Genomic DNA, 56659 nt, shown 5'->3' with positions numbered 1-56659 from the left:
GCGACGGTTACCGGCGTCACGGTCGGACACACCTGGCAGGGCACCACGTCGCACCTGCACCTCGATGTGACCTACGCCGATCCGCATACCCGACTTCCACAGCGGCTCTTCAGCAAAACGCAATTGAGGACCGTGCACGACCTGCCGGAGGCGTTCGACGAATCGTTGTCCGAGGGCGGCGGCGGCACCGTGCTGTACGACGACGAGACGAGGTTCTACCGCGATCTGCGTCCGGACCTGAACGTCGAGACGATGACAACCTATTTCGCCGACCACCTGGACGGTCCGTCGCAGTTTCTGATTCTCGGAGAGGACATCACCTTACGCGGCGCCCAGGTTCCCGACGCGGTAGCCGGGCTTACCGCCGAGCAGGTCGACGCGTTGCTCGCGACGTTGAGCGACGTGCACGCCCCGTTCTGGGGCAGCCGGCGGCTGGCCGACGGCGGCGACCTGTCCTGGTTGCAGGATCCCGTCACCGGCGGGTTCGCAGCTTTTCTGCGTGACAACGGCTTTGCAATCATCCGCGCCTTGATCGAAGCCCCATACAAGACGGCGCTGCTCGATGCTTCCGGCACCGACATGGACGGCATGGAAGCGGCGTTCTGGAGACTTCAGGAGCGGGTGGCCCGCGATCCGATCACGCTGCTGCACGGCGATCCGCATCCGCGCAACACGTATGTGCTGCCGGACGGCCGAATGGGTGTCCTCGACTGGCAGCTGATTCGGCGCGGCTCGTGGTCACACGATGTCGGCTATGCCTTGATCGCCGCATTACCCCCGGAAGTTCGGCGGGCCCACGAACGCGAGCTGCTGGACAACTATCGCGGCCGGCTGTCCGACGCTGGCGTCACCTCGCTACCCGACCCCGAGGCGATGTGGACCGCGTATCGCCAGAGCCCGGCCTGGGGCTTCTGCATGTGGGCGATCGCGCCCGACCAGATGTACTCGGTTGAAGTCGTCGGCGCCGTGCTTGGCCGGTTCGCGGAGGCATATTCCGACCTGGGTACCGGCAAACTGTTGAGCTGACTGCCGTCTACGGCTGTTTGATGGCGAATTCGGGTATTCGGTAACCGCTTTCGCCAAGTGCGACGATGCGCAGTCCTACCTGCTGACCGATTCGGACGTCGGCCGGATCGGCATCGATGACCGCATTGATCCGTAGTCCCGGCTGCTCCGCGAGTTCGACGAGACCGACGACATAGGGGGGCACACGGCCGGGAACGAGGGCTTGGCGCACAACGATATAGCTGAAGATCGTGCCATCGCCGCTGACTGCCTCGAAGTGCACGGGGCCACCGGTGTACCGGCTGCGTTCTAGCGGCGGATGGATCCACTTCCCGGTGTCGTCGCAGCGGCAGAGCATGAGCTTGCCGTTCTTCAGGCCTTCCCAGTACGGCCCCGAATCAGGGTCGGGAACCGGAATCGGCGCCGCCAGTGCCGGATTCGTCATGGGTGCTCCTTGCTGTACACGTTGGCGCCGCCGAAGGGACCGCCGCCCGCGGTGACCAGCGCCAGTTGTGCGTTCTCAACCTGACGCACACCGGCTGCGTGTCGCAGTTGCAGCGCCGCCTCGTAGTGGTGGTTGAGGCCATGGATGTAGCCCTCGGACAGCAAGCCACCGTGCGGGTTGACCACCACGTCACCGCCGTAGGTGGCGCGTCCGGTCGAGAAGAACTTGCCCACTTCGCCTTTCTCGCAGAAGCCGAATCCCTCCATGGTGGCCATCACGGTATATGTAAAGCAGTCATACATGCAGGCCAGGTCCATGTCGGCGGGACTCAGACCCGTCTTCTCCCAAATCTTTGGACCTGCTGTGCGCGAATACATCTCGGTGGGGTCGTCCCACTCGCTCCAACCGGCACCGCCTTGCGAGTTCGACGATCCGACGAGCCACATCGGTGGCTGCTTGGTATCGCGGGCGATGTCCTCGCCGACGATCAGCACCGCCACCGCGCCGTCGACCTCCGAGGTGCAGTCCAGTACCCGGAACGGCTCGTTGATCCAACGCGACGCGAGATAGTCGTCCATGGTGAGCGGTTCGCGGCGCAGCGCGTGTTCGTTGGATCCCGCATGATTTCGCTGGGTAATCGCGATGTGCCCTAAATCCTCACTGGTTGAGCCGAATTCATGCTGATGCCGACGCACGCCGTCGCGTTGCAGCGCAATCACTCTGTCCCGCAGCGCATCCTGGTCACCGGCGAAGGCTTGCAGAACGGTGGCCCGCCTGATGTAGAGGTGGGCGTCGTGCTCCCAGGTGTAGCCGATGCCGCCATGCACCTGCACGTTCTGCAGCGCCACCCGCTGATAAGCGGTCAGCGCATGTCCGGCAGCCATGGCCGCGGCGAGCTCGGCCTCCGACCCAACGGCGCGGGCGGCGTCCCAGATGGCCGCGACTGCCAGTTCGGTGTCGAGCAGCATGTTCGCGCAGTGATGTTTGACCGCCTGAAACGAGCCGATGGGACTGCCGAACTGCTCGCGGCCGGCGGCGTACGCCGTCGCCATCTCCGTACACGCGCCCAGCCCCCCGACTGCTTCGGCCGCGGCCAGCAGCCGGAGAATGCGCGCGGCTACGCCGGCGGCGTCCGGGAAAACCTCGGCGACCTGCACGGAGGCCAGGCTGACGACGACCACCGGTGCAAGCAGCTGGTCCACTGAATCGACAGTTCTGGTGCTGAGCCCGTCATCGGCCTCCACCAGGACGAGGTCGTCGCCGACAGGAAGCAGGAACAGGTCCGCGGCGGCCTCGGCCAATGCGGGCACCTTGGTGGCCGAGACCATCGAATCACGAACGGCGGCATCGCCGTTGGTGCCGATGCCCGCCACCATGTCACCGGACACCAGCCGCGGCAACCACCGCTCACGCTGCTCGTCGGTCCCGGCTTCGGCGATCACCGCGGACACCGTGACAGTGGGCAGAAACGGCCCACCCACCGCGGCGCGACCGAGTTGCTCCAGCACGATCGTCAGTTCGGGCAGTCCGTAGCCCTGACCGTCGAACCGTTCGTCGATGTGCAGGCCGAGCCACCCGGTAGAGACCATCTCTTTCCAGAGTCCGTCGGTGGACCACCACCGACTGCCTTTGTCGCGATCGAGCAGGATCCGACGGGCACCCGCGGTTCCCGCGCGCCCGGCGACCATTGCGCCCGCCACGTCGGCGAGGGCGCGGTGGTCTTGGGTTATCGCCAATGGCATTGATAGCGCTCGGTTCTGTTCACCAAGGGGTGCCGAACTGCTCGCGGTAGGTCACCGACGTCGCCGGTCGGCGACGCGGTGGTGAGAGCTTGCGTGCGGGCAGACCCACGTAGACCGCGGCCATCGGGAGCAGGTTCTCCGGCAGGTGCAACAGTTCGCGCACGCGATCGACACCGAACGTGGTCAGGCCGGTGGTCAGACATGAGCCATAGCCGAGGTCGGCAGCGGCCAGCAGCATGTTCTGCACAGCCGGGTAGATCGACGACGGTGCATAGATCTCGGGCACGCGATCGGTGTCGGCGCACACCACTACCACGACCGGCGCCGCTGCGAATCCGCCTTTGCTGAAACCGAATTCCAGGTCGGCGACCAATACCTTGTCCTCGACGCTCTGCCTGACGAAGTCGCCGCCGCCGGCGTTCCAGGTCTCCGTCCACCAAGCCGCGAGCAGACCGCGGTTGCTCTCGTCGCGGACCACGATGAACGTCCAAGGCTGGGTGTTCTCCGCGCTCGGCGCGTGCACCGCCGCCGCGAGCATCTGCTCGATGTCGCAGTCGGGCACTTTGCCGTCCGGATCGAAGCGCCGACAGGCGCGCTGGGCGTGGATGCCGGCAAGCAACTCGCCCACTAGCGCTCCGCCAGTACGCGTTCGCCGCGCGGGGCCCATCCGGTGAGAGACACCGTGGTCAGGTCGAGCCACTCCCCCAATGACAGCGTGCCGGCCATGACGCGTTTCAGGAACTCCGCCATCACGATGTCGGGCTCGTTGTCCAGCTCGTAGATCACCATGTAACGGTGCGTTGGCGGCGGCAACTGAGCGGGCAGTTCCTGGTCGTCGGGGACACTGAGTTCGGTGATGTCGTAACGCTGCGCCGCGACGACTCCGGGAACGTCGAGGACCTCGGGCACGTGCTGAGCGTCGTACCACTTGTTGAATGCGTCGTCTTCGCCCTCGATCGGGTTGGTGAGCGCTATGAACAGATTCGGAGCCACGTCGCACGCCTTTCGCAGCAGCCAGGGACTGCAGCAACACTATGGCAGTGAACTGCCACAGTCAACGATGGATGTGACTTTCCAGGACGATTGCGAGGCCGGTTGCCGGAGGACACTTACGGCGCGGTCGTGACCCTTGACCTATGACAGTAGGCTGCCATAATGAGCGGGTCGCGGTCTTGGTGCCGTCGGATCCTCCGGTCGGCGCCCCGCCACCGGCCCGTGAAATCGGAAGGCGCCAGATGAGATTCGCCGTATACCTACCCAACTGCATGCACGTCGCAGCGATCACGCAGCCGTGGGAACACCAGCTCACCGGTTCCGACATTGCGCGAGTCGCCCAACGCGCCGAGCAACTGGGCTATTCGATGGTATTCCTACCCGAGCACTTCCTCACCCCGACAAGTCATCTTGAACTATCCGGCGACCACTACTTCGACGCCACCACCGCTCAGGCCTTCGTTGCCGGCGCCACCTCGACGATCACCATCGGGTCGATGGTCACGATCCTGCCGTTGCACAACCCGGTCATCGCCGCGAAGCAGATCGCGACGCTCGACTGGCTCAGTGGTGGCCGCGCGCAGACCACCGTCGGCGTCGGCTGGCTCAAGGAGGAGTACGACGCGATCGGCGTCCCCTTCACCAAGCGTGGCCGCATTGCGGACGAGTGTCTCGAGGCGATGTTCGAGCTGTGGCACAACGATTCGCCGAGCTTCGACGGCGACTTCGTGAAGTTCGACGACATCGCGTTCGGGCCCAAGCCGATCTCCAATCCCCACCCGACGGTGTGGATGGGGGGAGACGCCGACGCGGTCCTGCGCCGGGCGGCCCGCTTCGGCGACGGCTGGGCGCCGTGGTTGACCAAACCCGACGAGCTGCCGGCCAAGATGGACTACCTACGCTCGCAGCCCGGGTTCGACGACCGGCCGTTCTCCTTGTTCTACAGCCTGGCGGTGCTGTCTGTCGGTCAGGAGCACGCCATCGTCGACGACCCGAACGCGCATTTCGGCCAGAGCGCCCAGCAGGTCATCGACAACTGCAACATGCTGGCCGAGCGTGGTGTCACCGACACCTGGGTCAATCCGCCTGCACTGGACGGGTTTCAGGCCTACCTCGACCACATGCAGTGGGTGGCCGAGGAAATTATCCCGAAGGTCGGATGAGTCTTGGCGGCGACGGCCAGGACGGCTTGATGTTCAGTGGTACCGACTGCAGCGACATCGTCCCGGTCGGCCACGGCATCTGTGGTGGCTTGTCTTGAGCCAGAGTGTATTCGGGTATGCGGGAGTGCCATTCCTCGAGAATGAGTCGTAGCTCCAGACGCGCCAGATGCGAACCCAGACACCGGTGCGGTCCACGCCCGAATGCGAAGTGCACGACCTTGCTGTCGAGATGAACCTCGTCGGCGTCCTCGTATCGCCGCGGATCACGGTCGGCGCTGCCATAACTGAGCATCACCGTGGTGCCCTTGGGCACGAACTTGCCCGCCACTTCGACCTCCTCCGTGGTGACACGTGGCGCGAACGGGACAGGTCCGTCGACGCGCAGAATTTCCTCGACGAAAGCCGGGATGAGCGCGAAGTCGTTTGCGACACGGCGACGCATCTCGGTGTCGGCCGCCAGCCTGGCCAGGGAGAACCCGACCGCAGAGGTGACGGTGTCAAGCCCAGCCAGCACGAACATGAAGCACAGGCCGAGGATCTCGTCGTCCGACATGCCGCCCTCGTCGGTGTCTTGGATCAGTTGGGTCAGCATGTCGTTGCCGGTCGAATTGGCGCGCCGCTCAGCGATGTGCCCGGTCAAATAGGTGAACAATTCCAGCGCGTGGGCCAGCACTTCAGGGGTCGCCTCGGCGCTACTCGGATCGGTGAACTGCAGAATCGCGTCCTTCCACCGCACCAGCCGGTCGCGGTCGGCCATGGGCAGTCCGAACAGCGTCAAAAACACTTGGGAGGGAAATGGTGTGGCGAGATCTGTGACCACGTCGCACTCGCCGCTCGCGACGATAGCGTCGATCAACTCACCGGCCTGCCTGCGTAATTCCGGCTCACGCTCGGCCATCTTCTTGGGGCTGAAGAACGGGTCAAGCATTCGCCGGAACCGGGTGTGTTCTGGCGGATCGATCGCGATCGGCACCAGCGGGACCGGACTTCCCAGGCGGTCGAATGCTTTTGCCGACGAGAAGATCTCAGGTCTCTTTGCCGCAAACTCGACGGCCTCGGCGCTGGTCAGCACGATCTCCTCGCCAGAACTCACCGCCTCGCCCGCCTCCCGCAGCTCCCGCCAGGCGCGCGTACTGTCCTCGGTGAAGGGCAGATCGTTGATGTTCAGTGTTCCGCTTATGCCGAGCTCGGTCATTGGAGACGGAGATCCTCTCTACCCGCGCCGGCCGGCGCCCAATTATCAGTGTGACAGTGCACTGTCATATATTGGAGAAGTATCGTGGCAACCACGACGGGTGTCAACGATGTGCTGGCGCCCTTGGTCGTTGTACTTTCAGGACACTCAGATGGACGAGGGGGTTGGCAGATGGCCCGGGGCGACCGATCACCGCGGGACGAGCATGCGGACCGGGTCCGGAATGCTCTGCTGAACGCCGCCCTGAACCTGTTCAGCACCAACGGATACGACGAAACCACCACGGACCAGATCGCTGAAAGCGTGGGGGTTTCGCCGAGGACCTTCTTCCGCTACTTCCCGACCAAGGAGTCGGTGCTCTTCTTCGGCGAGTACGACTTCATCGACGCGGTAAGCGGGGTCTACCTCGCTCAACCAGATAAGTTGTCAGATTACGAGGCGTTGGCGAACTCGTTCGCCCTGCTGGCTCCGGGCCTCAAGCGCATCCGTAAAAGGATCGCGCAGTACCACGAGGCCGTCGCGTCGTCACTCCTACTGGTGGGCCGCGAACGCAAAAACCACGAGGCCAACGCCGAGACCGTCGCCAAGGTCATCGCCGAACGACGCCGACTGCCGGCACCCGACAGCGAATGCCGGCTGTTGGCCGCGGTCGGCATGTTGCTTGTCGAGCGGGCGCTCAACCAGTGGTTGTCGACGCCGGGCCGCTCGCTCGACGACCTGATTCGCCAGGAGTTCGCCGCCCTGCCCGCGGTTCTGAAGTAACGGGACCTAGCGATCGGCCATGCGGGTGCCATCGGGGCAGTGCCGCGGCGTTCCCGGTCCGCAGTACTGCGTGCGTAGATAGCTCGGATAGGTCTGGGTCGGCCCGGCGTAGAAGCCGGCGAGGTTCACCGGCACGTCGTACACGCCGATCGCCACCACATGGAGAAAGCCGGTGACGGCCAGCACCCTGAGCAGCCCCCTCACCCATGGGCCGGCCCACCGCAGACTCTCCACACCCGTCTCGACCCGGATCCTGCCGTCGTGGTTGCGGAAAAACATCAGCGCACCACTCGAACTCAGCACCAGCGACCACAAGACGGGGCCGTAGAGCGGAATCTGGACGGTCTGACCCGCCCACAAAGTGAGGTTGGGAATCGACGCCGGGTAGCCGAGCAGACCATGGCGCACCGCGAAAATCTCGAGCGGAAACTCGATGACGTACACCGTGAGCCATCCGGCGCAGAAGGTGCGGACGGGTCCCAGCGTCGGCCGCCAGCGGCGAGCGCGACCCATGGCCCATCGGGAAAGCGAGCCCATAGCCAGTGGCATCCAGATGTAGATCATTCCGATCATCAGCACCGGTTCGGCCATCAATCGACCGTCGGGGCTCAGCCAGCCGGGGATGTTCTGCGTCCAGTTGCCGAAGTTGACCAGCCCGGCGTTGTAGAACAGCGCCGGCTGGAACCAGTTGATCAGCGGGTCGTGCCACCATGCGATCGCCGAGCCGATCACGATGGCAGCTTCGACGCAGACTTGACGCTCGCGCAGGCTCTTGCGGACCACGTAGACGATCGCGACCAAAGCCAGCAAGGGGCAGGCGGTCTGGAAGGCCGTCATCGCCCACCGGGTGGTCGGGGGGATCGGGTCGGGACCCGGATTCACCGGAGTCGCATTGCCCGATGCGATCCATGAGATGTAGACGTACGCCGCGATGACGACGCAGACCGTGCCGAGGCTCGACCAGAACAACACGGGCCGAATGGTGGTGATCTGCGCGGGCTCGACAGCCGACGGCTCTGCTTGCCGAGGGGACTTCAGATCCGTCACTGCGCAGCTCCTTTGGCACGACCTAACCAAGATGGCAGTTCACTGCCATAGTGTCAACGTTCTGGGCGGCTGCCGGTGCAGCCTGTTCATCAGCGCGGCGGTATCAGGATCCTCGGCGGTCGTGCACGCCCGCCGGAAGGCGGCGTCGGCATTCTGTTGCGCCTGCCGGCTCGGCCAATGGTGACAAACAATATGTAGTGAACTAGGTTACACATGTACGAAGAACGGCTGCACGCGTTGAGGGGCAACGATGCTTTTCGCCACGTCACAACTGGCACCACCGGCAACCCTCAACCCATCCGGTGTGTGGTTCTTCAACTGGGTGATACCGATCGCCGGCAGCATCTTCATCGTGCTGGCGGTCGCCGATGTCATCCGCCGGCGGCGCCTGACCTGGGGATTCCTGTTCCTGTTCAACAGCCTTGCGGTGTACTGGATGGAGACCATCGGCGACTGGGGCCAGATGTTGTTTTACAGCCCGGCGTTTGCGCAACACCATCTGCTCGAGTGGCTACCGATCAAGACACCCAACGATCCATTGTTCATGCCGTTCGCCTACGCAGTGTATTGGGGAGTGCACGCGATCCTGGTGTTGTGGCTGAGCCAATGGGTGTCCGCGCGGTTCGGCTGGAGCATGCTCAAATCCATGCTGGTGCTTGCGATTCCGGTCAACTACGTCTGGGATTTCGCGGTCGAGGGCACCGCGACGGCAATGGGATGGTGGACCTACGATCCCGGTATCGGGCCGGTTCTCCAGTGGGGCAACGGCGGCCGCATCACGCTGCTCTGGACCATCGGCATCATGTGCGTCTGGCCCAACCTGATCGCCTACTGGGCAGGTAAGCCACCGATTCGCGGCCTCAACCATTTCGAGCGATTCTGCCGACTGGAGCGGTTCACCGTCCCGAGGACCTCGCTGCGTCCGCCGGGCGTGACCGAAAGCCTCGGCGGGACGGCCGTTGCTACCAAGCAGTTGCCGCTGACCAAACAGCAACAGTTCGACGACTACCTCAACTACGAGGTCACGATTCCGCGGTGGCGCTTCGAACTCATGCGACTGGGCGCCTGGTTCGTCGTCTTCCAGATCACCTTCTTCGTATTTCTGATCATCCCGCTCGTGGTGTTGCGCACCGTGACCGGCGCCGATAGCCCCTACGTTGCGTGATCCGAATGGAGTCGTGGTGGCAAGCGACCGCGTGAACAAGATGCCCGCCGAATTCTTTCTTCCCCCGCAGACCACCGCTGCGCTGAAGCGAGAAACCTTCCGCCTTATCGCGTTATGCGTGGCGTTCATCGTGATCCTCGGCATCATCGTGGCAATGATGCAAGGCATTGTCGTCACGGTGTGATGCACTCCGCCGCGAGGTTGGGTTTTCGCGGTGCGCCATGCTCATCTAACATTAGTGTCACTTCTAGCGGAGGTGTTGGACGTGACGTCAGAGCGGTTGGTGGTTTGTGCAAGCCACAGCCCGGGCAAGGAACGCGACGTCGAGCACGCCTTCGGTCGCCGGTTCCGCTCGGCGCTGACGTCAGCGGCCGAGCGCTCGCAACAGTTCGATCCCGACGTGGTCGTCGTGTTCGGCGGCGACCACCGCCGCGCGTTTCGCCACGTGGTGCCCGCCTTCGGGGTCGCGCTGTCCGCGTCGATTCTGGCCGAGGGCGGCCACCCGGCCGGCGACCTGGATGTCCCGTCCGAACTCGCCCGCCAATTGTGTGAACACCTGCTGTCGGCCGGATTCGACGTCGCCGCATGCCGTGACATCGGGCTGGATCACGCGTTCGCCCAACCCGTTCGGGACCTGCTCGGGGAGTTGACGGCCAAGCCGGTCATCCCGGTGCCGGTGAACTGCGCCACCGCGCCGCTCCCGACCGGCCGTCGGGTGGCCGAATTCGGCGCGGAGGTTGGCCGGTTCCTCGACGGCGTCGACGAGCGGGTGCTGGTGATCGGCACCGGAGGGCTGTCACATTCCCCGCCGAGCCTGGAGGTCGACACCTACGACCTCAGCGACGAAGACCGGGCGCGGATCATCGCCGAGGGTATGGCGGACGCGCGCACCAAGATCCGTCCCGATTGGGACGCCGAAGTATTGGACGCGATGTCGAATTGGGATGTCGCTGCGCTGATTCGACTCGTCGATACCGCCCACGCCCGCGCGGGTGCGGGCGCCAACGAGGTCAGGACCTGGCTCGCCGCGGGCGCCGCCGGCGGCGGCCGGCCGGTCACCCCGCTGGTCTATGAGCCGGTGCCGGAATGGATCACCGGGATGGCCGTCGCCGCAACAACCTCGTCGGCGACATGACCGATGCGCCACTGGCGGGCATCACCGTGGTCAGTCTTGAGCAGGCAGTGGCTGCGCCATATGCGACCCGCCAGCTCGCCGACTTGGGCGCGCGGGTGATCAAGGTCGAGCGGCCGCATGGCGGCGACTTCGCCCGCGGATACGACCGCGCGGTACACGGCGAGTCGAGCTATTTCGTCTGGCTGAATCGCGGCAAAGAGTCGTTGACCGTGGACGTCAAGCACCCCGAGGGCAGACGCATCGTTGAGCGCCTGTTGGAGGGCGCCGACGTGCTGGTGCAAAATCTGGCGCCGGGCGCCGCGGCCCGGATGGGATTGGATGCCGAATCGGTGGCCCGCACGCACCCGCAGACCATTACTGCGACCATCAGCGGGTACGGTCAGGACGGCCCGTGGAGCGATCGCAAAGCGTATGACCTGTTAGTACAAGCCGAGGCCGGACTGTTGTCGGTGACCGGCTCGCCGGCCGAATTGGCGCGCACCGGTGTATCGATCGCCGATATCGCCGCCGGCATGTTCACCTTCTCCGGAATCCTCACCGCGCTCTACACCCGCGCCACGACCGGTGCGGTACATCCGGTGTCGGTGTCATTGTTCGATGCGTTGGTCGAGTGGATGTCCCAGCCGCTCTACTACGGCCGCTACGGCGGAACGGCGCCGCCCCGCACCGGCGCGCGGCATCCGACGATCGCTCCGTACGGCCCATTCACCGCGGGCGACGGCGGAACCGTCCTGCTCGCCGTGCAAAACCCAGCCGAATGGCAACGGCTCTGCGAGACCGTCTTGGACAGAACCGATCTCGTCGCCGACCCACGGTTCGCCACAAACCCCGATCGGGTGGCGCACCGCGACGAGCTGGAGGCGATCATCGCCGCCGCGGCCGGGCGGCTGAGCGCCGAGGAACTGGAGCAGCGCCTGCAGATCGCCGGCGTGGCATACGCCCGGATGAACGACGTCGACCAGTTATGGCTGCATCCGGTGATCGTCGGCCGGGACCGGTGGCACGAGATTCAGACACCGGGCGGTCCGGCAGCCGCGCTCCCGCCGCCCGCTGCCCTGACCGGCGTTGACCCGGTGATTGGCGACGTGCCAGCGTTGGGCGAGCATAGCCGAAAGATCTTGGGCGAGTTGGGATATTCGGCAGCAGCGATCGATGAGCTCGTCGCCTCGGAGGTTACGACTGCACAGCGGTGAGCTCGTTTACTTCTGTCGTCCGAAGAAACCACGATTGATGCAGGTGATCAACACATCGATGAGTTCGTCGTCGTTGATCGGCTCGGGCAGATCGAGGGCCGCCTGCGGCACGCGGGTGACCAGCGCCCGTAAGATCAGCGCCGAGACCACCGGATCGAACGGGTACCGATCCGATCCGCGGATTAGCATCCTGGCCGCCCCGATGTCCATCTGCAATTGTCCGTTCTCTCCGATGCTGACGATCGTGGGATCGTCGGTGGCCCCCTCGGCCCACGCCTCGATGCAGCCCGAATACTTGTCGTAGAACTCGACGTAGGTGCCCAGCCAGTGCCGCAGCGTAGACGTCTTGCCCACAGGATCCACCTCGGCGATCCGGTCGGCGAACGCCATTCCGGCGCTGTAGATTTCGGCGGCCACGGCGGCGAGCAGATCCTGCTTGTCGTTGAAGTACTTATAGAACGTGCCGCGCGCCACGCTGGCCGACTCGACGATGTCGTCGACACTGGTGCTGCGGTAGCCGCGGGCACGGAATTGAGCGGCTCCGGCATCGGCCAAAGCATTCACTGTGATCACGGCGCGCTTACTGAGGCTCGCGGTGCGCTCGCTGACAGACAGCCCCGCGACGTCCGGCGCCGGGGGCACCTCGAGCGCGTCCACGTCCGCCGAGGGGTCGGCGCTGGCGTGCAGACCCAACGACGTCAGCACCGAGGGCGGGGTGTCGGGAAACAACATCAGCTGCAGGAACACCGACAATGTGTCGACCGCGTCCTTGGCGCTACGACCATAGGCGCGGTCGGTGTGTACGAACAGATTGATGCGGTGCACCAGCGCGGTCATCGTCATCGCCGCGACCTCGGGGTCCAGACCCTTCAGACCGGAGGCGGCGAGCCGCTCGGCGATGCGATGGTTGTAGCCACGCACGAACCGGGTGATTTCGGGACGCACCTTGGTGTCCGATGAGGCGATCGCCGTCCACTGGACGAACATGGTGGAGTACTTGTCGAACACCCAACTCCACTCGCCCAGCCACCAGTTCAGATTGTCGAAGCCCACCTCGTCCGGCCCGAGCGCGCCGATGCGGCGCGCCACCCGGAACAACGCGCCGCCGCAATCATTGAGCAGCTCCAGAAAGATCTCGTCCTTGCCCTTGAAGTACTGGTACAAGGTGGCCCGGGACACCCCCGCTGCCTTGGCGATCGCGTCGACCGACGTGTCGAAGTACCCCAGCCGGCCGAACAACTCCAGCGATACCTCGGCGATCCGGCCTCGGGTGCTGGCACCGCGAGCGCCCACAGCGGGGCTGGACGGGCCGTAACTGGCCCTGCGGACGATCGAGGCTTCGGACATGGCGTGTTAAGCCTATGGCCGATCAGGGCTGCCCGCGTCGCGCCCAGCGGTGTTTCTCGGGACGAGGAACGCAGCGGAGCCCGCAATTGCGATCCCGCCCGTCTGTCGGGTGGCGGTCAACTCCACGCTCACCCGGTCGCCGTCGGCCTCTGCCGACACCGCGGTAACCGTGCCGGAACAGGTCAGCACGTCGCCGGGCCAGACCTGCTCGCGGAAGCGGACACCGAAACGGCGCACGCAGCGAGCGCCCAGCCAGTCGGTGGCGAACCCGGCCAGCAGTGCCGCAGAGAACATGCCCTGCGCGAACACCGAGGGATAGCCTGCGGACTGTGCGAGCTGATCGTCGTAATGCATGGGGTTGAGATCGCCGGACGCGCCCGCATAACGGACGAACATCTGCCGGGTCAGCGGCCCAAAGTCACGGGCCGGCGCACGTGCGCCGACACTCACAGCAGTGGTGGTCGCCGTCATTGCTTCGCCGCCGTCTCGATGAAGGTGGCTTTGGCCTCGGCGACGAGTGCTCCCTGCTCGTTGCGGTATTCGGTGACCACAGTGGCGAAACGCATTGCGCCCCCGCGCTTGCCGGGTTTCGAGTAGCGGTCGACGATCCGCTCCTGTGCGGTCAGCACGTCTCCTGCCGCGGGCGGAGCGGAGTGAAAGGTGTATTCCTGCTCGCCGTGCAGCAAGCGCTTGCGGTCGAACCCCACGTCAACCCTGACCCCGGCCGGCGCCCAGCGTCCGCCGGTGGTCAGGAACGTCGGCGGGATGATCGCATCGGGACCGCGATATGCCGGGTCGTCGCACAACATGGCCTCGGCGAACTCGGCGATCTTGCCGCGCTCCACGATCAGCTCCCATGGCCGGCCGGCGCTGCCGTCAGCGCGGCTCTCGGGCGATGCAGTCATAGTGACCAATACTGTCAGAAAATCTGTAGAACCGAAACAGAAATATTGCTTCACCACCAATGAGCCGCTTGTCGAAAGATGACATTGCTGCCAGAATCGGTGGCCATGGTCGAGATGGCGGCGAGCTATGTCGCAGGCAAATGGGTGTCGGACCCGCACGCCGGGTCCCTGGACGTGACGTCGCCGAGCACCGGCGAACTACTGGGCACCGTGGGCGTCGCCGGCCGTGCGGAAGTGGACTCCGCAGTCGCCGCCGCCCGCGGCGCGCTGCCGGTCTGGGGACGGGTGCCCGCCGCCGATCGCGGCGCGGCGCTAGGCCGACTCGCCGACGCGCTGAACGCCCGCAAAGGCGAACTGGCCGACCTGACAACTGCGGAGATCGGCTCGCCGCGATCCTGGAGCACATTCGGTCAGGTCATCACTGCGGTCGGCGTGCTACGCGCCTACGCGGCGATCACCCCGGACTACCCCTTCTCATCGAGGCGGGCGTCCATGACGGGCGGCACCGTCGAGGTACGTCAACTACCCGTCGGCGTGGTCGGCGCCATCGTGCCGTGGAACACGCCGCTGTTCATCGCCGCGTTGAAGCTCGGTCCCGCGCTAGCCGCCGGATGCACGGTAGTGCTCAAGCCGGCGCCCGACGCACCGCTCGAATTCGGCGCGCTGATGGAGGCGATCGAGGAAGCCGGCCTGCCCGACGGCGTGGTCAACGTCGTCAACGGCAGTGCCCAAACCGGCGAGCTGCTGACCGATCATCCAGGCGTCGACAAAATCAGCTTCACTGGATCGACGGCCATCGGCGCGCGGATCGCGGCATCGTGCGGCTCCCGCATCCGCCGCTGCAGCACCGAGCTGGGCGGGAAGTCCGCCGCCATCGTGCTGCCCGACGCGCCGCTCGAGACGACGGTACCCGGCTTGGTCGCCGGCGTGATGGGCAACAACGGCCAACTGTGTGCCGCGCTAACGCGTATCTTGTTGCCGCGCAGCCGGTATGACGAGTTCGTCACCGCACTCACCGCCGCGGTCGCCGCTCTGGTCGTCGGCGATCCCGCCGACCGGGCCACCGACATCGGTCCGCTGATCAACGAGGCCGCACGTGACCGGGTCGAGGGATTCCTGCAGCGCGCACAGCAGGACGGCGCCACTGTGCTGGTCGGCGGCGAACGGCCCGACCGCCCAGGGTGGTTCGTCTCCCCCGCCCTCGTGGCGGCCACCAACGACTTGGAGATCGCCCGCGAGGAGGTCTTCGGTCCGGTCGCGGTCGTCATCGCCTACGACGACACCGCCGACAACGATGCCGCCGAAGCAGTGGCCATCGCCAACGACTCCCGCTACGGCCTGGTCGGTGCGGTGTGGTCCGCCGACGAGGAACGGGCGGCCGCAGTGGCGACCCAACTGCTCGTGGGTTCGGTGGCCGTCAACTCGACCGCGGTGCTCGATTTCGCCAGCCCGTTCGGTGGATTCAAGCAGTCCGGCATCGGCCGCGAAGGCGGCCCCGAGGGCATAGCTGGTTTTGTCGAACATCAAGCCATCATTCGTTGACCCGGAAGGGATTCCAGTGCACACCCAAGCAGCGGTCCTGTTCGAACGCAACACACCATGGTCTGTCGAGACCATCGAACTCGATGCACCGAAAGCGACCGAGGTGCTGATCGAACTCCACGCTTCGGGCATGTGCCACTCTGACGACCACCTCGTCACCGGCGACATGCCGATCCGGCTGCCCTGCATCGGCGGGCACGAGGGCGCCGGCGTGGTCAAGTCGGTCGGCGAGCACGTGTCCTGGCTATCGCCGGGCGACCACGTGGTGTTCAGCTTCATTCCGTCGTGCGGCCGCTGTCCCTCATGCTCCACGGGACATCAGAGCCTGTGTGACCTCGGCGCAAAGATCTACTCGGGCATGCAGATTCACGACGGAACCGCCCGCCACCATCTCGGTGACCAAGACCTCGCGCTGGCCTGCGGTGTCGGTTCGTTCGCACACCACACCGTGGTGCACGAGGCGAGCTGCGTGAAGGTCCCGGACCACTATCGCCTCGACCTGGCCTGTCTTCTCGGCTGCGGCTTCATCACCGGTTGGGGATCATCGGTCTACGCCGCCGAGGTCCGGCCCGGTGACACCGTCGCCGTCGCCGGTGTCGGCGGCATCGGCGCCGCGGCGGTGCAGGGCGCCCGGCTCGCGGGTGCCCGCACGATCACCGTCATCGACCCGTCGGAGTACAAGCGGGCTGAAGCGGTGAAGATGGGAGCCACTCACACCGCGGCGGACTGGGACGAGGCCAAAGACGTTGTCGCCGAGGCTACCTGGAACCGCGGCGTAGACAAGTTCATCTGCGCCATGGGAGTCGGTGACGGCCAACTGGTCGGCAGGGCGCTGGCCATGACGGCCAAGCGGGGCCGGCTGGTGGTCACCAACATCCACCCGATGCTGGAGCGCGAGATCCGGGCCAACCTGATGGACCTCACCCTGACCGAAAAGCAGATCATCGGAACCCTCTACGGCTCGGGCAATCCGCGTGCCGACATCCCGAAAATCCTCGAGCTGTACAGCGCCGGCCAGGTCGACCTCGAATCCATGGTGACCCGCACCTACCCGCTGGAGAAGGTCAACGACGGCTACGCCGACATGCACGCCGGCGCCAATATCCGGGGCGTACTGATCTATCCGCCCGCCGAGGGACAGGTCGCCGGAGAAGGTCGTGACTAGTAGTAGACGTCTCGCGGGCAAGGTGGCGCTCGTGACCGGCGCAGCCAGGGGTCGCGGTCGAAGCCACGCGCTGCGTTTGGCCTGGGAAGGCGCAGACGTCATGTTGGTGGATCTGTGCGACAACATCCCATCGTGCGACTATCCACTCGCGACGAGCGAAGACCTCGACCGCACCGCTACCATGATCGAGAAGCTCGACCGAAAAGCACTGGTGTATCGGTGTGATGTCTGCGATCGAACTGAAATGGAGATTGCCGTCGACACCGCGGTGCGTCAACTCGGCGCACTCGATATCGTCGTGGCAAACGCTGCCATTGCCCCGACTCAGCCGGACGCCCCGATCGCGGCCTTCATAGACACGTTCGACGTCGACTTCATCGGCGTGGTCAACACTTTCAGCGCCGCGATGCCCCGGTTGGTCGAAGGATCGTCCCTCATCGCTTCCGGTCCCAGATTCTCCCCACAAGGACCTTTTCTCGATCGACCGCAGGGACTCGGTGGGGCAGCATATGAGCTCGCTCAGTCGATGGTCTCGCAGTACGTGAAGACGCTGGCCAAACAACTAGCGCCACAGGGTATCCGGGTAAACACCGTCAGCGGAGCGGAGGACGCCGGCGATGTGCGGCGTGCCGGACGGCTGCATCGGCCCGTCATGCTCGACGGGGATTGCGGAGGCAATCAGGCTGGTGCGGCGTCGCTTTCGACGATGTTATGGCCAGCGGCGACCTGGGCTGACACGGACGCATCCGCTGCGGTGGCGTTCTTGGCAGCGGACGAATCGCGAGCGATAACCGGCCGACACGTCACGGTCGACGCCGGCTCGTCCCTCAACTAGCTCCGACGACAAGCACGACACCCGAGCGGCTCAGGTCGACGCCGTCCAGTTGGTGGTCGATGAGGTGAATGGCACACCTAGTTTGGCAAGTATCCACGGCGGCAATCGTTTTGGCATCGGTAAGGGTACCGATCGGGCGCCACGCGCCTCGAGCAACGCTTCGTACGCGGTGGTATCGCCGCTGAACGGTTGTCCCTCACCGGCGATGAACCCGTACAGTTCGCATCCCTGAGGGCCGGCCTCCCAAGGTCCGAACACGTCCCCCCACTCGAGCATGATGTGCGTACCGGCGCGGGCGACGACGTCACCGCAACGGATCTCGCCGGCCAGAATGAAGTTGCTGTGATCGCCGGTGTGACCGTGCTGCGAGGAGATCGCACCCGGGTCCCACTTGTTCCAGAACGCGAAGTAACGGGGAGAAAGCTCAATCCACTTCTCCCAGATCGACGCCGTGCGACCATCAGCGAACTCGTAACGCAGCATTTCCTCGGCCGGTACATCGTCGAGATGCTTGATCGACGGTCCACCTTTCATCGGGCAGTTCCCTTCCTTTGATTGCTCGACCCGCGCCTCAGGCCTGCACAGGCTCCCAACCACCGCCTTCAGCTGAGCGATGCGCAGCATCGATCACCGCAAGCGACAGCAACCCGTCCTCGAAGGTGGCCGCGCCGCTGGGCCCCCCGTCGAACGCGGGCAGCCAGTCCTGCAGCATCAGCGCCATCGCCCTACTCGCGTGGCCCGCCAGCCCGCCGGGCAACCGCTCGGGGTGTGCGGGCTCGCGTTCATCAACCGTCAGAGGACTCAGTCCGGGATCGGCGGCGGTGCCGAGACTGTATGCCGCAGAACGCAACTCGCCGTCGCCGATGATGGTGCCATCGGAACCGAACAACTCCAGGCGGTAGTAGTCGGCGTGGGCGCCCATGACCGTCAGGCTCAACACGACGGTGACCCCGGACTCCATACGCATCAGCAGCGCCGCAGTGTCGTCGGCGGTGACCGCCAGAGTCCCCCCGTCGGGCAGTTCGCGGACCGGGTCGCTGGTGCGGACTTCGGCGCACACCGATACCGGGCGGCCGAGCAGGCTGCACAAGAAGTCCAGATCGTGCACGAGCATGCCGGCCAGATAGCCGCCGCCCTGCTCGCGGTCATACATCCAATGGGCCTGCAGCGGATGACTCGGATGCCAGTAGGACGCGCTGCGACTGACCCGCGCAAAGTACTGCGAACCGAGGAAGCCCGAGCGCACCCGGTCCGCGACGGCCAACCAGTCGGGGTTCCAACGGTTCTCGAAGCAACAGGCAGTGGGCAGCTCGGCATCCGCCGCAGCGCGCACCATGTCGCGGGCAGCCTGCAGGTCACCCGCCAGTGGCTTCTCGCACAGCACGGGCTTGCCCGCCGCCAGCGCGGCGATCGTCATCTCATGGTGCAGCACAGTGGGCGTCGCGACCGAGATGACGTCCAGATCGTCGCGGGTCACGAACGACCGCCAATCGGTGGAGGTCTGTTCGATCCCCAGTTTGGTCGCCACCCGTTCCAGCCGATCAGGTGTACGGGCACAGAGCGCGACGGGATCGAAGCCCTTCGCCGCCCGGAAACCGGGCACCTGCACATGCGCGCCCCAACCGACGCCGATGATGCCGACCCGTAAGGTCATGTGCTCTCCTCCGCTCCTCCGACTGCAGTGACACCAATGTTAGATAACTCGCGCCTGCTGTGAACACATATCGCGTCATTGCCCCGTTTGATCGAGCACCCCGGCATTGCCTATAAGTGACATGGGTGCCAGAATCGGGTGCTGTGAGCGCAATCGACACCGACGAGCAGCAGTTCGCGCCGCTGATCGACTTGCGGTGGTGGCAAGAGCGTCCAGCTGACCGCAGCGAGCTTTACCGGCGCCTTCGCGAGGCCGGCGGCCCGGTGTTCGTCCGCACCAACCGACCCGACTCACCGCGGCCCCGCGGATTCTGGGCGGTCGGCTCCCACCGCGACGTCGTCGACATCAGCCGCCGGCCCGGCGAGTTCTGCTCCGGCCAGGGCACGCAGATCTTCGACCAGACCGCCGAGATGCGCGAATACCGCGGCTCGATCATCGACATGGACGATCCCGAACACATGAGGCTGCGCAAGATCGTCTCGCGCGGCTTCACTCCCCGCATACTCTCCGATTTGCGCGGCCTGGCTCAAGAAACCACCGCCGAAATTCTCGACGAGATGCCGCGTTCGGGTAAGTGCGACTTTGTCTCCTCGTTCGCCACCCTTCTGCCGCTGCGCATTATCGACAACATGCTGGGCGTCCCGCGCGAACATGAACAATTCATCGTGCAGGCGACGAACGTCGTGCTGGGCGCCTCCGACCCTGAGTACGTACCCGACCAGACCGTCGCAGGCATTGAAGCAGCCGTCACCGACACCAGCGAGCAGCTCATCGAGCTGCTCAAGCAGATCGCCGAGGACCGCATCGCTCGTCCGCGCGACGATGTGATCAGCAAGCTGGTCACCTCGGACGAGGAGAACCTGACCCCCCAGGAGTTGGCGAAGTTCTTCATCTTGCTGATCGGCGCCGGCAACGAGACGACGCGCAACGCTCTGACCCACGGGCTGCTCATTCTGAGCGCCCACCCCGAGCAGCGTGACCGGCTACTGGCGAACTACGACGACATGGCGCCCACCGCGGTCGAGGAAATCTTGCGGTACGCCAGCCCGGTAATTCACATGCGCCGCACGGTAACCCGCGACGGCGTGACGCTGACCGACTCGCAAGGCGCGGTTACCCACACCTTCAACGCCGGCGACAAGGTGGTGGTCTGGTATCCCGCCGCCAACCGCGACCCCGCAGTGTTCGACCAGCCGGAGCGCTTCGACATCGCTCGCAAACCCAACAATCACATCGCTTTCGGGGGCCCGGGACCGCACTTCTGCCTGGGCGCACACCTGGCCCGCCTGGAGCTGAACGTGGCGTTCGAGATGCTCTACGCGCGCTACCCGGACATCACCGCGGCGGGCGAACCGGTCATGCTGAGATCGAACTTCGTCAACGGCATCAAACACCTCGAGGCCAGCTACACACCATGAGCACACAAGCGGCGGTGCTATCCGACATCGCAGACGGCGTCATGACGATCACCTTGAACCGGCCCGAAGCCGCCAACGCGGTTCGACCCGACGACCGGGATGCGCTGATCGCGCTATTGGGCGCCGGGGACGCCGACGAGAAGGTCCGCGTGGTGGTGCTGCGCGCGAACGGCAAGCACTTTTGCTCCGGCGCCGACGTGGGATCGCTGGCCGAACGGCGCGCAACGAGCGAGAAGCGAGTGCTGGAGCCGACGAGGCGCATTATGAACGGCGCCCAGAGGTTGGTCGCCAGCGTGCTGGACTGCAATAAACCGGTGATCGCCGCGGTGCACGGTGCGGCGACGGGTCTGGGAGCCCATATGGTATACGCTTCCGACTTGGTGATCGCCACCGAAAAAGCCTACTTCGCAGAGTCTTTCGTCAAACGTGGGCTGGTCGTCGACGGTGGCGGCTGCTATTTACTGCCGCGCCGCATCGGCATGCAGAAAGCCAAGGAGATGGCGTTCTTCGGCGAAAAGCTCTCGGCAGCAGAAGCGTTCACGCTGGGCTTGGTGAACCGGGTGGTCAGCGCCGCCGACTTCGAGGCCACGGTCATTGACTTCGCCAGCCGGCTCGCCGGAGCCCCGACGTCCGCGATCGCGTTCACCAAACGGCTGCTCAACGACTCCCCCGACACCGATCGGTCCGGTGCTTTCGTCGCCGAGGCAATGGCGCAGGAGATCCAGTCGTATTCGCGCGACTCCACCGAGGGTGTTCAGGCGTTCGTGGAGAAACGACCGACCGAATTCACCGGGTGGTGACGGTGGCCCGCGCTGACATACCAACGATCGACGCGGCCAGCGCTCCCTACTGGGAGGCCGCCCGGCAGGGTCAATTGCTGATCGCCGAATGCGCGGCCTGCGGCAAGGTCCATCACTATCCGCGCCCGTTCTGCCCCTTTTGCTGGAGTGAGGACGTACGGCCGATACGGGCGAGCGGGACCGGAACGCTGTATACGTATTCGACTGTCCACGTCAATGATTTGGCACCGTTCAAGGAGCGCCTGCCGTATGTGGCCGCGATCGTCGAACTCGCCGAGGGCCCGCGGCTGATGACGATGATCGAAGGCGCCGACGGTGACCACCTTCGGGTCGGGATGCCGGTGACCGCGGTGTTTCGCCCGGTCGACGACGCCGATCCTGAAAGCCCATTCCTGACGGTATTCGCACCAACCGAGGAGAGCCCATGACCGGACTGCTCGACGGCAAAGTCGCCCTGGTGACCGGGGCGGGGCACGGCATCGGCCGCGGCCACGCACTCGAGCTGGCCAAACACGGCGCCACCGTGATCATCAACGACCTGGGCACCAGCTTGTCCGGCGAGGGCACCGGCAAGGTCGCCGACGAAGTGGTGGCGATCATCGAAAGCCGGGGCGGCACAGCTGTTTCCGACTTCAGCGATGTCGGTGACGAGGAGCAGGTCGACCTCGCCGTCGAGCGAGCATACTCGCAGCTGGGCCGGCTGGACATCGTCGTCAACAACGCGGGAATCGTTCGGGACAAGGCGATCTGGAACATGTCCGCCGACGATTTCGACCTGGTGATGCGGGTGCACGTGCGCGGTAGCTGGCTCACCAGCCGCGCGGTCGCCCGCAAGTGGCGCGCCGAATCCAAGGAATCCGGCGGAAAGGTCTACGGGCGCATCATCAACACCACCTCCGGCGCCGGTCTGCACGGCCACTTCGGGCAGACCAATTACAGCGCCGCGAAGGCTGCGATCGTCGGCCTGACCCAGACCCTGAGCCTGGAGTTGGCGTCGATCGGCGCGACCGTGAATGCGATCAGCCCGGGTGGGCGCACCCGGATGTCAGCGTCCATGCCGGGCGCGCAGGCTCCGATCGAACCCGATGAGCGCGCCGAGGACGAGTTCGACCCCAAAGATCCGTCACTGGGCTCGCCAGTAGTGGCCTGGTTGGCCAGCCCGGAGGCTGGTCACGTCAGCGGTCAGGTGATCCGTGCGATGGCCGAACATCTCCAACTTCTCAAGGGCTGGCATCCGGTCGCGTCAGTCTCTAACGGCCAGAAGCGCTGGGACGCCGAGAAACTCGGCGCGATCATGGCTACCGACGTGTTCGGCACCCGCAACACCGGCCTGCGGCTCGGCGGCTGAGCGCGATGGCAGACATTGCGGAAGTCGAGCGGGAATTTCGGCGCTACTTCATGATCGGCCCGGTGCTCGAGGACTGGCAAGCCTGGGCCGGCCTCTTCACCGACGACGCAACCTACTTCGACCACTTCTACGGAACGTTCACGGGTCCAGCGGAAATCACAAGGTTTCTCGAAGGGACGATGGGCGCCGCACCGCAGGTCTACAGCCCGCTGGTCTGGTACGTCGTCGATGACACGCGGGTGGCGTACAAGGTGCTCAATCGCGCCGACAATCCGCAACCGGGCGGAGCACCCATCGACTTTCCGTCCTATCAATTCATCGAGTACGCCGGCGATGGCAGATGGCGTTCCGAGGAAGACGTTTGGCTGCTGCCCGAGATGAAGCAGTTCGCGAAGCGCTACGCGGCCGCCGAAGCCGCACACCCGCAAACTTTGCAGCAGAAGTTCCGTCGCGAGGACTGGGGGCCCTGGGTGGACTGGGCACGCCCGGAACCCGGACACCGCGCAGCCCCGTCATGGCTGGACAAGCCCGGTTTCACACCGTTCGCCGGCGTTCAGGACATCGATTTCGGAGTCCGGTCACACTGACCCTGTTGTTGCGGTCGATGCTTCAACCGCCGCCGGCACCGAAGTGGTCAGTGCGCAATTGGGCTTTGCGCACCTTGCCCAGCGGCGTGCGGGGTAGCTCGTCGACGATGGCGAGACGTTCTGGGGTCTTCTGCCTGGCCAATCCCGATGCGGCAAAGTGGGCGCGCAGGCCGTCGAGGTCGAGCACGCACCCCGGTTTGAGGATCACCACCGCGGCGACCACTTCGCCGTAACGCGAATCCGGCGCCGCGACGGCGACGCCGTCGGCGACCGCGGGATGCGCGTTGAGGACCACTTCGACCTGACCCGAGGAGATGGTCTCACCACCACGGATGACGACGTCCTTGATCCGGTCGGTGATGGTCAATCTGCCTTGGGCATCGAGTTGCCCGAGATCGCCGGTGCGGAACCAACCGTCGTCAGTGAACGCCTCAGCGTTCAGCGCGGGATCCTGGTAACCGATGAATTGATCGGGACCGCGCACGACGACCTCGCCGTCGACGCCCGGCGGGCAGTCTGCGCCGTCGGTCCCGAGGATGCGGACCGCAGAGCCGGGCAGCGGTTTTCCGTCGGTGGTCACACGGGCCCACTCCGGCTCACCGTCGTGTTCACCGGTGACAGTGGGGTGTTCGGTAGCGCCGAAACTGCGGAAGGTGCTGATCCCGGCTTGCGCGGCGCGGCGGCCGATCTGCTCGGCGACCGGTGCGGCACCGACCAGAAACTCACGCAGACTTGTCAGCTTGTCCCCGGTGTCACCCAGGTCCAAGATGCCCTCGAGGTGAAACGGTGTGCCTGCGGTGCAGGTCACACCGAAACGGTGCACCATCTCGACCGCCCGGGCCGGGTCCCAGCCATCGGTGAAGACAGTCCGGGCACCGCTCAGCAACGGCCGCAGCATCGATCCGACGCCTGCGATGTGGCCGGGCGGAAAGGTCACCAGGTGCACGTCGTCGGGTCTACCGCCCAGCAGCGCCGGCATGGTCTTTTGCTCAGCCAAAACCGTGTTGTGGCTGTGCTGCACGCCTTTGGGCGCAGACGTGGTGCCGGACGTGTAAAGCAGTAGGCACACATCGTCGGCGTCCACCGCGGGGCACCGATACTTCGCGACGCAGGTGTCAAGTTGCGACCACGCGCGATAGCCCTTGCCGGGCTGGGCGTCCAGCATGACGACTTGCCGTAGCGAATCGACGCGCGAAAGCTCTTGCAGCCGTTCGCTGTAAACGGTCGATCCATGCCGCTCGGGCATGATCAAGACCCGGGCGCGGGACTGACTCAGGATGAAGGTCACCTCGCGTACACCGTAGATGTGCACGATCGGCACCAGCACCGCGCCGCACAACAACACTGCTTGATACGCAATCGCACACTCGACGCGATTGGTCAGCTGAACTGCGACCGCGTCGCCGGCGCGCACCCCGAGCCGCTGCAGCGAGGCCGCCACGACCAAGGCCTGATCACGGATTTCGCCCACCGTCGGGCTGCGCACTGAATCGTCGGTTACGAAAGTCAATGTCGCGCTGCTGTGTTCGGCCGCGGCGGCTTCCAACGCGTCCAAACAGGTACGGTCCGAGTGCCAACCGTCGCGACGCCACGTGTCGCGGAGGTGCTTGTGGTGTGACGACATCAGAGGAAGAGATACAGCCCGGACAGCACTGCCCACAGCACGAGGCAATAACTTTCGAACGCTACCCGCAAAGGTACTGGCGCGTTGCGAAGTTCCATGAAATCAAGCCCGACCAGCCTGATCTTGAACGCGGCAATCCCGAGGACCCCAATCGCCATCACCGATCCGATACCATGGTCGGCCCCAAGGACGTAGGACAGCAGTGTTGCGGCGATCAGCATCAGCCACGACACGCCGGCGCGGCCCCGCGCGAATCCAAAGGTCGAGGGTCCCGACATCAGGCCACCAGGTAGAGCAACGGGAACAGCACTATCCACAACAGATCGACGAGATGCCAGAAACAGGTGCCGCCCTCCACCACCGCCATCCGGGTTTCACCGATGTCGTGCCGACGGGCCTGGGTGAGCAAGAACGCCAGCACCGCCATACCAACACAGACATGGAACAAGTGCACGCCGGTGAGGATGAAGTAGTACAGGTAGAAGTGGTTGGCCCCGACGCCGTGCCCGTGCGCGGCCAGCGAGTGATACTCGAACACCTTCAGAAATACGAACAATGCGCCACATACCATTGCCGCCAATACGGCCGAGCGCGCGATGTGGCGGGCTCCTGACCGGAGCCCGCCCAGGGCGACGACCACGAACAGCGAACTGGTCAGCAGTACCACAGTGTTCGTCAACCCGACGCCGATGTGCAGTGTCTTTCGCGAGACGTCGAAGATCTCGGGCGCCTTGGCCCGCTCGACCATGAAGGTGGCGAAGAACGTGCCGAAGACGAGCATGTCGCCGAACAGGAAGACCCAGGTGCCGTTTTCGCCCGGAACCCGACGCGCCGCGATCTGCGCGGTCGAAGCACAGACCGTCACGACGCCGCGGTCACCAGCGGCCGGCCGGCCGCCTGCTCCGCGCCGATCGAGCGGAGCATCACCGCGGTCACCGCGATCATCCAAACGCTGAACGCCACCAGTGGAATCCAAAAGGCGAACACACCGTTCCACGCGAGCGGGCCTTCGTTAAAGATCATCACCGCGCCGCCGGGCAGCGCAAGCAACGCGTACCACGCGTTGAGATAGCCGAACCACCGCGGGAACGTCGGCGGATCCGTTCGGTCGACGAACGACGCCGTCGTGAGCACCAGAGCCTGCACCACCAGAGTCCCGACGATCCCGACGAACATCAACCAGAAGACGTCGTTGAGCGCCTGGGTGATTCCGGGATCGCGGTGTTCGGGACGGAACGCGGCTGCGGCCAGCACCATCATCGGGAAGAGAAAGCCCGGCACGAAGATGACCCCGGCGAAGATCTGGGTCACCGACAGCACGCCCCACTTGCCCTCGACCCGTCGCACCCGCAGACAGATCGTGGCCAGGAACGGCAACGCGACACAGGCTGCGAGCAGGCTGAACGCGAGGCCCACCCGTACCCGCAGCCTGTTCGCAACCAGGAAGTCGGCAATGTCTCGTGCGCTCGCCGTCGGTGACAGCGGCGGAATGAGCTTGCCGATCAGCATGAAGAACACGAAGAACAGGGCGAGCATCACGATTCCGCCCCACACGGCGATGCGTTGGAGTTTCAGATCCATGGCCGAATCCTAGGACTAATCCGCTCAATATTTAACTGTTTTCAGCTAGCCTGATCAGCTGGCTGCGCGAATACGGGGCCGAGGCGGTCGGGTGTGCTCCCGTGCAACACCAGCTCGTCCGCCCCCGCGTGTCGGTAGCGACGGAATACCTGGCCGCAGGTAAACGCCGACCCGGTCGCCGCCGCCTCACCGGTCCATGCCGCAGGCAACACCGCCGCGACCTCGACGAGTTGCTCGCGGGTGAGGACGGAATCGGCCGAGCCTTTGATCCCGTTGAGCAGCGGATGGGATCGTAACCGTGTCAACGGCTCCGGGTCCCACCCATTGGCGGCAGCCAATCGCTCTCCGAAGCCCGGGATCTGGTAGTAAGTCACCGCTCGCGCTCCGACCACCGCGAGCTCTTCCTCGGGAGGAAGCTCGCAAGCCACCACCACGGTGACGTAAATTCTTACGCTGCCGGCCGGCCGGCCGGCCAAGCGCTCGGCATCGCGCACAACACTCACCGACCGTTGCACGGCGGCAGGCGTCAGGAATGGATGCAGCAGCACGCCGTCGAAGTGACGACCCGCGAGCTGCAAGCCCTTCGGCCCGATCGCTGCGAACACGACCGGCGGCACCGGCTGATCAGGTAAGTCGTTGAGCCGCAACGACGGAAAGGTGCCCGCGGGCCCGTCGTAGCGCACCTTCTCCCCGCGGCACAAGCGCCGAAAGATGTCGGCGTGGTCGACGATCGAAGCATTAGTGGACGTCGGTAACCCGACAGCCTTCCACATGGCGTCCACCGAGCGGCCAACCCCAAGGACAAACCGCCCCCCGGACAGCGCCTGCGCCGTCATCGCCAGCGATGCCAGTAGTGCAGGATGGCGCGACTGGAAATGCGTTATGCCCGCGGCGATTCGGACTTCCGACGTGACCTGGCTGACCGCGCCGACGATCACGCCGAGGTCTTTGGTTCCCCACCGCTCGCTGAGCCATATCGTGCGCAGACCGAGGCGCTCGGCAGCCTTCGCCTGACCGACCACGGCGCCGGGATCGGTGACGCGTCCGGGAAGCACGTAGGCCCCGAGCGCCGGACTGCCCAACCGCCTGTCCTCCATGAACGTTATTCTGACAGTAGTGTTCAGTTTTGGAAAGGACGCCGATGGCGTATACATCCGCACGCGGCAACGTGGGCGACCGGGTGGGCGAAGTACTGCTGTCATGGCTGCCGCCGCGGCTGGCCCCGGCCGGTGCGACAGCCTTCGACATCTCGGAATTCAGTGCACCGCCGGCCGGGTACTCGGGCAGGACTGCGTTCTTCAGCGCCGCCTGGGTCGACGACGCCGGCCTGCGCCGTGCTGAGGATCTCGTGCTACGCGCACAGGCCGACGACCACCAGTTGTTCACCGTGCCCGACGCGCCGCGACAAGCCGAAGTAATGCAACGACTTGGTGCACAAGGCATTCCAGTTCCCGAGGTTGTCGGCATCGAACGTGACGCCGCTGTTCTCGGGTCGCCGTTCTATGTAATGCGCCGAGTACGGGGGCGCACACCGTCGGACGTTCCGAGTTGGCACAAGCGGGGTTGGACCGTCGATCTGTCCGCTGCCGATCGGGGGCTGTTGTGCGACAACGGGCTACGCGCGCTGGTCGACGTGCACCGCGTCAACGACTCTGACACGTTGTGTTTCCTTCGCGGCGACGCCGACCCCGCCCGTACGGCGTTGCAGCGCTACCTCGACAAACTCAGCGAGTGGTACGAGTGGTGTCGCAGCGATCTGATTGTCGGTGCGGGTGTACTCGCTCGGGCTCTACGGGTGCTCCTCGAATCGGCACCCGACAACGATGCCGAGACGGTGGTGTGGGGCGACGCCCGCGTCGGAAACATGTGTTTCGGCGAGGACTTGTCGGTGGTCGCATTGTTTGACTGGGAGATCGCAGGCACTGGTCCACCGGACATCGACCTCGGTTGGTGGCTGATGTTCGAACGTTTCCTCTGTGAAGCACTGGGATTCACTCGCCTGCCCGGTGTACCCGATGACGGCGAAACCGTCAGGCGCTATGTGCAATTCGGCGGGACCTTGACCGGCGACATCGTCTACTACCAACTGCTGGCCGCGTTCGTCTTGTCGCTGATCAACAACCGACTCGCCCGGCTTTTGGTGCGCGACGGACTCGATGCCGCCACGGCTCGTAGCTATCCGCAGACGTCAGTCGCGCTGGTCGAGCGGTATCTCGACCAGATGTGACGGACTGGCACGAGGGAATCAGCGTTAGAACTGCGCCATGCCCTGGTCGACCGACAACCGGGTGGCTGTGACGAAGCGTGACTCGTCGGAGGCCAGCCAACACACCGCGGCGGCAACGTCTTCCGGCTCGCAGGCCCATTGCGGCAAAAACGGGGTCCCCATGTTGTTCAGAGTCGGGTTGGTCTCGATAGCAGAGAACAGCGCGGCGATCATGTCGCCACCGCCCATCGGAGTGTTGACCGGACCGGGATGCACGCTGTTGACCCTGATGTCGTGTTTTCCCAGTTCGGCAGCGAAGGCCCGCGCCATCCCCGTCACGGCATGCTTGCTCGCGGAGTAATGCACCATGTACGGCTGTACCTTCACCCTGGCATAAGAGCTGGTCAGTATGATCGACCCGCCACGGCCGCCGTCGATGATCCGCTGCGCGCCGGCCATCACGGTGTTCCACGTGCCAGTGACGTTGACATCCATGATGTCGCGGAACGACTCCGGGGTGATCTCGTTCCATGGTGACGGCATGCAGATTCCCGCGTTGGCCACAATGACGTCCAGTCGTCCGTAGGCCTCGACACCCGCGTCGACGGCGCGACGCAGCGCCTCCAGATCGCGGATATCGGCTGCGGTGGCCATGATTCGGCCACCCGCGGCCTTCACCATCTCCACGGTCTCGGCGAGGTCGTCGGGGGTGGCCGATGGATAACGTACTGACTGGGGTAGCGGGGCGGCGAGGTCGACGGCAATGATGTCGGCCCCTTCGCACGGCGTGTGCGCGGCCTTGTCCCCTGGCGGCGCCGGTGATGAACGCGACTTTCCCCGCGAGTCGACCCGTCATCAGGGTGTCCCCGCGCTCGCGTGGTCCAACGCCAGCGGACCCTCGCGTACTGCGGTGTCCAGCAGCCCCAGCTCCACACCTGCCTCGGCCGCGGCTTCGCGGCACGCCGCGATGTCCTTGCGCAAGAATGGCCCGGCCAACTCCGCGAACCGGTCCATCCCGCCGACGCGGTGCGCCTGTTCCGCTGCGTGACTCCTGGCGCTGCACACCTGCAGCGTCGACAACAACACGTCCGGTGCGACGCCCAACCGGTCTCCCAGTTGCGTCGCCGCGGCAAGGAGTTGGGCGTTGGACGCGAACAGCAGGTTGTTGATCAGCTTGAGCGCCAGCGCGCTGCCCAGTGCGCCGGTCGCCACCACCGGGTCGGCATAGGCGCAAAGGACGGGCGTCACCGCGGCGACGGCGTCACTCGGTCCCCCGATCAGCACCGTGAGTCTGCCTGCGTTGATGTCGTCCGCGGTACCGCTGACTGGCGCATCGAGGATGACCGGCGGCGCGGGAGCACCGTCCCGCAACGCCTCGAGGGTGGACAGGGAGCCGGTCGTGTGAGACACCAACACTGCACCGGGCTTAGCGTTGGCGATGAAACCGTCTGCGCCCAGCCCGGTTTCCCGCAATTGTGCATCCGAGAATAGGCATGCGATGAGGATGTCGCTACGGCGCGCCAGGTCAGCCACCGAATCGGCCATTGCCGCGCCCTTCGACTCCAGTCGCTGGCGGGCCTCCTCGCGCCTGACGTAGACCAGGACATCATGGCCGGCTCTGAGCAACCGCTCGACCATGGGCTCGCCGAGTTGTCCGGCGCCAAGGAATCCGACGGTGTTGGGCACTTCGCTAGTCAGGACCAGGTCAGCTTCAGTGAATCGACACCGAACACTTGACCACCATGCTCGATGGGTTGCCCGGAGACCTCGTAGTCCGGAATGCGCTTGTGCCACTCCTCCAGCACCACCGCTAGCTCCTGCCGCGCGAGGTGCGAACCGAGGCAGCGGTGCGGGCCGCCGCCGAAGGACAGGTGACGTGTGACGCCGCGGTCGAAGTTGACCGTGCGGGCATCGTCATACGCCGATTCGTCTCGGCCGGCGAACGCCAGCGAGAACGACGCCATGTCGCCCGCCTTGACCGGGCATCCATGAAAGTCCATGTCCTTGGTCGCCTTTCGCGCGGTCTGCACGATCGGGTACACCCGAAGCAGCTCCTCCACCGCCTTGGGGATGAGCTCGGGTTGGGCGACAATCCGGGTGCGGTCGGCCGGATGGGTGGCCAGATGCAGCATCGCGTACGACAGCTGGTTGGAGACCGTGTCGAGCCCAGCCATGAACAACAGCAACAGACAGTTGAGCAGCTCGAGGTCGTTGATCGGTTCGCCGTCGATGGTCCAGTCGATGGCCTTGCTGACGATGTCGTCGGCATCCGGGTCACGATTCTCGCGCCGCTGCTGAATCAGGCCGGAGAAGTAGCCCATCACATGCGTCATGCCTTCCAGCCGGGCCGCGTTGACTTCCTCGCCAGCCCCGCTCTGGTGCAGGATCATGTCTTCCCAGGCCAGGAACTTCTCGAGGTCCTCCACCGGCATGCCCATGATGGTCAGGAAGACCGTCGACGGGAACACCCTCGAAATCCGCGCCACGAAATCGCACTCACCATCGGCTGCGACTTGCTCGATGAGTTCAGCAGCCAACTTTTGCTGCGAGTCGCGCAGGCCCTTGACTCTCCCAGGGGAGAAGTACTCCGCCAGCACCTGACGCCACTTGGCGTGGTCCGGCGGGTCGATCATGATCGGAATCCACTTGTACGGCGGCTCGGGATCCGTCGGCACGATCACGCTGCTGGACCAGAGCTCCGGGTGCTGGAGTCCGTCCAGGATCACCGAGTTGTCGGTGAAGACCCAGTAATCCATACCGGCCTCGGTGTTGCGGAAGACCGGCCGGGCCTCATCCTGACACTCGTCGAGTAGGTGGAAGTGGGTCAGCGCGGGCGAGTCCGGAGCGTTCATGTCGATGTGCTTCGCGGGACATGTTGCCGTGGGCTGTTTCTGGATCATGACGTCCTTCCGTGCGGCTCCGAACGGGCGCGAACTCCGAGCACTCGCAGCTCTGACTATTACGACAGTCCACTGTCAATCTAGAGCCTTACCTTACAGTTCAAGGGTGACTCATCCAACTAGGTTAACTATGTCGTGAGACGAACGCAATAGCCCTCGACACCCGTCGGGACTGTCAGCGGACGGCGAAGCCGGCGTCGAGCGGCCAGGCGATACCGGTGATGAACTTCGCCTCCTCGGACACCAGGAACGCCACCGCATTTGCGATGTCCTCGGGCATCAGGATCTGGATGGGCAGCGCATTCTGCATCGCGGCGACCGCGGTGTCGTTAGCCTCCAGCAGCTTGCCCATGGTCTCGTTCATCACCATTCCGGTGGCAACACCGGTCGGATGGATGGTGTTGACGCGGATCGAGTACTGCGCGAACTCGTTCGCCCATACCTGCATCAGGCCGACCAGGCCGCGCTTGGCCGCAGTGTAGGCCTGTCCCCCGGCCCGATCCGTGCCGGTGCCCTTCAGTCCGGCACTCGACGACGTCAACACGATCGATCCGCCCCGACCACCGTCGATCAGTGCGCGATTGGTGGCCTCCACGGTGTTCCACACCCCGATCAGGTTGACGTCGATGATGTCGCGGAAGGTCTGCCGTCGATCCCCGCCAGGACCCAGTCGAATGACGCCGGCGTTCGCGATCACGATGTCGAGACGGCCGAACTCAGCCAGTCCGTCGGCCGCCACCTGCTCGACGGCGTCGGCGTCGCGGACGTCGGCCTGGCGGGCGACGATGCGTCTGCCCTCTTTCTCGACGAGTCGGGCCGTCTCGTCGAGGTCCTCGGGGCTGGCGTTGGGATAATCGATCGTATCAATGTCGCGGCAGATGTCGAGCGCGACGATGTCCGCTCCGTCCGCCGCGAGCCGGACCGCATGCGCGCGACCCTGGCCTCGCGCTGCTCCGGTGATGAAGGCGACTTTGCCGTTCAGATTTCCCACGGATTTGGCTCCTCTTGTTTCAGTCGGCAACGCTGCCGGTGTGAATCCTTGCTTGCCGCAGTCCTTCCTGCGGATCATCGACTTCGACGTCCCAGTCGCCGCAAGAGCACGTGCACCGGAAGTGACCATTGACGGGCAGGATCGCCTGGCCGTCACAGGACCCGCCGGTATTGGCGATGCTGGTGAGGAACTCGAGGGGTTTCTCGTGCAGGGCGCTGTCGTCGGACACGGCGTTACTCCTCGCCCCGACGGGCGACCCGGAAGACGGGCAGCAGCCAGCCGTCGGAAATAGGTGAGAAGTCAACGCGGACAGGCATTCCGATCGTGACGTTGGTGGGTGCGACGTCGACGATGTTGGAGACCAGTCGCGCACCGGGCGCGTCCGGCAGGTCAAGGACCGCTGGCACCAGCACCAGATCCGGCATGCCGGGAAACCCGTGCACGACTGCGAAGCTGTAGACCACCGCGTCGCCGCTGAGATCGACCCAATTCACGTTCTTGGACTGGCAATTGGGGCAGAACGGTGTCGGTGGCAGGCGGAAGGTCTGACAATCGCCGCACTGTGGCGCCACCAGCCGCCGCTCCTTAGCGGCCTGCCAGAACGGTTCAGTGTCTTTGTTGACGGCGATCCGCACGTGCTCGCCAGGGATCGTGGTGGCCAGGGTGACAGCTGCAGTACTCATGCGGCGTGCCCCAGAATCAGCCCGCTCACGGGCAGGCTCGCCGGCCCCCCGGTGACGAGAGCGAGTTCGGCGTCAGCGACCTGGTTGATGGCGGTCCCGCGCATCTGCTCAACCCCTTCCATGATGTGGGTCATGCCGATGATGTAGGCCTCGGAGAGCTGACCACCGTGGGTGTTGACCGGGATCGAGCCGCCGTCATACCGAATCGCTCCGCTTTCAACGAATGCGCCGCCCTCCCCCTTGTCGCAGAAGCCGTAGTCCTCGAGTTGCATCAACACCATCGGGCTGAAGTGGTCGTAGAGCAGCGCGACGTCGATGTCGTCGGCGCTGATGCCGGCTTGCTGGTAGAGCCGCTTGGCGATGGGCGCGTTGCCCGAGGAGGCGAAGTATTCGTCGGGCATCCCCATCCACGCGAAGGCCCGGCCCCAGTCGCGCACACCACCGTGGGCGGCGGCGACCACCGGCACCGGCGGCTGCTTCAGATCCTTGGCGCGATCCATGCTCGTAGTGATCACGGCCACCGCCCCGTCTGTCTCCTGGCAGAAGTCGTAGAGGCACAACGGTTCTGCGATCATCCGAGCGTTGAAATAGTCCTCAAGCGTCAGCGGTTCGCGGTGCATCGCCTTCGGCCGATTCGTCGCGTTAGCCCGTGTCGAGAGGGCGATCTCGGCGAACGCTTCGCGACGGGTGCCATACAGGTGCATGTGTCGACGAGCCATGACCGACATCAACTGGCCGGGCCCGAAGAGCCCGGACGGCTGCAGGAATGAGTTGATCGGATCGGGTTCGATCGCCGAAAACACCGATCCGAGGCGCTGTTTGGACTGTTGCAGCGCCATCACCGTCACGACCACCGAGGCATCGCCGGCGACGATGGCGGCTCGGGCCAACCCGATCGCGCCTGCCGAGCCACCGCCGCCAGAGGTCAGTGCGGCGGTAAAGCGAACTTCCGGAATCCCAAGCGTTTCCACGAAGTCGGCGGTGTCCATCTTCTCGGTGTAGCCCGCGCTGGCGCCCGAGTAGTAAGCGAAGCCGTCGACGTCGGTCACGGGAAGGCCGGCATCCTCGCACGCAGCCAGGATGGCCTCGCCGGCCAACTCGGTAATCGACTTCGGCAATGATCCGCCGCGTTTGTAATAGGGTGTGGCGCCGACACCCACGACCGCGACGTCGCGCAGCCCGGACGAACTAGCCACGCGCTCAGAACTTTTCGGCTGGGATGGGCGGCACATCGGGGAACAGCTCGTAGAAAGTGCCCTGGGTGATGCGCAGCCGGGTCTCGTCGCCCACCCCGTCGAACAGCCCCTTCAGGGTGTCCTGGGTGTGGCCGAAAGTGCCTTCCATGTGCGGGTAGTCGCTGCCGAACATCACGTTCTTGTAGCCCATGTGCTCGTAGGCTGCGACCGCGGTCTCGTCATGCTGGAAAGACGCATACACCTGGGTATAGAGGATTTCCTTGGGACTACGAGTCAGCTTGGGCCGCACCGCCATATGGTGTTGGCGGTAGCCCTCGACCATCCGGTCACCGAGGAACGGCACCCAGGTGGCACCGCCTTCGGAGATCAGCACCCGAAGGTCGGGGTGGCGGTCCAGTGCGCCGGAGGCGACCATCTTCATCGCCGCCCGCTGTCCGGAGAACGTGGTCTCGGCGTAGTTCATCACCGCTCCGCCCGGCCCGCGGTACACCATCCCCGCTCCGCCCGACGCGCCACCGACGGTCATGTCGACCGGATCGGTGCCGATGTGAAACGCGACCACCATGCCGGCTTCTTCGGCCGCCGCCCAGAACGGCTCCCACTCCTTGCGATGCCAGTCCGGGGCGCTCGGATGCGGCGTGGTCGGCAAGAACACCGCCTTGAAGCCTTCGCCTGCGGCCCAATGCAATTCCTCGACGGCGTCCTCGACGATCAGTGTCGACACCTGGGCGGTCACCACATAGCGCGGCGACACCGCGCAGATCTCCTCGAGCGCCCACTCGTTGCTGGCGCGCATGCATGCCTTGAGTAGTTCAGGGGTGCGAAATGTCGACGCCCACATGCCCAGCGACGGGAAGATGACCTCACCCCAGACACCCTCTTTGTCCAAGTCCCCCAGCCGTGCCTTGGCGTCGCGGATGCCTTGCGGCTTCATGCTTTCCTCGATGAAGGCCTCCATCGCCGACGACGGCAGCTTGCGCCGAAAGATCTGTCCGTCGACCGAGACGGTCTCGTACTCGCCGTCGGGATCCTTCTCGGCGTGCGGCGTCAGGTCGGCGAGCGCCTTCGGCAACCGGGACTGCCATAGGTCGTCGGGTTCCAGGAAGTGCGAGTCACCCGAATTCGTCCAGATCATGCTCATTGGCCCTCCGCGGTCCGATTGCTCACCCGAATGATGCCAGCCGAACGCCCGGAAGTCCAGACTTTCTAATGCAGCGGCATTATTATTTCTGTTGAGGCTGCCCTACCGGTAAAACTGAGGCGACCCGTGAGGAGGTCCATGACGAGCACTGAATCGGCGGCTGGGTCACGCCGGCGAAATGCCTCGGGCGAATCGACCCGCGTGATGTTGATGGAGGTCGCAGAGCGGCTGTTCGCCACCCGGGGTATCGAGGCCGTCACGCTGCGCGAGATTCAGCAAGCCGCCGGGCAGTCCAACACCTCGGTGATCCGCTATCACTTCGGCTCCCGCGACGGTCTGATCCGTGCGCTGATCTCCTACCGCCAAGCGTCACTCGGGTCTGATCGCCGGGAAATGCTCGCGAGCATGCGCGAGGAAGGCAAGGAGGCGGATCCCCGCGCGGTGGTGTGGCTGCTGGTGCGCCCACTGGCCAACAGCATCGCCGCGGGCGAGATGTTCGCGCCCTTCCTGGCCCGGCTTGCCGAGGATCCGCGGGCTCGCAGCGAATACTGGCCGGATCACGTCGACGACGATTGGACGCAGGAGAAGCTGGAGGAACTGGTCGACGCCGCGCTGCAGGACCTGCCCGAGCGAATCCGGCGTGGCCGGACATTTCAGCTGTACATCAGCCTGGTCAACGTGCTGGCCGCCGCCGCCCGCGCCGGCCATGGCCTCAGCGAAGCGCAGCTGCACAATTACGTCGACACCTGGGTCGGCATGCTGACGGCGCCGGTGTCGTACGAAACGCGGGCGCTGATCGCCGACGACCACTGATCCCCCCTCCTCGCAAGCAGACGCATAATTACCGCGACACGCCGAGGCGAAGGAGATTTTGCGTCTGCTCGCGCGAGAAGGTGACGGGAAGGTCAGCCGCCGCCCACGATCTCCGTTGCCCTCAGGTCGGCGATTGTGGCGTCGTCCAGCCCGATTTCGCGTAGCACCGCCTCGGTGTGCTGCCCGATGGTGCATCCCGCGTCGGCCAGGGTGCGTGAGCGGGAGAACCGGCACAACGGGGCGAGCCGGCGGTGCTCTTCGAAGATCGGGCTGTAGGCGTCCACGGCATAGCCGGCTTCGTAATACGGATCAGTTTGCAGCACCAATTCGGAATTGGCCTCCACGACCTCGACGCAGCCGACATCCTGGGCGGACAGTTCGTGCTCCCACTCCAGCTTGGTCTTACTGGCGAAAACGGTTGTCAATGCAGCAATTAGCTCGTCGTCGTGCTGCGCGCGAGATTCGGCATCGGCAAAGCGCTCATCGGCGTGCAAGTCGACGTAGGGCGACATCGCCTTCGTCAGCGCCGGCCATTCGCGCGGCAATGGCGCAGCGAGAAAGACGTAACCGTCTGCCGCGCGGTACATCCGGTACAGGGCATTCATACCGAAGAACTGTTCGTCGGCGGCCGTCTCGGCGGGACGGGATGCATAGCTCGCGTTGTACGCGATCATTGCCTGCTGAACGGTCCCGAGCATGGTCGTCACCACGTTCGTCAGCGTCTTGCCGCGACGCTTGGCGTACAACGCAACGAGCAGCGCCGAACCCACACCGTGCGCGGCGATACCGTCGGATTGCACGGCGGGAACCGCCCCGCCCGCGTGGAGTCGAACCGCCCTGCGGTGCAGGTCATCCAAGTCGGTGGCCGGCTCGCCCGTGTCGTTGCTATCGACCAGCGCGAGCCCGGATGCCGCACCGACCGACGGCGCATAGGCCGCGCGGTGCGCGAACGGGCCGTCGACCCCGTAACCCGAGGTCGTCACGAACGCTAAATCCGGGTTGACCGCCTTGAGTGACGCCTCGTCGATCTTCGCGCGCTCGGCAGCTTTGCCCCGGAAGCACTGCAGCACGATGTCGGACCGCTTGGCCAGTTCGTACACCAATTCAAGGCCTTCGGGCTTAGTGAAGTCGATCGCGACACTTTCCTTGCCCTGCAACACCTTTGCACCGCCCGCCTCAGGAAATGCGACCAAGTTGCGAATGTTGTCGCCGTCCAGCGGCTCGACCTTGATCACACGGGCGCCCAGGTCGGTCAGCAGCGTCGCGCCGTACGGTCCGGCGAACATGCTGCCGAACTCCAGCACCGTCACACCCTTCAACGGCGGGTCGTCGGAGCTCACGCCGGCCCCATCGGCGTCGGCGGCCGCGAACGACACGACGTCGTTGTGCTCGCCGATGCGCGGTGCCGGCCGAAGCTGGGTCAGTGGCTTGCCGCCGGCATGGATGAGGGTCGACGGTTGGCGGACCGGTCCGAGGTCAGGGTCGATGACGGTGGCGGCGCGGCCTTCGTGAGCGGTCTGCGGGTGGTCGAGCGAGTTCACGGGACTCCGGAACAGTTCCCCGCTCAGGTCGAGGTTCTCGGTCATGGCCTGCTGCCATTCGGCGAGGGTGCGGGCGCCCACCCGCTCGATCATCATGTCCCACCACTCGGTACGCAGTTCCGGAGTCGGCAGCATCGGAAAGCCCTGCCACTTCGGGTCGCCGAGCTCCTTCAGCAAGTCCAGTTCGGTGAGCCACGCGCCGATCAGCTTGGGCGACACCTGAGCGAATTGCAGCCAGCGACCGTCCTTCGTCGGACACACCAGCAGCGCGTAGATGAGGTAGGCCTGCGGCCGACCCCGATCGTCGTAGGCGGCGTCCATGGGTTCGAAGGCGCCCGGATACCGTTCGAGCACCATCTCGTAGAACCAGTTGTACGGATCCATCGAACCCATCCCGGTGACCAGGTTGGTTTCGACGGTTTGGCCGCGCCCGCTGCTCTCCCGCTCTAGGAGCGCGGCGAGCACGCCCTGCACAGCGGCGTGCGCGGCTCCCCACGAAGCGTAGGAGAACGTGATGAAAGCCGGTCCCGGCCTGCTCGTCAATCCGCGCTTCTCGTGCATGACACCGGTCTTCGCCATCACCAGGGCTTCCCAGCCCTTGTAGTCACGGAACGGCCCGGTCGACCCCCAGCCGGTGATCGTCGCTGCGACGAGTCGTGGATAGGCGTGCGACAGCGCCTCGCCGGTTAGTCCGACGCGCGCGGCCGTGGTCGGCCGCATCGTGTTCACCATGACATCGGCGCGGCGCAACAGAGCACGCAGCCGCTCCAGATCAGCGTCGTCATGCAGGTCCAACGTCACGCTGCGCTTGCCGCGGAGCAGGGCGGGCCAGCCCGCGAGCTGGCGCAGCGGACTACCGTCCGGCGGCTCGACCATGATCACCTCGGCGCCGCAGTCGGCAAGGAACTGCGTCGCCTGCGCTCCCGGCAGAGTCGTCGAGAGGTCGACCACCACGAGGCCGGCCAGCGGGGCGTCCGACGCCGCTGCGGCTTCCGGCATGTTCGCTCCTACGGTGTGTGCTGGCAGGTCTGGTCACGACGTGCTGTGACGCACGCCACGCCAGCATTGCAGCGCGCAAGATTAATGTCAATGCATTAGTCTTGCGGAGCCTGACCGCAGCGCGCAGGGTCACGATCTCTCCCCATATCGATGAGGTCAAACGGCTCGACGTTCAATGTCCCTATCGCGCAACGCGATCAGCTCGCGCAAAGCACGTCGGTCCGGCTTGAGCATGGGTGTCAACGGCAGCTCGTCTACGATGAGGAGCTCATCGGGCGCCTTGTAGTCGGCCAGTTCGTCCGCCACGTAAGTCCGCAACTCGGCCAGCGTCGGCGGCCTGGCGGCGTCCGCAGGCACGACGCACGCGACGCCGATCTCTCCGATCACCGGGGCCGAGCAGCCCACGACTGCAGCATGTTTCACGGCGGCATGATCGGACAGCGCCCGCTCCACCTCGCCGGGGTGGACGTTGTAGCCACCGCGGATGTACATGTCACCGCTGCGCCCGACGAGGGTGAGGTTGCCGTCGGCGTCGAGGGTGCCGACATCGCCGGTACGCAGCCAACCGTCGCGCAGCACCTCGGCGGTGAGTTTCGGGTTACGCCAGTAGCCCCGCATCACACACGGGCCGCTCACCTCGACCACGCCGTCGGCTCCGATCCTTACGTCCATGCCCGCGGCGGGCTGCCCCACGGTGCGGAACTGAATCTCGGGGGCATCGTTCGGTTCGGTGCCGCAGATGGTCGGACACTCGGTCATCGCGTACCGCACGACCAGCGGAACCCCGATACCCTCCGCGACCCGCCGGACCAGTTCCGGCGGTGCCGGAGCGGTGGCCACCACCCCAATCCGCAAGTGCGGCAACGCCTGCGGGCTCACGCCACCAACATCGAGCAGCTTGGCCCACTGGGTCGGCACTGCACCCGCCACGGTCACCCGCTCGTCGCGGAGCACGTCGAACATGCCCTGGGCCGACCACGGCGCCGGTGGCACCACCAGCGTGCTGCCCCACACCAACTGATCCCAGAGCTTGAACATGTAGCCCGCATGCGAAAACGGCGTCGACGTGAGGCGCCTATCGTAGGGCGCGCTCATCACGCCTGACGCTGCCGCACCCGCAGCCAATCGGTCGGCATCGAAGGCCGCGCCCTTCGGCGTACCGGTCGTTCCGCTGGTGAAGATCAACGCAACCAGGTCCCGACGGTTGAGCTCCACGGCAGGTGGTGCCGATCGCGACGTGTCGCTGCACAGCGCATCCCGCGACAGCAGCCGGTGCCCGGTGTCGGGTAGCGCACCGAGATGCTCGTCGGCGACAATGAGCGCTGGATCCGCTTGCTGCAGAATCAATTCGGTCTCTCTACGACCGAGCCGCGGGTTCAGTCCGGTGGTGATCGCACCGATCATCGCTGCGGCGGCGTAGCACGTCGCATAGTCGACGCCCGATGGCAGCCACAGCGTCACCACGTCGCCCTTGCCGACGCCGAGGTCGGCGAACTGGGTGGCCACGCTTCGGGCCCGGCCGATCCACTCCGCGAACGTGATTCGCGCCCCAGGCTCGACATACGCCTCGACATCCCCGTGGACGGCGGCCGCCGCCTCCAGCATCGCCCGGGTGTCGACGACGTCGGCGCTCAGCGGTGCGCGATTCAATTACGGCTCCTCGGCGCCGAGAATCATTGTGCCGCTGGAGCAGAACCAGCCGCCCGTGCCGCTGACGCAGGCGATCCGGGCGTCGGGTACCTGCCGCGGTCCGCATTCGCCGCGTAGCTGACGGGCTGCTTCGACCAGCAGGAACAACCCCCGCTGACCCGGGTGGCACGCCGACAGCCCGCCGCCATCGGTGTTGGTGGGAAGTTCGCCGCCCAACCGCAACGAGCCTTTCTCGACAAATCCGCCACCTTCCCCTTTCGGGCAGAAGCCCAGGTCTTCGAGGGTGAGCAGCAGCATGTAGGTGAACGCGTCGTAGATCTCGGCGACGTCGACGTCGGATGGAGAGACACCGGCGCGGGTGAAGGCCAGCGGCCCGCTGACCGCGGCCGGGCCGACCGTGAGGTCGTCCCACTGGGACATCAGCATGTGCGAAGTGGTCTCCCCCGAGCCGAGCACCCACACCGGCTTGCTACGAAGATCCTTCGCGCGCTCGGCGCTGACGAGGACGGCGGCGGCGCCACCGTCACTGCGAATACAGCAGTGCAACTTGGTGAATGGGTCGGCAATCATCGGTCCGGCGAGCACGTCGTCGATGCTGATCGAGTCGCGGTAGTAGGCCTCGGGATTGTCGGCCGCGTTGAACCGCGCGGAGACTGCCACCTCCGCCAGCTGCTCGATCGTGGTGCCGTAGGTGAACATGTGTCGCCGCGCAGCCATCGCGTACTTGGAGACCAGAGTATGGCCGTACGGCGCTTCCCACTGCAGCGGTCCACGAGCACCCCAGTTGATGTTGGCTCCCCGCAACCCTTTTCGGAGATCCGAGCGAGCGGTCGAGCCGTAGGTCAGCAGCACCACGTCGGCGTGCCCGGCGGCGATGGCGTCGGCCGCATGGGCGGCCATGACCTCCCACGACGCGCCCCCGACCGCCGTGGAATCGATCCAGCGTGGCCGCAGCCCGAGATACTCGCCGACGTCGACCGGGGGCAGGGTGCCCTGCCCGGTCGAGGCCAACCCGTCGACATCGTCGGGCGTCAGACCGGCATCAGCCAGAGCGCGCCTGCTGGCCTGCGCGATCAGCTCGTAGGGTCCTTTGTCGTCGACCCGGCCGACGTCGGATAGGGCGACGCCCGCGATGGCGACCGTGCCACTCATTGGGCGCGGTCCTGGGCCAGCAGCTCCGCCAGCACATCGGTGGGCTCCCCGAACAAGTGGCGAAACACATGCGCGCGCTTCAGATAGAGGTGCATGTCGTTCTCGAATGTGTAACCCATACCGCCGAATACGTGGATGCCGGCGGCGGCATTGTCGACGGCCGCCGACCCAGCCACCGTGACAGCCGACAGCACCTGCAGCAGCGCGTCGGCGCGGCCGTCCGCCACCGCGATCGCGGCGAAGAACGTCTGCGCCTGCGCGGCCTCGGCGGCGATCTCCATGTTGACGCAGGCGTGCTTGATGGCTTGGTGCACGCCGATCGGCTTGCCGAACTGCTCACGGGTCTTCGCGTGTTCGGTTGCTGACGCCGCCGCGGCCGCGGCCAAGCCGGTGAGGTAACCCGCCGCGAGCACCATGGCGCGTCCCCAGATCCAGTCGTCGTCGGCCGGCAGCCAGTGCAGGGGTTCGGCGGATTCGACTGTGGCGGTGGACATCCGGGTACCGGGGTCTGCGGCGCTCACGGATACCAGCGGGCCGAAGGAACCGATGTCGACCAGAGTGGCACCGCTACGGGCCACCACCAGAGCGTACGAGGCACCCGCCGGGTCGAACAGATCGAAAGTGCCTTTCACCGGGCGCACGTCACCGTCGCCGCGCAACACCGCGAGGGCCACCGGCGCCGCGCCCGAACCGATCCGTTGCGCCAGTGCGTCGTCGCCGCACCGGGCCGCCACCCGGGCGCCCAACGTACATGCCAGGAACGGACCTGGCGCGAGGCGCTTGCCGAGTTCGACGAACAGCAGCGCCTCGTCGTCCAAGGGCCGCCCTGACCCGCCGTACTCCTCGTCGAGTCCGAGTGTGAGCAGGCCCAACTCGGCGCATTCTCGCCACTGCGACTCGGGAATCGACACCTCCGCAAGGCGATTGGCGCGGATCCGTTCGACCGGCATCCGTTCGGCCAGGAATTCACCTGCAGCCGCAATGATTTCGAGTTGTTCAGCTCCGGGCAGCAGGTTCATGGCCGTCTCCTCACGGTGCTCATCGGGGCAGCCCCAGCACCCGTTCGCCGACGATGTTGCGCTGAATCTCCGACGTTCCACCGCCGATGGCTTGGGAGAAGCTGTAGTAGTAATAACCGACCCAGCCGTCGACGTCCCAGCGCGACGAATGCCGCAACGAGGCCGGACCGAGCAGGTCCATGGCCAACTTGCCGATCTCCTTGGCCAGTTCGGCGTACATCAGCTTGACGATCGAACCACGAGGGCCGGGCGTCTCGGTCTTCATCGCCTCGCAGATGTTCGTGTAGGTCAGCGCCCGCAACGACGCCACCGAGGCGCGAGCCCGGGCCAGCCGCCGCGCGATCTCGTCGTCGGCGATGGCGGGGCGGCGGCCGTCTGGGCCGACGTGGTCGCGAGCGTAGTCGATGAGGTCCTCAATGATCTTCGCCAGCCGGACCTGGTTGGCGGTGAACGCGGTGCCGCGCTCGAAGGACAGCGTGGCCATCGCGACCGACCAGCCGTCGCCCACCTCGCCGACCACGTTGCTGAGCGGTATCCGGACGTCGTCGTAGAACACTTCGCAGAATTCCGAACCGCCCTCGATGGTCTCGATCGGGCGGACGTCGATGCCCGGTGTGCTCATGTCGCAGATCACCCAGGTGATGCCTTTGTGCTTGCTTCCGGTGTTGTCGGTGCGCACCAGCAGTTCCTGGAAGTCGGCCACGGTGGCGAAGCTGGTCCATAGCTTCTGCCCCGACACCACCAGGTGCTCGCCGTCGATGACCGCCTTGGTACGCAACGCCGCCAGGTCCGATCCGGCGTCGGGCTCAGAGAAGCCCTGACACCAGATCACCTCACCGCCAAGGATTTTCGGTAGGTGGAACGACTTCTGCTCATCGGTTGCTCGGGTGATCAGGGTCGGCCCGGCGTGCGAGTTACCGACAAAGCAGGCATCGATGCCGGGGAACCCCCGCGCGGCGTACTCCTCATACCAGATCAACTGCTGCAGCAGCGTCAGCCCTTTACCGCCGTACTCGGTGGGCCAGGCGATGCCGGCCCAGCCACCCTCGGCCTGCGTGCGCTGCCAAGCGAGGTCGTATTCGCGGATACCCGCGTCGTCGCGCGGGCGCGGCTCGGCCGGCTTGTTTTCGTCGAGCCACGTACGGACCTGGTCACGGAACTCGAGTTGGTCACGCGTGAAGTCGAGGTCCATGATCCCGAATTCTAGGTGACACGATAGTCAGAAACAATGCGTCGGTCATTGATCGCGATACCTCGCGGCCAGTTCTTCGGTACCGCGGGCCAGCAGCGCCACGTCCGCTCCTACGAGCACGAAGCTCGCGCCGGCGGTCATGTAGCGGCGTGCCAACGGTTCGCTGAACGCATTCACCCCGGCGTGTTTGCCGTGTTCCACGATGGTCGCCAATGCAGTCTCTATGGTGCGCACGATGTCTGGATGCTCCGGTTGCCCGAGTTTGCCCATCGAGGCTGCGAGGTCGGCCGGACCGATGAAGACGGCGTCCACCCCATCGACGTCGGCGATCTCGCCGAGCAGAGCCAGACCGGCCATACTCTCCACCTGAACGGTCAACGACACCGTCGCATCGGCGGTGACGAGATAGTCAGAAATCCGGTTCCAACGCGATGCCCGGGCCAACGCGCTGCCGACGCCGCGGATGCCCTCGGGCGGATACCGAGTGGCCGCAACCGCCGCGACCGCATGGTCGGGCCCGTCGATCATCGGGACGATGATGTTCTGCGCCCCGATGTCGAGCAGTTGCTTGATGACGACGGGATCGCCCGATGGCGGGCGCACCAGCACGTCGACGTCCGGGTAGCCGGCGAGAACCTGCAGTTGCTCGAGCGTGGTGCGCAAATCGTTGGGAGCGTGCTCCTGATCCAGCAGCAGCCAGTCGATCCCGGACCCCGCACAGATCTCGGTGACGTAGCCACTGCCCGAGGCCACCCACATGCCGATCCGCGCGTCACCGTCGCTGATGCGCTGCGTCCACCGATTCGTCACGAAGCCTCCGCATCGAACGTCACCGACACCGTGCCCAGCGGTCCGTAGTCCGCGACGAAGCTGTCCCCGGGTTCGGCGAACACCGGCTTGGTGAACGATCCGGACAGGATGACCTCACCGCGCTTCAGTGAAACCCCATGCGGAGCAAGCCGGTTGGCGAGCCAGGCCACGCCATTGCCGGGATGGTTGAGCACTGCGGCGGCCACCCCAGACTCCTCGATCGTGCCGTTGCGCAGTAGCAGCGCCGCCACCCAGCGCAGGTCCGCGTCCAATGGGCGGAACACCCGCCCGCCCAGGACAAGGCCGGCATCCGCGGCGTTGTCGGCGATGGTGTCGACGATGGTCCGCAGATGGCCGGTCTCGGGGTCCGACATCTGCACCCTGGCGTCGAGGATCTCGAGCGCAGGAGTCACGAACTCGGTGGCCCGCAACACGTCGAACAACGTGACGCCCGGGCCGGACAGTTGCTCACCCAGTACAAACGCCAACTCGACCTCGACGCGTGGACGGATATAGCGACCGACCGGTATGCGGCCGCCGTCCTCGATGAACATGTCGTCGAACAGCGCGCCGTAATCCGGTTCGTCGATCGACACCGCCCGCTGCATCACCTTCGAAGTCAGGCCGATCTTGCGGCCCTTGACTTCTCGTCCGTCGGCGACCTTCAGCGCGACGAGTGCCCGCTGCACCGCGTAGGCGTCGTCGATGGTCATATCGGAATACTCGAGTGACAACTGCCGGATCGGCGTGCGGGTCTGCTCGGCCTCGTACAGCCGCCGGGCTATGTCCGAGATTTCGTCCTCGGCCGGTCTGCTCATCTCGTGAGGAACTCGATCGCCGCGGCGTTGAACGCCTCGGGATCCTCGAAGTGCGGCCAGTGCCGCACCGAGGGCATTTCAAACACCTCTGAGTTGGGGATCAGGTCCGCGATCGTGCGCGCGGTGTCCTGGTACACCCCATGGTCTTTGCCCGAGGCGACGATCATCACCGGTGCGGTGATCCCGCGCCACTTGTCGTCGGGAATCAGGTTGCGGTGCCGCACCTCCTCGTCCTGCAGGATCAGCAGCCGGTCGATGGTGTTGCGGGTGTCCTCGCGCCGATAGACGGCCTGGCGCAGGCCGATGAGGTCCGGGAGGCGATTGGCTTCGTCGGCGATCAGGTGGGCGAACACGGCGTGCAGGGATTCCCAGGTCGGCTCGTTGACCGCTTTGGTTCGTTCGGCGCGAATGCGCGCCATGTTCGACGCCGAGGCTTCCCGTCCGGCCGGCGACATCAGGATCACCTTGTCCACCCGGTCGGGGTGGCCGACGGACACCGCGGATGCCACGAACGCGCCCAGCGACATCGCGATGAAGTTGGCCGACGCCATGCCGAAGTGGTCCATCACCCCCAACACGTGTTCGACGTACACCGCGATCTCGTAGTCGTAGTCCGGCTTGTCGGAGAACCCGTTGCCGACCATGTCGATCGCCACGCAATGGAAGTGCTGCGAGAGTGCGGCGAGGTTGGGCGCGAACGTCTCCCAATGACCGCCGGTGCCGTGCAGCAGGATCGCGTGCGGCTTGTCCGGGTCGCCCGCCTCGGCATAGCGGGTTCGGACGGACACTCCATTGACTCCGATGTCGGTGAACCCCTGCCGAAACGCCAGTTCCTTGAGATACATCCAGATGCTGCGGTAGTTCTCCGTGTCGACTCGGCTCACGTCGACCGCCGGGGCCGGTGCTTGTACTTGACTCATCTCACCTTCTCGCATGTCCGTATCTGACACATCTGTCATCTAGTGTTGACGTCGCCTCGCGCGCTTCCCATCGTCGCACAAGCTCTATGTTCCCATGTGAAGAACGGCTCACACCGCTCGGCCCGTGCGCGATAAGGAAGCGGGCGTTGCGTCTCCCTCCATTGATTCTGACACTTGTATGCGGTAATACTGGGCAGGTGAACACTCCGGCCGGACGCCGCGTCCTCGCCGACCTGGTCAACGAGTTCGCGGCCGTGCGGTTGTCGTTGGACATCAACGGCAACGGCCCCCGCCTGCTCGTCGAGGACCTCGAGGGCGGCGAGCAGGTCTTCTTGTGCCCGTTGGAGTTGGCCAGCTTCACCTTGGCCACCCCCGAAGACCGCGAAGAATGGGTGCGGGTGGGCAACTATCGCGGCGAGCGCCGGCCACCGGAGCAGCCGTGAGCGCCGCCGATGCCGACCTGGTCGGCCTGGGCATGACCGCGATGTCCCTGCGGCCGGGCGCGACACCGCTCGAACTGGCCGTCCAGGCGAGCGCCGCCGCGCTGTCCGACGCCGGACTCGGGCGCGCTGACGTCGACGGGATCCTGGTCGGCTCGTCGCAGGGCGTCCGGCCGGACCGGCTGGGGGTCGGATTCGCCGCCACCGCCGGCTTCTCGGACCTGCGTCTGCTGGAGCACGTCGAGATCAAAGGCGCCACGACCATCGCCATGATCCAGCGCGCACGCCACGCGATCGTCACCGGTGAGGCCGCGACCGTGCTGTGCGTGTTCGCCGACGCACCCCTGGCGGCCGGCCGCGGCGCAGGATCGACCTACGCACACAGCGGCGGCAACGTCGGGGTGCGCGGGCTGGAGCGGGCCTCAGGGCTGCTCGGCTCGGTGCCGACGTATGCGCTGCTCACCCAGCGCTGGCTGCATGTAACCGGCACCAGTGCCGACGCGCTGCGTTCGGTGGCCACCACCGCAAGGGGTTGGGCGCGCGGCAATCCCGACGCGGTCAACCGAGAGCCGCTCGACGACGCCGCCTATGACGCTTCCCCGATGATCGCCGAACCGCTTCGGCTGCTGGACTGCGCGCGGCCGGTGAACGGCGCGGTCGCCGTCGTCCTTACCGGGCGGCCCTCGACCGGCGGCACCCGATTGCGGGTTCGCGGCACCGGGCGCGAGCATCCGGTGCGGCGCCGTCGCTCAGGAGCCGAGTCGTGGTTCGGCGGCGGTGCCCGCGCGGTACAGGACGCGCTCGACCAGGCCGGCATGGTCCGATCGGACCTGCACGTCGCCGAACTGTACGACCCGTTCTCCATCGTCACCCTGGCGCTGCTCGACGAATACCGGCTCACCGGTGATGTGCCCGCGGGGGTGTTCGTGCGCGACGGCCATACCGGGCCGGGCGGCAGGCTGCCGACCAATACCGGCGGTGGCCAGCTGTCCGGGTTTTATCTGCAGGGCATGACGCCGTTGGCGGAGGCGATGATTCAGCTGCGCGGCAGCGGCGGGCAGCGTCAGGTTCCGGGAGCCACGGTGGCGCTGGTCGGCGGCATCGGCGGCCGGATGGACCACCACGCGGCGCTGGTGCTGGAGCGCGCCGCATGACCGCCACCGCGGTCGAGGACTGGCTGCTGGACAGTGCGCTGGCACCCATTTCCGATGACGACTTGCTGGCGCCGCTGTACCGGGCGGCCGCACGCAACGAGCTCGCGGTGCCGTTCTGCGCGGCGTGCGCGCTACCACTCGAGCTCGACCAGCAGGTCTGCGACGGCTGCGGGCACAGCGAACGGGATTGGCGCACAGTCGATCCGCGCGGAACAGTACATACTGCGGCGCTCATGCACCGGCGCGAGCCCGGCCTGGTGCGCAGCGTGGCACCCTACCCCATCGTCGACGTCGAACTGTCGAGCGGACACCGAATGGTGATGACCACCGTCCAACCCGCGGACACGGCACCGCCCATCGGCACAGCAGTGCACATCGGTTTCCGCCACCTCGGCGACGTCGCGATCCCGGCCATCGACATCCTGGAGGACCAGTGACAACACTTGAATCCGCTTCTGCGACAGACAACTTCGACGTCGGGACCGTCATACGCACCGACCGCGTGCACGGGAGTGTGTACACGTCCGCCGAGATCTTCCGCCGCGAAATGGACAGCATCTTCAAGACCGGATGGGTCTACGTCGCGCATGAGAGCGAGGTCAGCGAGCCGGGTGACTACCTCACCCGGATGATCGGACACGACCCGGTCGTCGTGGCGCGCGGCAAGGACGGTGTCATCCGAGTGGTCCTCAACCGCTGCACCCACCGGGCCAACAAGCTGTGCAACGCCGAGAAGGGCAACGCCAACTCGTTCCGGTGCCCGTATCACGGCTGGACCTTCAGCAATACCGGTGCGTTGCAGGGTGTTCCGATGCGCGAAGGTTACGGCGAGGCTTTCAACCAGGTCCGCTCCGAACTGGGCCTCGCCCAGGCGCCCCGCGTGGACAGCTACGGCGGATTCATTTTCGCGTCGCTCGCTTCTGAAGGCGTGTCCCTGACTGAGCATCTCGGCAAGGCGACACGCGCCATCGACCGGCTGCTGAACCTGTCCCCCACCCGCACGATCGACTTGCGGGCCAACTGGATGAAGCACCTGCACCATGCCAACTGGAAGATGGTGGTGGAGAACAACGTCGACGGCTACCACGCATTGTTCACTCATGCCTCGGTGTACGACGCGATCAAACCCGCCAAAGTGTCGCACGTTCCGACCAAGGTCGATGTGCTGGTCCGCGACCTCGGCAACGGTCATTCCGAGATCGACTACAGCGACGAATACCGCAAGCTGGACGAGGAATTCGTCTGGTACGGGCGCATCCCACGGACCAAGCTCGCCGACTACGTCCAGGCACTCGAGGGTGCGTACGGTCCCGAGCAGGCGCACGACGCACTGGTCGTCGGCCCACCACATACATTGATCTGGCCCAACCTCTTCCTGGCCGAGATGAACGTCATGTTCGTCGAGCCGCAGGCCCCCGACCGCACCATCGCCTACACCACCGCGGTTTTGATACCCGGTCAGGATGCGTTGAACGAACGCACGCTGCGCCGCTCGGAGGGGGCGATGGGCCCGGCGGGATTCCTGATCGCCGACGACGGCGAAATCGGCATGCGCAACCAGGCCGGGCTTGCCGCCGAGCTGCCCGAGTGGCTGATGCTGGCACGCGGTATGGAAAGCGATGTCGATGACTCGACGGGCATCATCAATCGGGACAAGAGCGCGGAGACTCCGCAGCGTGGTTTCTACTCGCACTGGGCCGCGGTCGTCGGCGGAATGGCCGGAGCATGACCGTCAACTCCCACACCCAGACACGTCCCGCCCTGCGTCCGCTGCCCGACGCCGAGATCCTGTCGTTTCTATACCTGGAGGCGCGACTGGCCGACGAGGGCCGCTACTCGGAGTGGGAGGCGCTGTGGGTCGATGACGACGACACGGTCGAGTACCGCGTCCCGATGCACCCCGACGACGACCCGCGCACCACGCTCGCCTACATCAACGACAACCGGCGACGGATCAAAAGCCGGGTGGCTCAGCTCAACACCGGTAACCGACACTCCCAGACACCGCCGTCGGTGATGCGTCGCGTCATCTCCAACAGCGAGGTGGTGGACGCCGGCGCCGACACCGTCACCGTGGAATCCAACTTTGCGCTGTTCGAATACCGTCTGCGCCAACGATTCTGGGCCGGCCGGGTCATTCACACGATCCGTTTGTCGGCGGATGGCCCGAGGCTGGTCCGCAAGACCGTACACCTGATCGACGCGGGCGGACCGGTCGAGACACTTGCTTTCCTGATATGAAGGGCCTGTTGATCTGATGCTCATCGGCGACATCGCAACCAACAACGCCCGCCGCTACCCCGACAAGCGTGCACTGATAGACGCTGACCGGACGCTGACCTGGTCTCAGGTCGACGACCGGGCCCGTCGACTCGCCGGCTTCCTGATCGGCCGGGGGCTGGTGCCGGGCGACCGGGTCATGGTGATCGCCCGCAATTGCCTTGAATGGCCGGAGATCTCATTCGGTCTGGCAAAAGCCGGGCTGATCACTGTGCCGGTGAACATCCGGTTGGCTCCCGACGAGGTCGCCCACGTGCGCGACGACTCCGGCGCACGAGCGGTGATTATCCACGCCGACCATCTGGAGAAGTTTCTCGGCGAATTGACCCAGCTGGGGCTGATATTAGGCGTGGGCTCCAGCTCGGCGCACAGCACAAGCGAGTTGGTCACCGACTACGACACGGCGCTGTCGCGCGCGCAACCCGGCGCTGAGCGCGGCGACGTCACGCCGGACGACGTCGCGTTCATCCTCTACACCAGCGGCACCACCGGTCGAGCCAAAGGCGTGATGCATACCCACCGCGGCTTGCTCTACCAGGCGGCTGACACGAATCTCGTCACGGAGGCCAACCGCTCGGACGTCATGCTGGCCACCACCCCGTTCTTCACTGCAGGCGGCATGGTCCGCACGGTGTCATGGCTGTATCTCGGTCAGACCATGGTGATTCATCAGAGGTTCGACCCGCAGGCCGTGATCGACGAGATCGAACGCAGTGCCGTCACCTTCACGACGTTCATCCCGACGATGCTGCACCGCACGCTGGCGATCCTGGAAGACGGACCACCGCGGGACATGTCGAGCCTGCGGCGCATCTCCTACGGATCAGCCCCCGTGCCGCCCGGTTTGGCACGTAAAGCGATGGACCTGCTCGGCTGCGACCTGCAGCAGCGTTATGGACTCACCGAATGCGGCGGACAGGCAACGATTCTCACGCCCGAGGATCATCGCGACATCGTCGCCGGCAAAACCTCGATTGCGACCTCATGCGGGCAGGAAACGCCGATGTGCGTGATCCGGGTCGTCGACGTCGATGGCAACGATGCCCCACCCGGCGACGTCGGCGAAATCGTGATCACCAGCCCTGCCAACGCGATCGGCTACTGGAACCGGCCCGAGCAGACAATGGAGACGTTCCGGCCTGATGGGTTGCTCAGCGGTGACTTGGGCTACCTCGACGAGGAAGGCTACCTCCATATCACCGGTCGCAAAACCGATCTCATCATCTCCGGCGGGTTCAATGTCTATCCGGCTGAGATCGAGCGGGTGCTCGCTCAGCATCGCGACGTAGACATGGTGGCGGTGGTCGGGGTGCCTGACCCTGAGTGGGGTGAGACGCCGGTTGCCGCCGTGATTCCCAAGGCCCACGTCACCGATGAGGACGCATTGACCGCCGAGCTGGCTGCGCTGTGTCGCGCGGAACTGGCCGGTTACAAGCAGCCGCGCCGGTTCGTGTTCCGGCGCGAGTTCCCGTTGGGCCCCGCAGGCAAGATCCTCAAACGCGAGATCGCTAACCAGGTGAACCACGTGAGTGGGTCGGGTGCGAAGATGCCGGTATCGACCGCATCGACCGAGGAGCGCCCGTGACGAAACAGACCGACCTGGCCACCATCGAATTTCAGGTGACCGACCACATCGCCACCGTGGCGCTCAACCGGCCCGAGAAGATGAACAGCTTCACCGAACAGATGGCCGCAGACCTCGGTACGGCATGGGCTCGGGTGCGCGATGACGATGACATCCGGGTCGCGGTGTTGTGCGCCAACGGCGACCGCGCCTTCTGCACTGGCATCGACGTATCCGAGGGCACCTGGTGGACGCACAAGCCGATCTTTAACCAGGAAGATCCGGGCGAATTACTGGGGCCGAAAGCGCACAAAGTGTGGAAGCCGGTGATCGCGGCACTGCACGGCATCGTGGCCGGTGGCGCCATGTACTTCGTTAACGAGTGCGACTTCTCGATCTGCAGTGAGACGGCTACGTTCTTCGACCCGCATGCCAATGCGGGCATCGTCTCGGCGCTCGAACCGATGGGCATGCTGGCCCTCGGCGTACCCTACGGCGAGGTGATGCGCTGGGCCTTGCTAGGCAGCGAAGAGCGGATGAGCGCCCAGACCGCCTTGCGAATCGGACTCGTGACCGAGGTGGTCCCGGATGATCAATTGCGCGTGCGCGCCTTCGAACTGGCCGCTGAAATCGCCGCGCGCAGACCCAATGGTGTCCAGGGAACCGTGCGCGCGATGTGGGAGGCCCGTGATTTGACCCCCAGCGTCGCCGCCCGCCACGGCAAATTCTTCACCGACCTCGGCAATGCCGGCGCCAAGCCGGACTCGTTGAACAACAAGAAGAAACCTCGAACACGATGAGGAGGAGGCGATGACCGACATAGTGATCGACCATTTAGTCGATTTCGACCTGCTGATCGGGGGCGAATCATCGCCCGCCGCATCAGGTTCGACCTACGACAGCATCGACCCGTTCACTGGCCGGCCCTGGGCGCGCGTGCCCGACGGTGGGGCCGCTGATGTGGATCGCGCTGTCTCCGCCGCCCGTGCCGCACTCAATGGCCCGTGGGGTGCGCTCACCGCGACCGCCCGCGGCAAGCTGCTGCTTCGCCTCGGCGAGATCATCGCGCGCGAGGCCGAGCAGCTCGCCGAACTCGAGGTGCGTGACGGCGGCAAGCTGGTTCGCGAGATGGTCGGCCAGATGCGGTCGCTGCCGGACTACTACTCCTACTACGGCGGGCTGGCCGACAAGCTGCAAGGCGACGTCATACCGGTGGATAAGCCCAACTACTTCGTCTACACCCGCCACGAACCCGTGGGCGTGGTCGGCGCGATCACACCCTGGAACTCTCCGCTGTTGTTGTTGACCTGGAAGTTGGCCGCCGGGCTGGCCGCCGGTTGCACGTTCGTCGTCAAGCCCAGCGACCACACCCCCACATCGACGCTGGCGTTCGCAAAGCTGTTTGCCGAGGCCGGTTTTCCGCCGGGCGTCATCAACGTCGTGACCGGCTGGGGTCCGGAGGCGGGTGCCGCGCTGGCGTCGCACCCCGGCGTCGACAAGATCGCGTTCACCGGGTCGACGGCCACCGGCATTCAGGTGGGCAAAGCTGCGATCGACAACATGACCCGGTTCTCCCTCGAACTCGGCGGCAAGTCGGCGCAGGTGGTGTTCGCCGATGCCGACCTCGACGCCGCAGCCAATGGGGTGATCGCCGGTGTGTTCGCCGCCACCGGCCAAACGTGTCTGGCGGGCTCGCGGCTGTTGGTGCACGAGAGCGTCGCCGACGCGCTGGTGGACAAGATCGTCGCGAGGGCGGCGACCATCAAACTGGGTGACCCGAAGGACCCGACGACCGAGATGGGCCCGGTCTCCAATCAGCCGCAGTACGAGAAGGTGCTGTCGCACTTCGCTTCCGCGCGGGAGCAGGGTGCGACGATCGCCCATGGCGGCGAGCCTGCCACCGACCTGGGTGGCTACTTCGTCAAGCCGACCGTGCTGACCGATGTCGACCCCTCGATGCGTGCCGTCGCCGAGGAGATCTTCGGACCCGTGTTGGCGGTGATGACCTTCGCCGACGAGGACGAAGCGGTTGCCGCCGCCAACGGCACTGAGTTCGGCTTGGCCGCTGCGGTGTGGACCAAGGACGTGCACCGCGCACACCGTGTGGCCGCCAAGCTTCGGGCCGGCACCGTCTGGGTCAACGCCTATCGTGTTGTAGCGCCCCATGTTCCGTTCGGCGGGACCGGCCACAGCGGCATCGGGCGGGAGAACGGTATCGACGCCGTCAAAGACTTCACCGAGACCAAGGCGGTGTGGGTGGAGCTCTCCGGCGACACCCGCGACCCATTCACGCTCGGCTGAGCTGAATCCAATCGAGAAGGGCAATTCACATGACGTTGGATCTCGCGGCCGCCGACAAGGTGCTGGCCGGACTGCGGCCATTTCCGGTGGCAGTCACCACGATCGACGGCGGTTTCGGCAATGGGCTGATATCGCTGTCGGCCGGCTCGGCCAGCATCGTGCCCGAACTGCCCCGCGCGACCGTCAGCCTGACCAAGTACAACAAGTCGCACGACATGCTGGTCAACTCTGGCATCTTCGCGATGCACATGCTGTCGGCCGGCCCGGAGGAGATCGACAAGTCGATGGAGATCCTGATGACCCTCGGCGGCAGTTCAGGCCGCGATGGTGACAAGATTTCCACGCTACACACCAAGCCGGGTGTCACAGGCGCCCCGATCCTGCTCGACGCGCACAGCTACGTCGAGTGCCGCATCACGGGATCGCTGGACAACGATGAAAACACCATCTTCGTCGGCGACGTCGTCGCAGCGGAGGTGTTCAGCTCGCAGCAGCGGCTGCGGATCGGTGAGGCGTGGGGCAAGTTGCCACACGAATGGATCGAGCAGTACGAGGCCAACCATGAGCCGCAGTTGCAGAGCGCGCGCGACCTGCGGGCGGCAGCGAGAGTCTGATGCCTGAAGAACATTCCGGTGCATGGGAGCTGCCGGAAGAGCTGGTGATGCTGCGCGACACCGTGCGGCGGTTCATGGATGCCCACGTGCATCCCCTCGAGGAGAAGCTCGACCACGATACGGTCGGGTTACCCCGCGAGCAGCTCGTCGAGCTGCAGGCCAGAGCCAGAGCGCTCGGGCTATGGGCGCTGCAGACACCCGAGGAGTACGGCGGCGCTGGGCTCAGTGTCCTCGGCCAAGTGGTGGTCGCCGAGGAGGCCGCGAAATGCCGGATGGGAGCCTTCTTTCCGGCGCTCGGCGCGTTCGGCGGCAACCCGCCCAACATCATGTTCAAGGCATCGCCCGAGCAGTTCGACAGGTACGCCAAGCCCATCATCGACGGCACCATGTCCAAGGCGTACACCGCGATCACCGAGGCGTCCGGCGGGTCGGATCCGGCGCGCGCGATCAACCTCAAGGCAACGCGTGACGGCGGCTGCTATGTACTCAACGGCTCGAAGATGTGGATCTCGCATGCCCTCGATGCCGACTGGGGCGTGATTTATGCCCGCACCGGCGAGGGGCGCCAAGGCATCTCGGCCTTCATTCTGGGGAAGAACACCCCCGGAGTCATGTTCAGCCGTATCCCCGTGATGGCGTCTTTTGCGCCGTACGAGTTGCACTTCGACAATGTGCGGATACCCGCGGATCGACTGATCGGCGCCGAGGGACAGGGCTTTTCGCTGGCAAACGAGTTCCTCGTGCACGGACGCATCGTGTATGCCGCCGGCCCGATCGGGATCGCGCAGTGCGCGCTGGACATGACCTGCCAATGGGCAAGGGACCGGGTTGTGTTCGGGGGCAAGCTGGCCGACAAGCAGGGCATCAAGTGGATGCTGGCGGACAGTGAGGTGGACCTGCGGGCCGCCCGGCTGCTGATCTACCAAGCCGCGTGGAACGCCGACCTTGGCCGCGATGTTCGGGTAGACGCCTCGGTGGCCAAGATGTTCGCCACCGAGGCCGCCTACCGAATTCTGGACCGCTGCATCCAGATTCACGGGGCACTGGGAATCTCCACCGAACTGCCGCTGGAGCGATGGTTTCGCGACCTGCGGGTCAAGCGACTCGGCGAAGGCGCAACCGAGGTCCAGCGCGAAGTCATCGCGCGATCGTTGGTGAGATAGTCGCGGCGACAATGGAACCGAAGGGGACCAACAAGAGGAGCAACGTGCGCTACAACCTGATGTTCCCGATGCGGGCCGTCAAGCATTGGAACCGGTGGTGTGAGGGCGCAGGCATCGGCGATATCGCGCGATTGGTGGAAGACGCCGGCTTCGATGCCTTCTCGATGTCCGAACACCCGTATCCCGACCGGGATTGGTTGGCCCGCGGCGGGCACCACGCTTTTGACCCGTTCGTGTCACTGAGCTTCGCGGCGGCCGCCACCACCCGGATCCGGTTGATGACCTACATCCTGGTATCGGGTTATCGCAGCCCGTATCTGACGGCTAAAGCGGCCGCGAGTTTCGATCTGCTCTCCGGCGGACGTTTCACGCTGGGTACGGGGGCCGGCTACCTGAAGTCCGAGTTCGAGGCGCTGGGCGCCGATTTCAACCGCCGCGGCGCGCTACTCGACGAGGCGATC

58 protein-coding genes and 2 pseudogenes (2 of these 60 running past the window's edge) are annotated in these 56659 nt (G+C 65.5%); 28 read left to right on the top strand and 32 right to left on the bottom strand.

The genetic code is table 11. The features are described 5' to 3' along the window. Nucleotides 1–1026, top strand: the 3' portion of a protein-coding gene (locus tag G6N50_RS21325; protein ID WP_083094422.1) for a phosphotransferase. It extends 93 nt beyond the left edge of the window; only the last 1026 of its 1119 coding nucleotides appear in the window; its start codon lies beyond the left edge, outside the window; the stop codon is at nt 1024–1026. Nucleotides 1027–1033: 7 nt separating this feature from the next. On the opposite strand, the gene G6N50_RS21320 is transcribed toward G6N50_RS21325, so the two are convergent. Genes G6N50_RS21320 through G6N50_RS21305 form a run of 4 tightly spaced genes read right to left on the bottom strand, consistent with a single transcriptional unit; the run spans nt 1034 to nt 4185 of the window. Then, nucleotides 1034–1450, bottom strand: coding sequence for a Zn-ribbon domain-containing OB-fold protein (locus tag G6N50_RS21320; protein ID WP_083094423.1), 417 nt, complete (start codon nt 1448–1450; stop codon nt 1034–1036). Then, nucleotides 1447–3192, bottom strand: a complete 1746-nt coding sequence (locus G6N50_RS29515; RefSeq protein WP_083094424.1) for a thiolase C-terminal domain-containing protein — start codon at nt 3190–3192, stop codon at nt 1447–1449. The genes G6N50_RS21320 and G6N50_RS29515 overlap by 4 nt, the downstream gene beginning before the upstream one ends. 19 nt (nt 3193–3211) lie before the next feature. Next, a complete protein-coding gene (locus tag G6N50_RS21310) occupies nt 3212–3820 on the bottom strand; it encodes a nitroreductase family protein (RefSeq protein WP_083094425.1) in 609 nt (202 codons plus the stop codon). Next, complete coding sequence (locus tag G6N50_RS21305; RefSeq protein WP_083094426.1) at nt 3820–4185, bottom strand: DUF4286 family protein; 366 nt, start codon at nt 4183–4185, stop codon at nt 3820–3822. The genes G6N50_RS21310 and G6N50_RS21305 overlap by 1 nt, the downstream gene beginning before the upstream one ends. A 242-nt stretch (nt 4186–4427) precedes the next feature. Here G6N50_RS21305 and G6N50_RS21300 point away from each other — a divergent pair, with 242 nt between their 5' ends. Next, nucleotides 4428–5348: a TIGR03619 family F420-dependent LLM class oxidoreductase gene (locus G6N50_RS21300; protein WP_083094427.1), complete on the top strand. Its 921-nt coding sequence runs from the start codon at nt 4428–4430 to the stop codon at nt 5346–5348. Here G6N50_RS21300 and G6N50_RS21295 read toward each other — a convergent pair. Then, nucleotides 5329–6543, bottom strand: coding sequence for a cytochrome P450 (locus G6N50_RS21295; protein ID WP_083094428.1), 1215 nt, complete (start codon nt 6541–6543; stop codon nt 5329–5331). The two genes, G6N50_RS21300 and G6N50_RS21295, sit on opposite strands and share 20 nt — an antisense overlap. Before the next feature lie 171 nt (nt 6544–6714). Here G6N50_RS21295 and G6N50_RS21290 point away from each other — a divergent pair, with 171 nt between their 5' ends. Then, nucleotides 6715–7305, top strand: coding sequence for a TetR family transcriptional regulator (locus G6N50_RS21290; protein WP_083094429.1), 591 nt, complete (start codon nt 6715–6717; stop codon nt 7303–7305). A gap of 162 nt (nt 7306–7467) precedes the next feature. On the opposite strand, the pseudogene G6N50_RS30160 reads toward G6N50_RS21290, so the two are convergent. Further along, a pseudogene (locus G6N50_RS30160) lies at nt 7468–8142 on the bottom strand (spirocyclase AveC family protein); the annotation flags it as partial. A 460-nt stretch (nt 8143–8602) separates the two neighbouring features. Here G6N50_RS30160 and G6N50_RS21280 point away from each other — a divergent pair. The 4 genes from G6N50_RS21280 to G6N50_RS21265 all read left to right on the top strand — a co-directional run bounded on the left by G6N50_RS21280 (nt 8603) and on the right by G6N50_RS21265 (nt 11845). Next, on the top strand, nt 8603–9517 hold the full coding sequence (locus G6N50_RS21280) for a spirocyclase AveC family protein (RefSeq protein WP_158086054.1): 915 nt from the start codon (nt 8603–8605) through the stop codon (nt 9515–9517). Between the two features lie 16 nt (nt 9518–9533). Further along, entirely contained in the window at nt 9534–9701 is a 168-nt protein-coding gene (locus G6N50_RS21275) for a DUF7156 family protein (protein WP_158086055.1), read from the top strand. A 75-nt stretch (nt 9702–9776) separates the two neighbouring features. Then, entirely contained in the window at nt 9777–10652 is an 876-nt protein-coding gene (locus G6N50_RS21270) for a 3-carboxyethylcatechol 2,3-dioxygenase (RefSeq protein ID WP_179970173.1), read from the top strand. Then, complete coding sequence (locus G6N50_RS21265) at nt 10649–11845, top strand: CaiB/BaiF CoA transferase family protein (protein WP_083094568.1); 1197 nt, start codon at nt 10649–10651, stop codon at nt 11843–11845. Before G6N50_RS21270 ends, G6N50_RS21265 begins: the two co-directional genes overlap by 4 nt. A 6-nt stretch (nt 11846–11851) precedes the next feature. Here G6N50_RS21265 and G6N50_RS21260 read toward each other — a convergent pair whose 3' ends face one another. From G6N50_RS21260 to G6N50_RS21250, 3 genes are read right to left on the bottom strand one after another with little or no spacing between them, the layout of a single operon-like run. Beyond that, a complete protein-coding gene (locus G6N50_RS21260; protein ID WP_083094430.1) occupies nt 11852–13192 on the bottom strand; it encodes a TetR/AcrR family transcriptional regulator in 1341 nt (446 codons plus the stop codon). Between the two features lie 12 nt (nt 13193–13204). Next, on the bottom strand, nt 13205–13663 hold the full coding sequence (locus tag G6N50_RS21255; RefSeq protein WP_083094431.1) for a MaoC/PaaZ C-terminal domain-containing protein: 459 nt from the start codon (nt 13661–13663) through the stop codon (nt 13205–13207). Further along, entirely contained in the window at nt 13660–14097 is a 438-nt protein-coding gene (locus tag G6N50_RS21250; RefSeq protein WP_179970047.1) for an FAS1-like dehydratase domain-containing protein, read from the bottom strand. The genes G6N50_RS21255 and G6N50_RS21250 overlap by 4 nt, the downstream gene beginning before the upstream one ends. Before the next feature lie 78 nt (nt 14098–14175). Between G6N50_RS21250 and G6N50_RS21245 the strand changes: the two genes are divergently transcribed. Genes G6N50_RS21245 through G6N50_RS21235 form a run of 3 tightly spaced genes read left to right on the top strand, consistent with a single transcriptional unit; the run spans nt 14176 to nt 17639 of the window. Continuing rightward, a complete protein-coding gene (locus tag G6N50_RS21245; protein WP_083094432.1) occupies nt 14176–15639 on the top strand; it encodes an aldehyde dehydrogenase in 1464 nt (487 codons plus the stop codon). Nucleotides 15640–15655: 16 nt separating this feature from the next. Then, nucleotides 15656–16804, top strand: a complete 1149-nt coding sequence (locus G6N50_RS21240) for a Zn-dependent alcohol dehydrogenase (protein ID WP_083094433.1) — start codon at nt 15656–15658, stop codon at nt 16802–16804. Beyond that, nucleotides 16797–17639, top strand: a complete 843-nt coding sequence (locus G6N50_RS21235; protein WP_408632520.1) for an SDR family oxidoreductase — start codon at nt 16797–16799, stop codon at nt 17637–17639. The genes G6N50_RS21240 and G6N50_RS21235 overlap by 8 nt, the downstream gene beginning before the upstream one ends. A gap of 30 nt (nt 17640–17669) precedes the next feature. Here G6N50_RS21235 and G6N50_RS21230 read toward each other — a convergent pair whose 3' ends face one another. Beyond that, entirely contained in the window at nt 17670–18173 is a 504-nt protein-coding gene (locus tag G6N50_RS21230; protein ID WP_083094434.1) for a cupin domain-containing protein, read from the bottom strand. Nucleotides 18174–18210: 37 nt separating this feature from the next. Continuing rightward, entirely contained in the window at nt 18211–19293 is a 1083-nt protein-coding gene (locus G6N50_RS21225) for a Gfo/Idh/MocA family protein (RefSeq protein WP_083094435.1), read from the bottom strand. Between the two features lie 143 nt (nt 19294–19436). Here G6N50_RS21225 and G6N50_RS21220 point away from each other — a divergent pair, with 143 nt between their 5' ends. The 5 genes from G6N50_RS21220 to G6N50_RS21200 are packed head-to-tail and all read left to right on the top strand — an operon-like array spanning nt 19437 to nt 23446. Beyond that, entirely contained in the window at nt 19437–20711 is a 1275-nt protein-coding gene (locus G6N50_RS21220; protein ID WP_083094436.1) for a cytochrome P450, read from the top strand. Then, nucleotides 20708–21511 carry an enoyl-CoA hydratase/isomerase family protein gene (locus tag G6N50_RS21215; protein WP_083094437.1) on the top strand — a complete coding sequence of 268 codons (804 nt, stop codon included), beginning with the start codon at nt 20708–20710 and terminating at the stop codon, nt 21509–21511. Before G6N50_RS21220 ends, G6N50_RS21215 begins: the two co-directional genes overlap by 4 nt. Beyond that, nucleotides 21505–21939, top strand: a complete 435-nt coding sequence (locus tag G6N50_RS21210; protein ID WP_083094438.1) for a Zn-ribbon domain-containing OB-fold protein — start codon at nt 21505–21507, stop codon at nt 21937–21939. Before G6N50_RS21215 ends, G6N50_RS21210 begins: the two co-directional genes overlap by 7 nt. Next, nucleotides 21936–22859, top strand: coding sequence for an SDR family NAD(P)-dependent oxidoreductase (locus tag G6N50_RS21205; protein ID WP_083094439.1), 924 nt, complete (start codon nt 21936–21938; stop codon nt 22857–22859). The genes G6N50_RS21210 and G6N50_RS21205 overlap by 4 nt, the downstream gene beginning before the upstream one ends. Nucleotides 22860–22864: 5 nt before the next feature. Beyond that, nucleotides 22865–23446 carry a nuclear transport factor 2 family protein gene (locus G6N50_RS21200; RefSeq protein WP_083094440.1) on the top strand — a complete coding sequence of 194 codons (582 nt, stop codon included), beginning with the start codon at nt 22865–22867 and terminating at the stop codon, nt 23444–23446. A 22-nt stretch (nt 23447–23468) separates the two neighbouring features. Here the strand turns inward: G6N50_RS21200 and G6N50_RS21195 are convergent, their stop codons facing one another. The 5 genes from G6N50_RS21195 to G6N50_RS21175 form a co-directional block, all read right to left on the bottom strand. Further along, nucleotides 23469–25001 carry an AMP-binding protein gene (locus G6N50_RS21195; RefSeq protein ID WP_232068810.1) on the bottom strand — a complete coding sequence of 511 codons (1533 nt, stop codon included), beginning with the start codon at nt 24999–25001 and terminating at the stop codon, nt 23469–23471. Between the two features lie 68 nt (nt 25002–25069). Further along, entirely contained in the window at nt 25070–25348 is a 279-nt protein-coding gene (locus G6N50_RS21190) for a cytochrome C oxidase subunit IV family protein (RefSeq protein WP_083094442.1), read from the bottom strand. Next, nucleotides 25348–25935, bottom strand: a complete 588-nt coding sequence (locus G6N50_RS21185; RefSeq protein WP_083094443.1) for a cytochrome c oxidase subunit 3 — start codon at nt 25933–25935, stop codon at nt 25348–25350. Before G6N50_RS21185 ends, G6N50_RS21190 begins: the two co-directional genes overlap by 1 nt. Continuing rightward, the gene (locus tag G6N50_RS21180) at nt 25932–26651 is read right to left on the bottom strand and encodes a hypothetical protein (RefSeq protein ID WP_083094444.1); all 720 of its coding nucleotides are present in this window, start codon (nt 26649–26651) and stop codon (nt 25932–25934) included. Before G6N50_RS21180 ends, G6N50_RS21185 begins: the two co-directional genes overlap by 4 nt. A 41-nt stretch (nt 26652–26692) precedes the next feature. Then, nucleotides 26693–27748 (bottom strand): TIGR03857 family LLM class F420-dependent oxidoreductase, encoded by a 1056-nt coding sequence (locus tag G6N50_RS21175; protein WP_083094445.1) that lies wholly within the window; start codon nt 27746–27748, stop codon nt 26693–26695. 44 nt (nt 27749–27792) lie between these two features. Here G6N50_RS21175 and G6N50_RS21170 point away from each other — a divergent pair, with 44 nt between their 5' ends. Beyond that, nucleotides 27793–28878: a phosphotransferase family protein gene (locus tag G6N50_RS21170; protein ID WP_083094446.1), complete on the top strand. Its 1086-nt coding sequence runs from the start codon at nt 27793–27795 to the stop codon at nt 28876–28878. Nucleotides 28879–28902: 24 nt separating this feature from the next. Here G6N50_RS21170 and G6N50_RS21165 read toward each other — a convergent pair. From G6N50_RS21165 to G6N50_RS21130, 8 genes and pseudogenes are all read right to left on the bottom strand, one after another. Beyond that, nucleotides 28903–29713, bottom strand: a pseudogene (locus G6N50_RS21165) (mycofactocin-coupled SDR family oxidoreductase). Next, on the bottom strand, nt 29713–30543 hold the full coding sequence (locus G6N50_RS21160; protein WP_083094447.1) for an NAD(P)-dependent oxidoreductase: 831 nt from the start codon (nt 30541–30543) through the stop codon (nt 29713–29715). Before G6N50_RS21160 ends, G6N50_RS21165 begins: the two are co-directional and overlap by 1 nt. A gap of 8 nt (nt 30544–30551) precedes the next feature. Then, nucleotides 30552–31757, bottom strand: a complete 1206-nt coding sequence (locus G6N50_RS21155) for a cytochrome P450 (RefSeq protein ID WP_179970046.1) — start codon at nt 31755–31757, stop codon at nt 30552–30554. Between the two features lie 175 nt (nt 31758–31932). Beyond that, nucleotides 31933–32748, bottom strand: coding sequence for a mycofactocin-coupled SDR family oxidoreductase (locus G6N50_RS21150; RefSeq protein WP_083094449.1), 816 nt, complete (start codon nt 32746–32748; stop codon nt 31933–31935). Nucleotides 32749–32767: 19 nt separating this feature from the next. Continuing rightward, a complete protein-coding gene (locus G6N50_RS21145) occupies nt 32768–32977 on the bottom strand; it encodes a hypothetical protein (protein WP_083094450.1) in 210 nt (69 codons plus the stop codon). A 4-nt stretch (nt 32978–32981) separates the two neighbouring features. After that, the gene (locus tag G6N50_RS21140; protein WP_083094451.1) at nt 32982–33431 is read right to left on the bottom strand and encodes a Zn-ribbon domain-containing OB-fold protein; all 450 of its coding nucleotides are present in this window, start codon (nt 33429–33431) and stop codon (nt 32982–32984) included. Next, entirely contained in the window at nt 33428–34627 is a 1200-nt protein-coding gene (locus G6N50_RS21135) for a thiolase C-terminal domain-containing protein (protein WP_083094452.1), read from the bottom strand. The genes G6N50_RS21140 and G6N50_RS21135 overlap by 4 nt, the downstream gene beginning before the upstream one ends. 4 nt (nt 34628–34631) lie before the next feature. Next, nucleotides 34632–35768 carry an amidohydrolase family protein gene (locus G6N50_RS21130; RefSeq protein ID WP_083094453.1) on the bottom strand — a complete coding sequence of 379 codons (1137 nt, stop codon included), beginning with the start codon at nt 35766–35768 and terminating at the stop codon, nt 34632–34634. Nucleotides 35769–35906: 138 nt separating this feature from the next. Between G6N50_RS21130 and G6N50_RS21125 the strand changes: the two genes are divergently transcribed. After that, nucleotides 35907–36581, top strand: coding sequence for a TetR/AcrR family transcriptional regulator (locus tag G6N50_RS21125; RefSeq protein WP_083094454.1), 675 nt, complete (start codon nt 35907–35909; stop codon nt 36579–36581). 92 nt (nt 36582–36673) lie between these two features. Here the strand turns inward: G6N50_RS21125 and G6N50_RS21120 are convergent, their stop codons facing one another. The 8 genes from G6N50_RS21120 to G6N50_RS21085 all read right to left on the bottom strand — a co-directional run bounded on the left by G6N50_RS21120 (nt 36674) and on the right by G6N50_RS21085 (nt 46682). Next, nucleotides 36674–39121, bottom strand: coding sequence for a CoA transferase (locus tag G6N50_RS21120; RefSeq protein ID WP_083094455.1), 2448 nt, complete (start codon nt 39119–39121; stop codon nt 36674–36676). Nucleotides 39122–39277: 156 nt separating this feature from the next. Further along, nucleotides 39278–40771 (bottom strand): class I adenylate-forming enzyme family protein, encoded by a 1494-nt coding sequence (locus G6N50_RS21115; RefSeq protein WP_179970044.1) that lies wholly within the window; start codon nt 40769–40771, stop codon nt 39278–39280. Continuing rightward, on the bottom strand, nt 40772–41923 hold the full coding sequence (locus G6N50_RS21110; protein ID WP_083094456.1) for an acetyl-CoA acetyltransferase: 1152 nt from the start codon (nt 41921–41923) through the stop codon (nt 40772–40774). Continuing rightward, on the bottom strand, nt 41920–42942 hold the full coding sequence (locus G6N50_RS21105) for an acyl-CoA dehydrogenase family protein (protein ID WP_083094457.1): 1023 nt from the start codon (nt 42940–42942) through the stop codon (nt 41920–41922). Before G6N50_RS21105 ends, G6N50_RS21110 begins: the two co-directional genes overlap by 4 nt. Nucleotides 42943–42961: 19 nt before the next feature. Beyond that, on the bottom strand, nt 42962–44134 hold the full coding sequence (locus G6N50_RS21100; RefSeq protein WP_083094458.1) for an acyl-CoA dehydrogenase family protein: 1173 nt from the start codon (nt 44132–44134) through the stop codon (nt 42962–42964). Nucleotides 44135–44179: 45 nt separating this feature from the next. Beyond that, nucleotides 44180–44944 (bottom strand): aldolase/citrate lyase family protein, encoded by a 765-nt coding sequence (locus tag G6N50_RS21095; protein ID WP_269473837.1) that lies wholly within the window; start codon nt 44942–44944, stop codon nt 44180–44182. Then, complete coding sequence (hpaH, locus tag G6N50_RS21090; protein WP_083094459.1) at nt 44941–45762, bottom strand: 2-oxo-hept-4-ene-1,7-dioate hydratase; 822 nt, start codon at nt 45760–45762, stop codon at nt 44941–44943. Before hpaH ends, G6N50_RS21095 begins: the two co-directional genes overlap by 4 nt. Next, on the bottom strand, nt 45759–46682 hold the full coding sequence (locus G6N50_RS21085; RefSeq protein ID WP_083094573.1) for an alpha/beta fold hydrolase: 924 nt from the start codon (nt 46680–46682) through the stop codon (nt 45759–45761). The genes hpaH and G6N50_RS21085 overlap by 4 nt, the downstream gene beginning before the upstream one ends. A gap of 197 nt (nt 46683–46879) precedes the next feature. Here G6N50_RS21085 and G6N50_RS21080 point away from each other — a divergent pair, with 197 nt between their 5' ends. The 11 genes in view from G6N50_RS21080 to G6N50_RS21030 are tightly spaced (at most 32 nt apart) and all read left to right on the top strand, a layout consistent with a single transcriptional unit that may run on beyond the window. Beyond that, complete coding sequence (locus G6N50_RS21080; protein WP_083094460.1) at nt 46880–47125, top strand: hypothetical protein; 246 nt, start codon at nt 46880–46882, stop codon at nt 47123–47125. A 32-nt stretch (nt 47126–47157) separates the two neighbouring features. Beyond that, nucleotides 47158–48276 (top strand): thiolase family protein, encoded by a 1119-nt coding sequence (locus tag G6N50_RS21075; protein ID WP_083094574.1) that lies wholly within the window; start codon nt 47158–47160, stop codon nt 48274–48276. Further along, entirely contained in the window at nt 48273–48713 is a 441-nt protein-coding gene (locus G6N50_RS21070) for a Zn-ribbon domain-containing OB-fold protein (RefSeq protein ID WP_083094461.1), read from the top strand. Before G6N50_RS21075 ends, G6N50_RS21070 begins: the two co-directional genes overlap by 4 nt. Then, the gene (locus G6N50_RS21065) at nt 48710–50005 is read left to right on the top strand and encodes an aromatic ring-hydroxylating oxygenase subunit alpha (RefSeq protein ID WP_179970043.1); all 1296 of its coding nucleotides are present in this window, start codon (nt 48710–48712) and stop codon (nt 50003–50005) included. Before G6N50_RS21070 ends, G6N50_RS21065 begins: the two co-directional genes overlap by 4 nt. Continuing rightward, nucleotides 50002–50517 (top strand): aromatic-ring-hydroxylating dioxygenase subunit beta, encoded by a 516-nt coding sequence (locus G6N50_RS21060; protein ID WP_083094462.1) that lies wholly within the window; start codon nt 50002–50004, stop codon nt 50515–50517. The genes G6N50_RS21065 and G6N50_RS21060 overlap by 4 nt, the downstream gene beginning before the upstream one ends. Before the next feature lie 16 nt (nt 50518–50533). Continuing rightward, nucleotides 50534–52141 carry a class I adenylate-forming enzyme family protein gene (locus G6N50_RS21055; protein ID WP_142275494.1) on the top strand — a complete coding sequence of 536 codons (1608 nt, stop codon included), beginning with the start codon at nt 50534–50536 and terminating at the stop codon, nt 52139–52141. Beyond that, nucleotides 52138–52920 carry an enoyl-CoA hydratase/isomerase family protein gene (locus G6N50_RS21050; RefSeq protein WP_083094464.1) on the top strand — a complete coding sequence of 261 codons (783 nt, stop codon included), beginning with the start codon at nt 52138–52140 and terminating at the stop codon, nt 52918–52920. The genes G6N50_RS21055 and G6N50_RS21050 overlap by 4 nt, the downstream gene beginning before the upstream one ends. Nucleotides 52921–52930: 10 nt before the next feature. Next, nucleotides 52931–54421, top strand: coding sequence for an aldehyde dehydrogenase (locus G6N50_RS21045; protein WP_083094465.1), 1491 nt, complete (start codon nt 52931–52933; stop codon nt 54419–54421). A 29-nt stretch (nt 54422–54450) separates the two neighbouring features. After that, a complete protein-coding gene (locus G6N50_RS21040) occupies nt 54451–55035 on the top strand; it encodes a flavin reductase family protein (RefSeq protein ID WP_083094466.1) in 585 nt (194 codons plus the stop codon). Next, nucleotides 55035–56198, top strand: coding sequence for an acyl-CoA dehydrogenase family protein (locus tag G6N50_RS21035; RefSeq protein ID WP_083094467.1), 1164 nt, complete (start codon nt 55035–55037; stop codon nt 56196–56198). Before G6N50_RS21040 ends, G6N50_RS21035 begins: the two co-directional genes overlap by 1 nt. A gap of 11 nt (nt 56199–56209) precedes the next feature. Beyond that, nucleotides 56210–56659, top strand: the start of a protein-coding gene (locus tag G6N50_RS21030; protein ID WP_179970042.1) for a TIGR03619 family F420-dependent LLM class oxidoreductase. It continues 495 nt past the right edge of the window; 450 of the gene's 945 nt are visible here — the first part of the coding sequence; the start codon lies at nt 56210–56212; its stop codon lies off the right edge, out of view.

Source organism: Mycobacterium mantenii, assembly GCF_010731775.1.
GTDB classification, from domain to species: Bacteria; Actinomycetota; Actinomycetes; order Mycobacteriales; family Mycobacteriaceae; genus Mycobacterium; species Mycobacterium mantenii.
The sequence above is the reverse complement of the archived record's forward strand: the minus strand, read 5'-3'. Positions and strand labels throughout refer to the sequence as shown.

Coding starts and splice junctions, on each gene's coding strand:
- G6N50_RS21300 (WP_083094427.1), top strand. CDS start 4,428: ATGAGATTCGCCGTATACCTACCCAACTGCATGCACGTCGCAGCGATC.
- G6N50_RS21085 (WP_083094573.1), bottom strand. CDS start 46,682: ATGAGTCAAGTACAAGCACCGGCCCCGGCGGTCGACGTGAGCCGAGTC.
- G6N50_RS21215 (WP_083094437.1), top strand. CDS start 20,708: ATGAGCACACAAGCGGCGGTGCTATCCGACATCGCAGACGGCGTCATG.
- G6N50_RS21230 (WP_083094434.1), bottom strand. CDS start 18,173: ATGAAAGGTGGACCGTCGATCAAGCATCTCGACGATGTACCGGCCGAG.
- G6N50_RS21060 (WP_083094462.1), top strand. CDS start 50,002: ATGACCGTCAACTCCCACACCCAGACACGTCCCGCCCTGCGTCCGCTG.
- G6N50_RS21290 (WP_083094429.1), top strand. CDS start 6,715: ATGGCCCGGGGCGACCGATCACCGCGGGACGAGCATGCGGACCGGGTC.
- hpaH (WP_083094459.1), bottom strand. CDS start 45,762: ATGAGCAGACCGGCCGAGGACGAAATCTCGGACATAGCCCGGCGGCTG.
- G6N50_RS21260 (WP_083094430.1), bottom strand. CDS start 13,192: ATGTCCGAAGCCTCGATCGTCCGCAGGGCCAGTTACGGCCCGTCCAGC.
- G6N50_RS21225 (WP_083094435.1), bottom strand. CDS start 19,293: ATGACCTTACGGGTCGGCATCATCGGCGTCGGTTGGGGCGCGCATGTG.
- G6N50_RS21125 (WP_083094454.1), top strand. CDS start 35,907: ATGACGAGCACTGAATCGGCGGCTGGGTCACGCCGGCGAAATGCCTCG.
- G6N50_RS21170 (WP_083094446.1), top strand. CDS start 27,793: ATGGCGTATACATCCGCACGCGGCAACGTGGGCGACCGGGTGGGCGAA.
- G6N50_RS21130 (WP_083094453.1), bottom strand. CDS start 35,768: ATGAGCATGATCTGGACGAATTCGGGTGACTCGCACTTCCTGGAACCC.
- G6N50_RS21055 (WP_142275494.1), top strand. CDS start 50,534: ATGCTCATCGGCGACATCGCAACCAACAACGCCCGCCGCTACCCCGAC.
- G6N50_RS21075 (WP_083094574.1), top strand. CDS start 47,158: ATGACCGCGATGTCCCTGCGGCCGGGCGCGACACCGCTCGAACTGGCC.
- G6N50_RS21245 (WP_083094432.1), top strand. CDS start 14,176: ATGACATTGCTGCCAGAATCGGTGGCCATGGTCGAGATGGCGGCGAGC.
- G6N50_RS21255 (WP_083094431.1), bottom strand. CDS start 13,663: ATGACGGCGACCACCACTGCTGTGAGTGTCGGCGCACGTGCGCCGGCC.
- G6N50_RS21190 (WP_083094442.1), bottom strand. CDS start 25,348: ATGTCGGGACCCTCGACCTTTGGATTCGCGCGGGGCCGCGCCGGCGTG.
- G6N50_RS21200 (WP_083094440.1), top strand. CDS start 22,865: ATGGCAGACATTGCGGAAGTCGAGCGGGAATTTCGGCGCTACTTCATG.
- G6N50_RS21250 (WP_179970047.1), bottom strand. CDS start 14,097: ATGACTGCATCGCCCGAGAGCCGCGCTGACGGCAGCGCCGGCCGGCCA.
- G6N50_RS21180 (WP_083094444.1), bottom strand. CDS start 26,651: ATGGATCTGAAACTCCAACGCATCGCCGTGTGGGGCGGAATCGTGATG.
- G6N50_RS29515 (WP_083094424.1), bottom strand. CDS start 3,192: ATGCCATTGGCGATAACCCAAGACCACCGCGCCCTCGCCGACGTGGCG.
- G6N50_RS21070 (WP_083094461.1), top strand. CDS start 48,273: ATGACCGCCACCGCGGTCGAGGACTGGCTGCTGGACAGTGCGCTGGCA.
- G6N50_RS21110 (WP_083094456.1), bottom strand. CDS start 41,923: ATGAGTGGCACGGTCGCCATCGCGGGCGTCGCCCTATCCGACGTCGGC.
- G6N50_RS21045 (WP_083094465.1), top strand. CDS start 52,931: ATGACCGACATAGTGATCGACCATTTAGTCGATTTCGACCTGCTGATC.
- G6N50_RS21295 (WP_083094428.1), bottom strand. CDS start 6,543: ATGACCGAGCTCGGCATAAGCGGAACACTGAACATCAACGATCTGCCC.
- G6N50_RS21120 (WP_083094455.1), bottom strand. CDS start 39,121: ATGCCGGAAGCCGCAGCGGCGTCGGACGCCCCGCTGGCCGGCCTCGTG.
- G6N50_RS21035 (WP_083094467.1), top strand. CDS start 55,035: ATGCCTGAAGAACATTCCGGTGCATGGGAGCTGCCGGAAGAGCTGGTG.
- G6N50_RS21100 (WP_083094458.1), bottom strand. CDS start 44,134: ATGGACCTCGACTTCACGCGTGACCAACTCGAGTTCCGTGACCAGGTC.
- G6N50_RS21265 (WP_083094568.1), top strand. CDS start 10,649: ATGACCGATGCGCCACTGGCGGGCATCACCGTGGTCAGTCTTGAGCAG.
- G6N50_RS21175 (WP_083094445.1), bottom strand. CDS start 27,748: ATGGAGGACAGGCGGTTGGGCAGTCCGGCGCTCGGGGCCTACGTGCTT.
- G6N50_RS21140 (WP_083094451.1), bottom strand. CDS start 33,431: ATGAGTACTGCAGCTGTCACCCTGGCCACCACGATCCCTGGCGAGCAC.
- G6N50_RS21320 (WP_083094423.1), bottom strand. CDS start 1,450: ATGACGAATCCGGCACTGGCGGCGCCGATTCCGGTTCCCGACCCTGAT.
- G6N50_RS21040 (WP_083094466.1), top strand. CDS start 54,451: ATGACGTTGGATCTCGCGGCCGCCGACAAGGTGCTGGCCGGACTGCGG.
- G6N50_RS21155 (WP_179970046.1), bottom strand. CDS start 31,757: ATGATCCAGAAACAGCCCACGGCAACATGTCCCGCGAAGCACATCGAC.
- G6N50_RS21280 (WP_158086054.1), top strand. CDS start 8,603: ATGCTTTTCGCCACGTCACAACTGGCACCACCGGCAACCCTCAACCCA.
- G6N50_RS21105 (WP_083094457.1), bottom strand. CDS start 42,942: ATGAACCTGCTGCCCGGAGCTGAACAACTCGAAATCATTGCGGCTGCA.
- G6N50_RS21205 (WP_083094439.1), top strand. CDS start 21,936: ATGACCGGACTGCTCGACGGCAAAGTCGCCCTGGTGACCGGGGCGGGG.